Source organism: Salipiger sp. PrR007, from assembly GCF_010499845.1.
In the GTDB taxonomy this organism is placed as follows: Bacteria; Pseudomonadota; Alphaproteobacteria; order Rhodobacterales; family Rhodobacteraceae; genus Salipiger; species Salipiger pacificus_A.
Genome location: NZ_JAAGOZ010000083.1, coordinates 55,851 through 111,998 on the forward strand (window position 1 = coordinate 55,851; position 56,148 = coordinate 111,998).

Annotated in this window: 50 protein-coding genes (2 of these 50 running past the window's edge); 15 read left to right on the forward strand and 35 right to left on the reverse strand. The window is 67.6% G+C overall.

All coding sequences use genetic code 11. The features are described from left to right. The 5 genes from G0Q01_RS23760 to G0Q01_RS23780 form a co-directional block, all read right to left on the reverse strand. Positions 1 to 217, reverse strand: the start of a protein-coding gene (locus G0Q01_RS23760) for a branched-chain amino acid ABC transporter permease (protein ID WP_108969096.1). Its footprint begins 860 nt before the window's first position; 217 of the gene's 1,077 nt are visible here — the first part of the coding sequence; its start codon is at positions 215 to 217; the stop codon falls past the left edge of the window. A gap of 108 nt (positions 218 to 325) precedes the next feature. Beyond that, positions 326 to 559, reverse strand: a complete 234-nt coding sequence (locus tag G0Q01_RS23765) for a hypothetical protein (protein ID WP_164189166.1) — start codon at positions 557 to 559, stop codon at positions 326 to 328. A 101-nt stretch (positions 560 to 660) separates the two neighbouring features. Next, a complete protein-coding gene (locus tag G0Q01_RS23770) occupies positions 661 to 1,614 on the reverse strand; it encodes a branched-chain amino acid ABC transporter permease (RefSeq protein WP_108969094.1) in 954 nt (317 codons plus the stop codon). A 13-nt stretch (positions 1,615 to 1,627) separates the two neighbouring features. Then, positions 1,628 to 2,383, reverse strand: coding sequence for an ABC transporter ATP-binding protein (locus G0Q01_RS23775; protein ID WP_370457144.1), 756 nt, complete (start codon positions 2,381 to 2,383; stop codon positions 1,628 to 1,630). A 116-nt stretch (positions 2,384 to 2,499) separates the two neighbouring features. Beyond that, entirely contained in the window at positions 2,500 to 4,464 is a 1,965-nt protein-coding gene (locus tag G0Q01_RS23780; protein WP_164189358.1) for an AMP-binding protein, read from the reverse strand. Positions 4,465 to 4,795: 331 nt separating this feature from the next. Between G0Q01_RS23780 and G0Q01_RS23785 the strand changes: the two genes are divergently transcribed. Together G0Q01_RS23785 and G0Q01_RS23790 are read left to right on the forward strand one after the other, a co-directional pair. Further along, complete coding sequence (locus G0Q01_RS23785) at positions 4,796 to 6,679, forward strand: PAS-domain containing protein (RefSeq protein ID WP_164189168.1); 1,884 nt, start codon at positions 4,796 to 4,798, stop codon at positions 6,677 to 6,679. Continuing rightward, positions 6,676 to 7,377, forward strand: coding sequence for a response regulator transcription factor (locus tag G0Q01_RS23790; RefSeq protein ID WP_108969089.1), 702 nt, complete (start codon positions 6,676 to 6,678; stop codon positions 7,375 to 7,377). The genes G0Q01_RS23785 and G0Q01_RS23790 overlap by 4 nt, the downstream gene beginning before the upstream one ends. Positions 7,378 to 7,396: 19 nt before the next feature. Here G0Q01_RS23790 and G0Q01_RS23795 read toward each other — a convergent pair whose 3' ends face one another. From G0Q01_RS23795 to G0Q01_RS23870, 16 genes are all read right to left on the reverse strand, one after another. Continuing rightward, positions 7,397 to 7,885: a DUF2383 domain-containing protein gene (locus G0Q01_RS23795; RefSeq protein WP_164189170.1), complete on the reverse strand. Its 489-nt coding sequence runs from the start codon at positions 7,883 to 7,885 to the stop codon at positions 7,397 to 7,399. Positions 7,886 to 7,946: 61 nt separating this feature from the next. Beyond that, entirely contained in the window at positions 7,947 to 9,152 is a 1,206-nt protein-coding gene (locus tag G0Q01_RS23800; protein ID WP_164189172.1) for a hydantoinase/carbamoylase family amidase, read from the reverse strand. Positions 9,153 to 9,212: 60 nt separating this feature from the next. After that, positions 9,213 to 9,650, reverse strand: a complete 438-nt coding sequence (locus tag G0Q01_RS23805; RefSeq protein WP_164189174.1) for a thioesterase family protein — start codon at positions 9,648 to 9,650, stop codon at positions 9,213 to 9,215. Further along, positions 9,647 to 10,408 carry a TIGR02186 family protein gene (locus tag G0Q01_RS23810; protein ID WP_108969082.1) on the reverse strand — a complete coding sequence of 254 codons (762 nt, stop codon included), beginning with the start codon at positions 10,406 to 10,408 and terminating at the stop codon, positions 9,647 to 9,649. The genes G0Q01_RS23805 and G0Q01_RS23810 overlap by 4 nt, the downstream gene beginning before the upstream one ends. Beyond that, a complete protein-coding gene (locus tag G0Q01_RS23815) occupies positions 10,405 to 11,310 on the reverse strand; it encodes a sulfite exporter TauE/SafE family protein (RefSeq protein WP_108969080.1) in 906 nt (301 codons plus the stop codon). The genes G0Q01_RS23810 and G0Q01_RS23815 overlap by 4 nt, the downstream gene beginning before the upstream one ends. Positions 11,311 to 11,569: 259 nt before the next feature. Then, positions 11,570 to 12,535 (reverse strand): ABC transporter permease, encoded by a 966-nt coding sequence (locus tag G0Q01_RS23820; RefSeq protein ID WP_164189176.1) that lies wholly within the window; start codon positions 12,533 to 12,535, stop codon positions 11,570 to 11,572. Next, entirely contained in the window at positions 12,535 to 13,629 is a 1,095-nt protein-coding gene (locus G0Q01_RS23825) for an ABC transporter permease (RefSeq protein ID WP_164189178.1), read from the reverse strand. Before G0Q01_RS23825 ends, G0Q01_RS23820 begins: the two co-directional genes overlap by 1 nt. An 89-nt stretch (positions 13,630 to 13,718) precedes the next feature. Further along, positions 13,719 to 15,320 carry an ABC transporter ATP-binding protein gene (locus tag G0Q01_RS23830; RefSeq protein WP_164189180.1) on the reverse strand — a complete coding sequence of 534 codons (1,602 nt, stop codon included), beginning with the start codon at positions 15,318 to 15,320 and terminating at the stop codon, positions 13,719 to 13,721. A gap of 117 nt (positions 15,321 to 15,437) precedes the next feature. Further along, positions 15,438 to 16,442 (reverse strand): BMP family protein, encoded by a 1,005-nt coding sequence (locus tag G0Q01_RS23835; protein ID WP_108969073.1) that lies wholly within the window; start codon positions 16,440 to 16,442, stop codon positions 15,438 to 15,440. 158 nt (positions 16,443 to 16,600) lie between these two features. Continuing rightward, positions 16,601 to 17,020 carry a ribosomal protein S18-alanine N-acetyltransferase gene (rimI, locus tag G0Q01_RS23840; protein WP_164189182.1) on the reverse strand — a complete coding sequence of 140 codons (420 nt, stop codon included), beginning with the start codon at positions 17,018 to 17,020 and terminating at the stop codon, positions 16,601 to 16,603. Positions 17,021 to 17,024: 4 nt separating this feature from the next. Next, entirely contained in the window at positions 17,025 to 17,588 is a 564-nt protein-coding gene (gene tsaB / locus G0Q01_RS23845) for a tRNA (adenosine(37)-N6)-threonylcarbamoyltransferase complex dimerization subunit type 1 TsaB (protein ID WP_164189184.1), read from the reverse strand. A 16-nt stretch (positions 17,589 to 17,604) separates the two neighbouring features. Next, positions 17,605 to 18,165, reverse strand: a complete 561-nt coding sequence (locus G0Q01_RS23850; protein WP_164189186.1) for a NifU family protein — start codon at positions 18,163 to 18,165, stop codon at positions 17,605 to 17,607. Between the two features lie 110 nt (positions 18,166 to 18,275). After that, the gene (locus tag G0Q01_RS23855; protein WP_092419857.1) at positions 18,276 to 18,731 is read right to left on the reverse strand and encodes a universal stress protein; all 456 of its coding nucleotides are present in this window, start codon (positions 18,729 to 18,731) and stop codon (positions 18,276 to 18,278) included. Between the two features lie 73 nt (positions 18,732 to 18,804). After that, positions 18,805 to 20,016: a hypothetical protein gene (locus G0Q01_RS23860; RefSeq protein WP_164189188.1), complete on the reverse strand. Its 1,212-nt coding sequence runs from the start codon at positions 20,014 to 20,016 to the stop codon at positions 18,805 to 18,807. A gap of 3 nt (positions 20,017 to 20,019) precedes the next feature. Next, complete coding sequence (locus G0Q01_RS23865; protein ID WP_164189190.1) at positions 20,020 to 20,883, reverse strand: branched-chain amino acid aminotransferase; 864 nt, start codon at positions 20,881 to 20,883, stop codon at positions 20,020 to 20,022. A gap of 101 nt (positions 20,884 to 20,984) precedes the next feature. Further along, on the reverse strand, positions 20,985 to 21,758 hold the full coding sequence (locus G0Q01_RS23870; protein WP_164189192.1) for a ZIP family metal transporter: 774 nt from the start codon (positions 21,756 to 21,758) through the stop codon (positions 20,985 to 20,987). Between the two features lie 124 nt (positions 21,759 to 21,882). Between G0Q01_RS23870 and G0Q01_RS23875 the strand changes: the two genes are divergently transcribed. Further along, complete coding sequence (locus G0Q01_RS23875; RefSeq protein ID WP_164189194.1) at positions 21,883 to 23,046, forward strand: alpha-hydroxy acid oxidase; 1,164 nt, start codon at positions 21,883 to 21,885, stop codon at positions 23,044 to 23,046. A gap of 83 nt (positions 23,047 to 23,129) precedes the next feature. Here G0Q01_RS23875 and G0Q01_RS23880 read toward each other — a convergent pair whose 3' ends face one another. Further along, a complete protein-coding gene (locus G0Q01_RS23880; protein ID WP_164189196.1) occupies positions 23,130 to 23,819 on the reverse strand; it encodes a fumarylacetoacetate hydrolase family protein in 690 nt (229 codons plus the stop codon). A gap of 199 nt (positions 23,820 to 24,018) precedes the next feature. Here G0Q01_RS23880 and G0Q01_RS23885 point away from each other — a divergent pair, with 199 nt between their 5' ends. Both G0Q01_RS23885 and G0Q01_RS23890 read left to right on the forward strand, forming a co-directional pair. Further along, positions 24,019 to 25,347 carry a replication-associated recombination protein A gene (locus G0Q01_RS23885; RefSeq protein ID WP_164189198.1) on the forward strand — a complete coding sequence of 443 codons (1,329 nt, stop codon included), beginning with the start codon at positions 24,019 to 24,021 and terminating at the stop codon, positions 25,345 to 25,347. Positions 25,348 to 25,602: 255 nt separating this feature from the next. Further along, the gene (locus tag G0Q01_RS23890; RefSeq protein WP_164189208.1) at positions 25,603 to 27,606 is read left to right on the forward strand and encodes an acyltransferase family protein; all 2,004 of its coding nucleotides are present in this window, start codon (positions 25,603 to 25,605) and stop codon (positions 27,604 to 27,606) included. A 124-nt stretch (positions 27,607 to 27,730) separates the two neighbouring features. Here G0Q01_RS23890 and G0Q01_RS23895 read toward each other — a convergent pair whose 3' ends face one another. The 6 genes from G0Q01_RS23895 to G0Q01_RS23920 form a co-directional block, all read right to left on the reverse strand. Next, on the reverse strand, positions 27,731 to 28,858 hold the full coding sequence (locus tag G0Q01_RS23895; protein ID WP_108969055.1) for a radical SAM protein: 1,128 nt from the start codon (positions 28,856 to 28,858) through the stop codon (positions 27,731 to 27,733). Positions 28,859 to 28,900: 42 nt separating this feature from the next. Continuing rightward, complete coding sequence (locus G0Q01_RS23900; RefSeq protein ID WP_164213921.1) at positions 28,901 to 30,109, reverse strand: glycosyltransferase family 4 protein; 1,209 nt, start codon at positions 30,107 to 30,109, stop codon at positions 28,901 to 28,903. Further along, positions 30,106 to 31,887 (reverse strand): ABC transporter ATP-binding protein, encoded by a 1,782-nt coding sequence (locus tag G0Q01_RS23905; protein WP_164213922.1) that lies wholly within the window; start codon positions 31,885 to 31,887, stop codon positions 30,106 to 30,108. Before G0Q01_RS23905 ends, G0Q01_RS23900 begins: the two co-directional genes overlap by 4 nt. A 398-nt stretch (positions 31,888 to 32,285) precedes the next feature. Beyond that, positions 32,286 to 34,520, reverse strand: a complete 2,235-nt coding sequence (locus tag G0Q01_RS23910; RefSeq protein ID WP_203595154.1) for a xanthine dehydrogenase family protein molybdopterin-binding subunit — start codon at positions 34,518 to 34,520, stop codon at positions 32,286 to 32,288. Continuing rightward, on the reverse strand, positions 34,513 to 35,538 hold the full coding sequence (locus tag G0Q01_RS23915) for a xanthine dehydrogenase family protein subunit M (protein ID WP_164189216.1): 1,026 nt from the start codon (positions 35,536 to 35,538) through the stop codon (positions 34,513 to 34,515). The genes G0Q01_RS23910 and G0Q01_RS23915 overlap by 8 nt, the downstream gene beginning before the upstream one ends. Next, a complete protein-coding gene (locus tag G0Q01_RS23920) occupies positions 35,535 to 36,035 on the reverse strand; it encodes a (2Fe-2S)-binding protein (protein WP_164189218.1) in 501 nt (166 codons plus the stop codon). Before G0Q01_RS23920 ends, G0Q01_RS23915 begins: the two co-directional genes overlap by 4 nt. A 154-nt stretch (positions 36,036 to 36,189) precedes the next feature. Here G0Q01_RS23920 and G0Q01_RS23925 point away from each other — a divergent pair, with 154 nt between their 5' ends. Beyond that, positions 36,190 to 36,684, forward strand: coding sequence for a TetR/AcrR family transcriptional regulator (locus G0Q01_RS23925; protein WP_235940370.1), 495 nt, complete (start codon positions 36,190 to 36,192; stop codon positions 36,682 to 36,684). Positions 36,685 to 36,802: 118 nt separating this feature from the next. Here the strand turns inward: G0Q01_RS23925 and G0Q01_RS23930 are convergent, their stop codons facing one another. Next, positions 36,803 to 39,592 carry a bifunctional aconitate hydratase 2/2-methylisocitrate dehydratase gene (locus G0Q01_RS23930; RefSeq protein ID WP_164189222.1) on the reverse strand — a complete coding sequence of 930 codons (2,790 nt, stop codon included), beginning with the start codon at positions 39,590 to 39,592 and terminating at the stop codon, positions 36,803 to 36,805. A gap of 404 nt (positions 39,593 to 39,996) precedes the next feature. Here G0Q01_RS23930 and G0Q01_RS23935 point away from each other — a divergent pair, with 404 nt between their 5' ends. The 7 genes from G0Q01_RS23935 (at position 39,997) to G0Q01_RS23965 (ending at position 48,371) form a co-directional block, all read left to right on the forward strand. Next, positions 39,997 to 40,944 carry a TAXI family TRAP transporter solute-binding subunit gene (locus G0Q01_RS23935; RefSeq protein WP_164213923.1) on the forward strand — a complete coding sequence of 316 codons (948 nt, stop codon included), beginning with the start codon at positions 39,997 to 39,999 and terminating at the stop codon, positions 40,942 to 40,944. A gap of 57 nt (positions 40,945 to 41,001) precedes the next feature. Beyond that, a complete protein-coding gene (locus G0Q01_RS23940) occupies positions 41,002 to 43,098 on the forward strand; it encodes a TRAP transporter permease (RefSeq protein WP_164189226.1) in 2,097 nt (698 codons plus the stop codon). After that, positions 43,095 to 43,466, forward strand: coding sequence for a DUF1850 domain-containing protein (locus G0Q01_RS23945; protein WP_164189228.1), 372 nt, complete (start codon positions 43,095 to 43,097; stop codon positions 43,464 to 43,466). The genes G0Q01_RS23940 and G0Q01_RS23945 overlap by 4 nt, the downstream gene beginning before the upstream one ends. Next, a complete protein-coding gene (locus G0Q01_RS23950) occupies positions 43,466 to 45,259 on the forward strand; it encodes an ATP-binding protein (RefSeq protein WP_164189231.1) in 1,794 nt (597 codons plus the stop codon). Before G0Q01_RS23945 ends, G0Q01_RS23950 begins: the two co-directional genes overlap by 1 nt. After that, complete coding sequence (locus tag G0Q01_RS23955) at positions 45,256 to 46,560, forward strand: sigma-54 dependent transcriptional regulator (RefSeq protein WP_164189233.1); 1,305 nt, start codon at positions 45,256 to 45,258, stop codon at positions 46,558 to 46,560. Before G0Q01_RS23950 ends, G0Q01_RS23955 begins: the two co-directional genes overlap by 4 nt. 89 nt (positions 46,561 to 46,649) lie before the next feature. Continuing rightward, positions 46,650 to 47,603, forward strand: coding sequence for a DMT family transporter (locus G0Q01_RS23960; RefSeq protein WP_164189236.1), 954 nt, complete (start codon positions 46,650 to 46,652; stop codon positions 47,601 to 47,603). Between the two features lie 99 nt (positions 47,604 to 47,702). Beyond that, positions 47,703 to 48,371, forward strand: a complete 669-nt coding sequence (locus G0Q01_RS23965; RefSeq protein WP_164189360.1) for a class I SAM-dependent methyltransferase — start codon at positions 47,703 to 47,705, stop codon at positions 48,369 to 48,371. A 24-nt stretch (positions 48,372 to 48,395) separates the two neighbouring features. Here the strand turns inward: G0Q01_RS23965 and G0Q01_RS23970 are convergent, their stop codons facing one another. Next, entirely contained in the window at positions 48,396 to 49,577 is a 1,182-nt protein-coding gene (locus tag G0Q01_RS23970; protein ID WP_370457140.1) for a M20 aminoacylase family protein, read from the reverse strand. Positions 49,578 to 49,684: 107 nt separating this feature from the next. Continuing rightward, entirely contained in the window at positions 49,685 to 50,737 is a 1,053-nt protein-coding gene (locus G0Q01_RS23975; RefSeq protein ID WP_164189238.1) for an FAD-binding oxidoreductase, read from the reverse strand. A gap of 51 nt (positions 50,738 to 50,788) precedes the next feature. On the opposite strand from G0Q01_RS23975, the gene mnmD reads away from it, so the two are divergent. Together mnmD and G0Q01_RS23985 are read left to right on the forward strand one after the other, a co-directional pair. Next, complete coding sequence (mnmD, locus tag G0Q01_RS23980) at positions 50,789 to 51,457, forward strand: tRNA (5-methylaminomethyl-2-thiouridine)(34)-methyltransferase MnmD (RefSeq protein WP_164189240.1); 669 nt, start codon at positions 50,789 to 50,791, stop codon at positions 51,455 to 51,457. Beyond that, on the forward strand, positions 51,457 to 52,329 hold the full coding sequence (locus G0Q01_RS23985; protein WP_164189242.1) for a DMT family transporter: 873 nt from the start codon (positions 51,457 to 51,459) through the stop codon (positions 52,327 to 52,329). Before mnmD ends, G0Q01_RS23985 begins: the two co-directional genes overlap by 1 nt. Before the next feature lie 19 nt (positions 52,330 to 52,348). Here G0Q01_RS23985 and G0Q01_RS23990 read toward each other — a convergent pair whose 3' ends face one another. The 4 genes from G0Q01_RS23990 to G0Q01_RS24005 all read right to left on the reverse strand — a co-directional run. Continuing rightward, on the reverse strand, positions 52,349 to 53,716 hold the full coding sequence (locus tag G0Q01_RS23990) for a cytosine deaminase (protein WP_164213924.1): 1,368 nt from the start codon (positions 53,714 to 53,716) through the stop codon (positions 52,349 to 52,351). Positions 53,717 to 53,745: 29 nt separating this feature from the next. After that, positions 53,746 to 54,642, reverse strand: coding sequence for a LysR family transcriptional regulator (locus tag G0Q01_RS23995; RefSeq protein ID WP_164189246.1), 897 nt, complete (start codon positions 54,640 to 54,642; stop codon positions 53,746 to 53,748). A gap of 85 nt (positions 54,643 to 54,727) precedes the next feature. Further along, a complete protein-coding gene (locus G0Q01_RS24000; RefSeq protein WP_164189248.1) occupies positions 54,728 to 55,729 on the reverse strand; it encodes an isopenicillin N synthase family oxygenase in 1,002 nt (333 codons plus the stop codon). 134 nt (positions 55,730 to 55,863) lie between these two features. Next, on the reverse strand, positions 55,864 to 56,148 hold the end of the coding sequence (locus G0Q01_RS24005) for an ABC transporter permease (protein ID WP_203595155.1). It continues 534 nt past the right edge of the window; the window shows 285 of its 819 coding nt (coding positions 535–819); the start codon falls outside the window, past its right edge — the gene reads right to left on this strand; the stop codon is at positions 55,864 to 55,866.

Genomic DNA, 56,148 nt, shown 5'->3' on the forward strand with positions numbered 1-56,148 from the left:
CGTAGCCGGTCAAAATGTTCAGCCCCTGCGCCGCCAGCGCGTAGATCAGGATAGGGATCAGCAATGTCTGGAAGGCGAACTCGCTGGCCGTGAGCGGAAAGACCACCCAGGCAAAGCCGAGGATCACCATCAGCAGCACCGCGTCCTGGCGGACCGGGAACAGCGCCATGTCCGACTTGTAGCTCGTCTTGAATTGCCCCGCCGTGCGATAGAGCATCGGTTTCTCCCTCTCCCGGCGCCGCTGCGCCGCTCCTTCAGGTCCGGCCGCGGGTCCGGGGCTCCTCTTCCCCGATCACGCGGTCCTCGTGTCTCTGCCGGGACGCCCTCAGGCGGGCCCGTGCGTCTCTTCCGGGTAGGCGCGCTTCGGCGGCACGGCGTAGCCGGTCGCCTCCGAGTGACGCACCAGCCAGAACCAGGCTTTGAGCCCCACCCCGGCGCCCGCCGCCGCCAGCAGCAACGCCGGCAGCACGTGCCCCTCGGTGCCGGACAGCGCGAGGTAGCCGAAGGCCCAGAAGCCCGCCCAGGCCACCACGTTCAGGATCGCCACGAGTTTTGCCATTGCGTTCTCCCCTTTGGTTTTGTCGACGCGCACCTGCATCCCACGGGAGCGCATCCGCTTTCAGCTTCTCCCGGCGCTGCGGAGCGCCGCCGGGAGACTGTCTAGACCCTTTCGATGATGCGCTCTCCGAACAGCCCCTGCGGGCGGAACAGCAGCACGATCAGCGCCAGCACAAAGGCGAACCAGGTCTCGGTATTGCCGCCCATCAGCGGCTGGCCCCAGTAGATCTCGAAGAGCTTTTCGAGCATCCCGATCATCAGCCCGCCGATGATTGCCCCGGTGATGCTCTCGAGACCACCCAGCATCAGCACCGGAAGCGCTTTGTAAGCAATGACTTCCAGCGCGAAGCTCACCCCGGCCCGGGCGCCCCAGGCGATGCCGGTGACCAGCGCGATGATGCCCGCGATGAACCAGACCAGCACCCAGATCGTCTGCAGCGAGATGCCCACCGAAAGCGCCGCCTGATGGTCGTCGCCAAGCGCGCGGATGGCGCGGCCCATGCGGGTCTTGCCGAGGAACAGCAGCAGCGCGACCACCAGAAGCCCCGCCACGACGACCGCCGTGATGTCTTTCTGTTCGAGGATCAGCAGCCCGCCCCAGGGTTCCAGCACCACCGAGTCGGTCGGGATGCCCAGCTCCTCGGTGATCATCACCTTGTTCTCTCCGCCGAAGATGATCTCGCCGAAGCCGATCAGAAAGAGCGTGATGCCGATGGTGGCCATGAAGAGGATGATGTCGGGCTGGCCGACCAGCGGCCGCAGCACGACCCGCTCGATGGTGACCGCGAGGACGAACATCACCGCCAGCGTCAGCCCCACGCTGATCCAGGCAGGCACCCCCATCGCGTGCAGCCCGACGAGCGTCAGCGCGGCAAAGACCACCATGATCCCCTGCGCGAAGTTGAAGATCCGGCTCGAGCGGAAGATCAGCACGAAACCAAGTGCGATCAGCGCGTAGAGGATGCCCGAGACGAGCCCCTCCCAGAGCACCTGCAGCAGGAAGTCCGGCGCGGAGAACATATCCACGAAGGGCTGGATGAAGATGTCGTTCAGCATGTCGCCTGCTCCTTCAATGCGCCACGCCGAGATAGGCGTCGATCACGTCCTGGTTTTGCCGCACCTCCTCGGGAGGCCCGTCACCGATCTTCTTGCCGTAGTCCATGACCACCACCCGGTCCGACAGATCCATGACCACGCCCATGTCGTGCTCGATCAGGCAGATGGTGGTGCCGAACTCGTCGTTCACGTCGAGGATGAAACGGCTCATGTCCTCCTTCTCCTCGACGTTCATCCCCGCCATCGGCTCGTCGAGCAGCAGCAGCGACGGCTCTGCGGCCAGCGCCCGCGCCAGTTCCACCCGCTTCTTCAGGCCGTAGGGCAGCCGCCCAACCGGCGTCTTGCGGATGTTCTGGATTTCAAGGAAATCAATGACCTTCTCGACGATCTCGCGGTTGGCGATTTCCTCGTCCCGCGCCTTGCCCCACCAGATCGCCTGACTGGCAATGCCCGCTTTCATGTGGGTCAGCCGTCCGGTCATGACGTTGTCGAGCACCGTCATCCCCTCGAAGAGCGCGATGTTCTGGAACGTCCGCGCCACGCCGAGCCGCGCCACCTCGTAGGGCTTCATCGGCGGGCGTTTCGAACCCTTGTACCACAGCTCGCCCTCCGACGGCGTGTAGAAGCCCGAGATGATGTTGAGCATCGAGGACTTGCCCGCCCCGTTCGGGCCGATGATCGCCCGGATCTCGCCCTCGCGGATGTCGAAGGAGATGTCCTTGATCGCGACGACCCCACCGAACTTGAGCGTGATATTCCGCAGCTCCATCAGCACGCCGCCGATCTGCCGCCCGTCCTCGGTGACATAGCCCCCGTCCTTGCTGGCATCCTTCACGGCATCCTGCCTTTCATTGTTCCCCCAAACACGCTGGTCCGACCCGTCCATCATTCCGCTGCCACCTTGATCGGTGCCACCGGCACCACCTGCGCATCGCGGATCGCCAGCGTCGCCTTGATCCGCCCCTTGCGCCCGTCCTCGTAGGTGACCTCGGTCTCGGTGTAGATGCTCTCCGAGCCGTCATAGAGGGCGGTCAGCAGATCGGCGAATTTCTCGGCGATGATATTGCGGCGCACCTTGCGGGTGCGTGTGAGCTCGCCGTCGTCAGCGTCCAGTTCCTTGTGCAGCACAAGGAAGCGGTGGATCTGGCAGCCCGAGAGCATCTCGTCCTGTGCAATCGAGGCGTTCACCTCCTCGACATGGCGCTGGATCGTGTCGAGCACCTGCGGATGCCCGGCCAGCTCCTGGTAGGAGGCATAGGCGATATTGTTGCGCTCGGCCCAGTTGCCCACCGCGGTGAGGTCGATGTTGATGAAGGCAGTGCAGCGATCGCGGCCATTGCCGAAGACCACAGCCTCGAGGATGTTGGGGTAGAACTTCAGCTTGTTCTCGACGTACTTGGGCGCGAAAAGCGCGCCACCCGCCATTTTGCCCACGTCCTTCGCCCGATCGATGATGCGCAGGTGGCCCGTCGCCTTCTCGATGAAGCCCGCGTCGCCGGTGGCGACCCAGCCCTCGGCGTCCTTGGTGCCCGCGGTACTGTCGGGATTCTGGTAGTATTCGACGAAGACACCGGGCGAGCGGTAGAAGACCTCGCCGCTCTCGGCGATGCGGATCTCGACGCCGGGCGATGGCACGCCGACGGTGTCGGGGCGCACCTCGTTGTCGGGCTGCTGGGTGATGAAGACCGAGGCCTCGGTCTGGCCGTAGAGCTGCTTGAGGTTGATCCCCAGCGCCCGGTAGAAATCGAAGATCTCGGGCCCGATCGCCTCGCCCGCGGTGTAGCCGACGCGGACCCGGCTGAAGCCAAGCGTGTTTTTCAGCGGCCCGTAGACCATGAACTCGCCAAGCGCATACTTCAGACGCTCCATCGGACCCACCGGCTTGCCGTCGAGGATCTTCGGCCCGACCACCTTGGCGTGGCTCAGGAAGTGGTGGAAGAGCTTGCGCTTGATCGAGCCCGCATCCTCCATCCGGATCATGATCTGCGTGAGCTGCGTTTCGAAAACCCTTGGCGGCGCAAAATAATAGCTTGGCGCGATCTCGCGCAGGTCGGTCATCATCGTTTCGGCGGACTCGGGGCAGTTCACGCAGAACCCGTTCCAATAGGCCTGCCCGATCGAGAAGATGAAATCGCCGACCCAGGCCATCGGCAGGTAGGCCAGAACCTCCTCGCCGGGGGTCAGGTGGTCGAATTCGGACGAAGACTTGGCGGTCTCGATGATATTGCGGTTCGACAGCACCACGCCCTTGGGCTTGCCGGTGGTGCCCGAGGTGTACAGCATCACGCAGGTGTCGTCGTAGCCCAAGCCATCGCGGCGGCGCTCGAGCTCGCCGATCAGCTCGTCCCGGGCGGCGCGGCCCTGCGCCTGCACGTGGGCGTAGTCGTGCAGGGCGCGGTGGTCGTATTTCCGCATGCCGCGCGGGTCGACGTAGATCATGTGCTCGAACTGCTTCAGGTCGTCTTGGATCTCGATGACCTTGTCGACCTGTTCCTGGTCGGCGGCGATGACGAACCGCGCGCCGCAGTGCTGCAGCACGTATTCCATCTCTTCGGCGACCGCGTCCTGGTAGAGCGGCACCGGCACGGCCCCGGCCATCTGCGCCGCGACCATCGACCAGTAGAGCGTCGGACGGTTGCGCCCGATGACCGCCACGTGGTCGCCCGGCGCCACGCCGAGGTTCAGCAGACCCAGCGCAAAGGCCTCGATCTCCTCCTGCGTCTCGGCCCAGCTCCAGCTCTGCCAGATACCGAATTCCTTCTCCCGATAGGCGGGCCTGCCTGCGAAGCGCGATGCATTGCGCTGCAACAAGGCCGGAACGGAGCGCAGACCAGCCGCGCCCTCGGACATGTAAGCCAAAGTGTCTCCTCCCTAGGCTCCCGGGATCTTGTCGTCTCCCGGACGTCACAGGCCACCTCCTCCGCGGCCTGTGACGCGCTGTTTCGCGAGTCAGCCCCATTAAGGGGTTCGGCCAGCCTGACGGTCAATGTTTTCGTGATCTTTGCCCGAATCTAACGAATTGTAACGCGCCACAGAGCGCGGAGCTGGACCGCTGCCTTTTGCCTTTCTCCGACGCCCATCGATATTTTCACCCGGAAGAAACGCCGGCGCAGCCTGCGACGTCGCGGCGCGCTTCTCTCGGCGGCGGCAGGGTGCTAGCCCTTGGGTTGGAGGAGATTTCATGGACAAGGACGCGCTCACACAGGCAGGGCTGAACCTGATCCAGCAGGCGCTCTCGATCTATGATCGCGAGCTGAAGCTGGCTGTCTGCAACCGCCCCTTCGCGCAGATGTTCGACCTGCCCGAGCGGCTCACACGGCCCGGCGCCTGCTTCGAGGACACCATCCGCCACCTCGTGAGCGCGGGCGAATATGGCACGGTGGACGATCCCGAGGATTTCATCCGGGCGCGGGTCGAGCAGGCCCGCGCCTTTGCCCCGCACTATATGGAGCGCACGCGCGCGAACGGCCGGACCATCTCGGTCGAAGGGGCACCGCTGCCGCAGGGCGGCTGGGTCACGGTTTATACCGACATCACCGCCGTGAAGGCGCAGGAGGCGCTGCTGCGCACCCGCTCCGAGCTGCTGTCCGAAGAGGTGATCCGCCGCTCCGAGGCGCTGGCGGCCAGCAACCGCCAGCTCGCGGCCACCAATGCGGCACTGGAAGAGGCGCGACGCGAGCTGACCGAGATGGAAGCGCGCACCCGCCTCACCACCGAGATGATGCCCGCCCATATCGCCCGGGTGGATGCCTCGGGGCGCTACACCTATTCCAACCGCCGCTTGTCGCAGGTGATGCCGGGGCGACCCTCGGAGATCACCGGGCTGCATATTTCCGAGGCCCTGGGGCCGGCCTACGCCAAGGTGCGCCCGCATCTCGAGCGCGCGCTCGAGGGTGCGCAGAGCATCTTCGAATTCACCGACGACGGCTCATCGCGACGCATACGCGCTGTCTTCACGCCCGATCCAGCGGAGCGCGGGGTCTATATTCTCTCGCTCGACGTGACCGAAGAGACGCAGGCCCGCGCCGCCCTGCAGCACGCCCGGCGGCGCGAGCTGGCGTCGCAGCTCACCTCGGGGCTGGCGCATGACTTTTCCAACCTTCTGACCATCATCCTCGGCATGCAATCGAAATTGGCGCGCATGGAGCTGCCGCCCGAGGCCGCGGACCTGGCGGCGGGCACGCTGCAGGCGGCGCGGCGCGGCGGCGATCTGCTGGACCGGATCGCCGGGATCACCTCGCACCGCGCCTGGACTCCCGAGCCCGTATCGCCCGCGGACTTCCTGCGCGACCTGCAGGTGCTGACGGGTCCGACCTTGCCAGAGAACGTCACGCTGGAGATCTCGCCCGCACCAGAGGGCGCCTTCCTGCTCGACCTCGGGCTGCTGCAGGATGCCGCGCTGAACCTCGTGCTCAACGCGCGGGACGCCTGCGGCGCGGCGGGCGGGCGGATCCGAATCGAGATGCGCACCGTCAAGGACACCTGGCTGGAACTGGCGGTGAGTGACAGTGGCCCGGGGTTCTCGCCCGAGGCGCTGAAACACGGGCTCGATCCCTTCTTCACCACCAAGGGCGGCTCCGGAACGGGGCTGGGGCTGGCGATGGTCTACGACATGGTCAAGCTGGCAGGCGGGACGATCAAGATCGGCAACACCGGACCAGGCGCCAGGGTCACCCTGCGCCTGCCGCTGCGCCGCGCGCCGCTTGCGCAGGACCGTCCGCGCGGGCTGGCACTGCTGGTCGAGGATGACACCGAGCTGCGCGCCCAGCTCCGCGACATGCTCACCGGCCTCGGTCACGCGGTGGTCGAGGCGAGCTCGGTCGCCGAGGCCTGCGCGCTGGCCGAGGGACTGCCGCTCGAGCTGGTGCTGTCGGACCTGATGCTCGAGGGCGACGCGCCCGGCTCGGCCCTGCCCACCGCCCTCCCCGGGCTCGACGTGCGGTTGATGACCTCGCTGCCGCCAGGCGATCCGCGCCGCGCCGCCGCCGAGGCCGCGGCCCCGGTGATCGCCAAGCCCTTCACCCAAGGCCAGCTCGCCACCTTCCTGAGCGGGGCGGAGACATGAGCGCGCCGCTGATCTCAATCCTCGACGACGAGCCTGCAATCCGCGCGATCCTGTCGGAGGCGCTGACCGAGGCCGGTTTCCGCACCATGGCCTTTGCGCGCGCTACCGAGTTCGAGGCGGCGCTGAAGCGCGCCACGCCCGACGTCTGCCTGGTCGATCTGAGCCTGCCGGATCGCGACGGCCTGAGTCTTGTGCACCGGCTGGCGCTGGAACAGGGGGCGGTGGTGATCATCGTCTCGGGGCGCGCCCAGGTGCAGGATCGGGTGACCGGGCTGGAGCTGGGCGCGGATGACTACATCATCAAACCTTTCGATCCGGCCGAGGTGGTGGCGCGGGTCCGCGCCCGGCTGCGCGGCCCACGCGCCGCGCCCTCGCGCGGCGAGACCGCCCGTTTCGCCGGATGGACCGCGCATTTCGACCGCTACGCGCTGGAAGATGCCGAGGCGCAGGAAACCCCTTTCTCCCATGCAGAGGGAGAAGTGCTCCGGCTATTTCTGGAAAGCCCGAAACGGCTGATCACCCGCGCGCACATGCAAGAGAGCCTCGGCGGCGCGGCGGGCGAGAGTTTCGACCGGGCCATGGATGTGCGCATCTCGCGGCTGCGCACGAAGCTTCGCGAAGATCCGAAGAACCCGCGCCTGATCAAAACTATCTATGGCGCGGGCTATATCTTCCTCGGAGATGTGGAGTGGGTTTGAGCGCGAGCCGAAGCCAGAGTCATTCCTCCTTCGGAGTTTCCGGAAGCGAGCGCTCTTCACCTTGGACCGCCTGCAGCAAATCCTGCAGCTCGGCCTGCATCTGAACCAGCTCGTCGCGGTAGCGCGAAGGCTCCATGGCCTTGATCACCTCTGTAAAGCCGGCGAGCACCTTTGCCTCGGACGCGCGGATCCGGTCCATCATGTCGCCATCGATGTCGCCGAAGACTGCGCGCATCGAAAGGCCTGCACGCTTCAGCGCGGCGCTCATGTTGTCAGAGGGGTCGGCATCGCCGCCGACAGCGGTGATCAGCGAGGTCAGGCGCTGGACCTGCTCGACGTGCAGACCGTGGAAGCGGACGGCAACGAAACGAAACGCGGGGTCGGACTTCTCGACCATTTCCTCGAACCATCCGCGAGCGCCGATGCTGCGGGCCTGCAGGTGGTTCAGCAAATCGAGTTGCTGCGGGCTGGCGGTGATGGCCTTGGGCTCGATAGGGGCATCCTTCATGGCGGGGTCCTCCGGTGTCTGTCACCGAACAAACGCCGCCGCCCCGCCCCGGTTCCCGCCTTCAGCCGAGCGTGCTTGCCGCGCCTGCCAATGCGCGCAGCCCGGTGACGAGGTCGGCCTCCGCCGTGTCCTCGGCGAAATCATGGCTGATCCCGCCGATCGAGGGCACGAAAAGCATCGCCACGGGCATCAGGTTCGACAGGTTCGTGGCATCGTGCAGCGCGCCCGAGGGCATCCTCTGCCAGCCACCCGGCGCCGCCGCTTCGGCACCCTGTTCCAGAGCCTTGCGCAGGCGGGCGTCCATGGTGACCGGCGCGAGCTTCAGCATCGGCGCCACCTCCAGCCCGAGGCCACGCTCGGCGCAGATCTCCTCTACCGTCTCGCGGGCAATGGCCTCCATCCGGTCGAGCCGCTCCGCCGAGCCATCACGCCATTGCAGGGTGAAGCGCACTTCTCCGGGCACGATGGCGTGAGCATTCGGGCGCAGCTCGACATGTCCGATCGTCCAGACCGTCGCCGGGGTCACAACGTTGCGAAAACGCTCGTTGAGCGCGGTGGTAAAGGCTGCGAGCCCTTGGAAGGCATCCTTGCGCAGCCGCATCGGCGTGGTGCCCGCGTGGTTTTGTGCACCCTTCAGAGTCATCGTCAGGTTGCGCAGTCCAACGATCGCCTCGACCACGCCAAGGCGGGCGCCCTCGGTGTCGAGCACCGGTCCCTGCTCGATGTGCATTTCGAGAAAGCCCGTAAAACGGTCGGGATCGAGGAAGGCCCCGGCGCGCGCGCCCAGCCTCTTGCGCGCCTCGGCAAGGGTCGTCCCGTCCGGAGCCTTCAGCGCATCCGCCTCGGCCAGAGAGATGTTGCCGCCCCAGATCGCGCTGCCGGTGGTGACGCCAAAGCGCCCCTCCTCGTCCTGGAACGACACGCAGGACACCGGCGGGCCGCCCGCCTCCTGTGCGGCGCGGGCCACCTCGAGCCCCGCGATCACCCCCAGCGCACCGTCGAGCCATCCACCCTCGACCTGGCTGTCCGAATGCGAGCCGATCAGCAGCGAGGGCCCGTCGACCAGCCCGAAGAGCGAGCCGACCGGGTCGAAATGCGCGCGCAGGCCGGCCTCTTCCATGCGCCCGGCCAGCCAATCGCGCGCCGCAAGATCGGCCTCGGAAAAGGCCGGACGGCAGACGCCCTTGCCGGTGCCGCTGGCGCCGAAGGAGCGCAGCATGTGCAGATCCGCGAGGAAGCGTTCAGGATCGACGGGAAGCGTCGTCATCGGTGTCTCCTTCTTTGTGCCGGGATTGACGCCGGCGCCATTCCGGCCCGAGACCCCGGTTCAGTCGCCGCGCATGATCGCCTCGATCACCGGACGGAAGCGGTCGGGGATCGGTTCGGGTCGGGTGTTTCCGTCCACCGACACATGCACGATGAACCCCTCTGCGCAGGCCAGGTCGTCGTCGTTGCGAAAGAACCCCACCTCGAACCGCGCCGAGCTGCGCCCCAGATGCCCGCAGCGCACCCCGGCGTGGAGCACGTCGGGGAAGCGCGCCTCGGCATGGTAAGTGCAGCCGTTCTGTGCCGCAAGAAAGCGGAGCCCGCCGGGCCGGTAGATCTCCATGCCTGCCCCGAGCTGCCAGAGCGTCACCGCCGTGTCCAGATACGACAGGTAAGCCGCGTTGTTGAGATGCCCGTAGCCGTCCATGTCCTTCCACCGCGTGGCGATGGGAAAGAAGGCACAATAGGCGGCGCGGGTTCCGGGCGGCTGGCGGCTCATCCGGACCGGATCGCCCGGAACAGCGCCGAGGCGCCCCAGCCCGCGAGCGCCGCGATGGCCAGCGACAACAGACCGTAGACCAGCGGCATCTGCCGCGACAGGGTGAAGAGCCAGCGCTCGAGACCCACCTTGCCGACCTGGATCTCGCTCTCGTGCACCGAGACGACCTTGCCCGCGCGGGTCAGGAAGACCCGGGTCAGGTAGCGCCCCTCGGAGATGTTCGCCGGCATCGAGATCGAGGTGTCGAAAAGCGTCGACTCGCGCAGCTCGACGCTCTCCTCCTCGACCCTGTAGAGCCCCTGCCTTTCGCGCACGCGGATCAGCGCCTCGGTGAACGCCTCGCTGTCCATGATGTCCATCGGCGCACCGACCGAGCGGATGGCGCGCGGGATCGAGACCTTGTGGCGCAAATCCTCCACCGCCGAGATGCTCTCGGCCCAGGGTGCCGAGGTGGCGACCGCGTAAAAGCCCGGCGCACTGTCGACGTCGACCGCCTCGGCGTTGACCCAGATGCCGAGCTTGCGCGCCTTGCGCCAGACGGTGACCGGCTCGAGCGGGCCTTCGACGGTGACGATCACCTGCAGCGGAGGGTCGGCCTGGATCGCCACCTCGCGCTTCACCGCGCCGAAAATGAGGATGTCGGAGCCGTCGAAGTCGGTTGTGATCGACACGTTCGACTGGCTCAGCCCCATCACAACCTCCTCGGCACGTGCGGGCAGCGCGGCGAGCAGCAGCAGGAGGGCCACGAGCGCCCTCATCGCGACACCAGCTCGTAGAGCTCGGAGGGGGTGATGAACAGATCGAGCGCCAGCTTGCCGCAGACCAGCAGCACCAGCGAGGCCAGCGCGATGCGCAGCTGCTCGGCCTTCAGCCGGGTGCCGAAGGCGGTGCCGATCTGTGCGCCGATGACCCCGCCGAGGATCAGCACCAGTGCGAGCATGATGTCGACCGTGTAATTGGTGGTGGCATGCAACAGGGTGGTAAAGGCGCTGACGAAGATGATCTGGAACAGCGAGGTGCCCACAACGACCTTAGTCGGCATGCCAAGCAGGTAGATCATCGCCGGCACCATGATGAAGCCGCCGCCCACGCCCATGATCGCCGCGAGCACACCCACCGAGAGCCCCACAAGCACAGGCGGGATCGCCGAAATATAGAGCCCCGAAGTGCGAAAGCGCATCTTGAAGGGCAGCCCGTGCACCCAGCCGTGGTGACGGCGCTTCGGGGCCGCGCCCTTGCGTGACTTGAAGATGGCATTGACGCTCTCGATGAACATCAGCCCGCCGATGATGCCGAGGAAGACCACGTAGCAAAGCCGGACCAGAAGATCGACCTGCCCCAGTTCCTTGAGCAGGTTGAAGATCCAAACCCCCAGCGCCGCACCGACGAGGCCGCCCGCAAGCAGCACCAGCCCCATCCGGAGATCCACCGACTTGCGCTTGAAATGCGCCAGAACGCCCGAGATCGAACTCGCCACGATCTGGTTCGCACCGGTGGCCACGGCGACCGCTGGCGGAATGCCCATGAAGAACAGCAGCGGGGTGATCAGGAAGCCTCCGCCGACCCCGAACATGCCCGACAGGATGCCAACGATCCCGCCCAGACCGAAGAGCAGGAAGACATTGACCGAAACCTCGGCGATGGGGAGGTAGATCTGCATGGCCCGACCTTGCTTGCGCGGGGGTGATTTGGCAACGGGCAGCGATGTGACACCCGCCGCATTATGCCGCGTCGCGGCGGTTTTCCCACAACCCCGGCGCCGCGACGCCGTCTCGGGCAGGGTCTGCATAGGTGTCAACGACAAGAGAGGCACCGGAACGGTGATCCGGACCGGCGGCGTTCCGGCCTTCCAGCTTCATCGCTTGCAGAAACCGCATGGCCGGGCGCCGCCGCATCGCGCGGCGCCCAGCCTGAGCGCCTCAGCGCTCCTTGACGTAGGGCTCGCCACCGGCGCGCGGCGGGATCGCCTTGCCGACGAAACCGGCCAGGATCACCACGGTCAGGATATAGGGCAGCGCGTCCATGACCTGCACCGGGATGATGAAGCCGCCGAGGTCGATGTTCTGGTAACGCAGCGCCACCGCCTGCAGCAGGCCGAAGAGCAGGCAGGCGTAAAGCGCGTACCACGGCCGCCACTTGGCGAAGATCAGCGCGGCCAGCGCGATGTACCCGCGGCCCGCGGTCATCTCGCGCACGAAGCCCGCCTGCAGGCCAGTGGCGAGATAGGCGCCCGCAAGGCCGGTCAGCAGCCCGCAGATGGCGATCGCGGTAAAGCGCAGCCCGACCACCGAGACGCCCGCGGTATCCACCGCCTCGGGGGCCTCCCCGACCGCGCGCAGGCGCAGACCGAACCGGGTGCGGAAGAGGATCCACCAGGTCAGCGGCACCATCAGGAAGGCGACGTAGACGAGGATCGAATGGCCCGAGATCAGCTCGTAGTAGAGCGGACCGATGACCGGCACGCCGCGCAGCGCCTCGGCGAAGGGCAACGTGATGCTCTCGAAGCGCCCGCCGCCCATCAAAGACGGCGTGCGGCCCCCCTGGCTGAACCAGTCCTGCGCGATCAGCACGGTGATGCCGGAGGCGAGGAAGTTGATCGCCACCCCCGAGATCAGCTGGTTGCCACGGAAGGTGATCGAGGCCAGCCCGTGGATGCCCGACATGACCATCGAGGCGGCGATGCCGGCCAGCAGGCCAAGCCAGACCGAGCCGGTGACCGCGGCGATGGCCGCCGAGAAGAAGGCGGCGGCGAGCATCTTGCCCTCGAGCCCGATGTCGACGATGCCCGCGCGTTCCGAGAAAAGACCCGCGAGGCAGGCCAGCAGCAGCGGCGTGGCAAGGCGCACGGTCGAGTCGAGCACCTGCAGAAGCGTCGCGTAATCCATCACGAGGACCTCCGGCGCGTGGCGAGGAAGAGTTTTTCGAGCGGCAGGCGCACCATGTTGTCGAGCGCCCCGGTGAAGAGGATCACCAGCGCCTGGATCACGGTGATCAGCTCGCGCGGGATATTGGTCCAGAGCGCCAGCTCCGCGCCGCCCTGATAGAGGAAGCCGAAGAGCAGCGCCGCGAGGAAGACCCCGACCGGGTGCGAGCGGCCCATCAGCGCCACGGCGATGCCGATGAAGCCCGCGCCCTCGGTGGCGTTGAGCACCAGCCGTTCGGCCTCGCCCATGGTGGTGTTGAGCGCCATCATCCCCGCGAGCCCGCCGGAGATCAGCATGGCGATGACGGTGATGCGGACCGGGGAAATACCGGCATAGCGCGCAGCGCTCTCGGAATGACCAAAGGCGCGAATTTCATAACCCAGCTTGGTACGCCAGATCAGGTACCAGAAGGCGACGCAGGCGAGAACGGCGAGGAAGAAGGTCACGTTGGCCGGCGAGCCCCGGAACAGCGGGTTGCCCTCGGAGGCGAACATGTCCTGGAAGGTTGGCAGGTGGGTCGCGGCGGGGAAGTTGGCCGTCGCAGGCTCCATCGCGCCGACGGGGCGCAGCAGGTTGACCAGCACATAGTTCAGCAGTGCCGCGGCGATGAAGTTGAACATGATCGTGGTGATCACGATGTGGCTGCCGCGCTTGGCCTGCAGCCAGGCCGGGATGAAGGCCCAGGCCGTGCCGAAGGCGGCCGCCGCCAGCGTTGCCACGATCAGCGCTACCGACCAGTGCGGGAACGGGATGAAGAGGCAAGCCAGCGCCACGCCAAGACCGCCGACCATCGCCTGCCCCTCGCCGCCGATGTTGAACATCTTGGCGTGGAAGGCAACGGCGACGCAGAGGCCGGTGAAGATGAAATTGGTGGTGTAATAAAGCGTGTAGCCCCAGCCGGTGCTGCGCATCAGCGCGCCGTCGACCATAAGCTTGAAGGCCTCGATCGGGTTCTCGCCGATGGCGAGGATCACCAGCGCCGACAGGATCGCCGCCAGCAGGATCGAGATCAGGGGCACGAGCACCGCGTCGGCCCAGGCGGGCATCTTATCCATTCGGAACCTCGTTCATGCTCGCCAGAGGCGCGCCCTTCGGGTGCGTCTGTCTCTGGCGATAGTATTTTCGGAAAGATGTAAGGGGGCGGTCAGTCATGCTGCTGGGCCTCGCGGGCTTCCTTTTCGTGCAGCGAGGCGTCGACCGCGTCGATCACCCGGCCCTCGGGCTTTTCGGTGACACCGGCCATCAGCAGGCCAAGCTCGGTCTGATCGGTCTGGTCCGGCAGGCGCTCGCCCATGATCTGCCCGTCGAACATCACCGCGATGCGATCCGAGAGCGAGAAGATCTCGTCAAGCTCCACCGAGACCAGCAGGATCGCCTTGCCCTTGTCGCGCAGGCGGATGATTTCCTGGTGAATGAACTCGATGGCGCCGATGTCGACGCCGCGCGTGGGCTGGCCGATCAGCAGCACGTCGGGATCGCGCTCGATCTCGCGCGCCAGCACGATCTTCTGCTGGTTGCCGCCCGAGAAGTTGCGCGCCGCGAGGTTGGGATTGGGCGGACGGACGTCGTAGCGCTGCATCTTGTCCGCCGCCTCTTCCTTGATGCGCGCGTTGTTCATCAGCATTCCCGCCTGGTAGTGCGGGTCGCGATGGTAGCCGAAGACGGTGTTCTCCCACGCGGTGTAGGGCATGATCAGCCCCTCTTCCTGGCGGTCCTCCGGCACGTGGCCGATGCCAGCCTTGCGGCGGGCACTGCCATCGGCGCCAGTCCCCGAGAGCGGCAGCGAGACGCCCTTCATGGTGACCGTACCGGTGGCATCGGCGTAGCCACCCAGCACCTCGAGCAGCTCCGACTGGCCGTTGCCGGCAACCCCGGCGATGCCCAGGACTTCGCCGGCGCGCAGCTGCAGCGACACGCCCTTGAGCCGCTCCACTCCGGCGTCGTCCACATGGCGCAGGTTCTGCACGTCAAGCAGCACCTCGCCCGGCTGCGCCGCGGTCTTGTCGACACGCAGCAGCACCTTGCGCCCGACCATCAACTCGGCGAGCTGCTCGGGCGAGGTCTCGGCGGTCTTCACCGTCGCGGTCATCTCGCCGCGCCGCATCACCGAAACCGTGTCGGTGATCTCCATGATCTCGCGCAGCTTGTGGGTGATGAGGATCACCGTCTTGCCCTCGGCCCGCAGGTGGTCAAGGATCCGGAACAGGTGGTCGGCCTCGGCCGGGGTCAGCACCCCGGTGGGCTCGTCCAGAATGAGGATGTCGGCCTGCCGGTAGAGCGCCTTCAGGATCTCGACCCGCTGCTGGTGGCCGACCGAGAGGTTCTCGACCAGCTCGTCGGGATCGACCGAAAGCTCGTATTCCTCGGCCAGTTGCTTGAGAACGCCGCGGGCGCGCGCCAGCGAGGGGCGCAGCATCGGTCCATCCTCAGCGCCGAGGATGATGTTCTCCAGCACGGTGAAGTTCTGCACCAGCTTGAAGTGCTGAAACACCATGCCGATGCCCGCCGAGATCGCGGCCTGACTGTCGGTGATGTCTTTCTTGGCGCCGTTGACCCAGATCTCACCGGCGTCGGCCTTGTAGAAGCCGTAGAGGATCGACATGAGCGTCGATTTCCCTGCGCCGTTCTCGCCGATGATGCCGTGGATGGTGCCGGGCATCACGCGGATCGAGATGTCCTTGTTGGCCTGGACGGGACCGAAGGCCTTGGAAATGCCCTTCAGCTCGATGGCGGGGGTGTCGTTCATGCGAAGCCTCGCGGCATTGGAAAGTACGGCCCGGCCTCCTGTAACCGAAGAACCGGGCCACACGAAAGAGAAAACGGGGACACGGCAGCAGCCGCCCCCCCGCTCGTCAAGTCCGGATCAGAAGTTCAGAGCCGGGCAGCTGTCATCCGCCGAGTAGTCGTGAACCTCGATCTCGCCGGCGACGATCTTCTCGCGCGCCTCGTCGACTGCGGCCTTCATCTCTTCGGTCACCAGCTCGGCATTGTTCTCGTCGAGCGCGTAACCCACGCCGTTCTCGGCAAGGCCCAGCACCTGTACGCCGGTCTCGAGATCGGGGCCGGCGGTCATCGCCTCGGCCACGGCCACGTCGACGCGCTTGAGCATCGAGGTCAGCACCTTGCCCGGGTGCAGGTAGTTCTGGTTGCTGTCGACGCCGACCGAGAGGATGCCCTCGTCCGCGGCGGTCTGCAGCACGCCGATACCGGTGCCGCCGGCGGCGGCGAAGATCACGTCGGCGCCCTGGCTGATCTGCGCCTTGGTCAGCTCCGAGCCCTTCACCGGGTCGTTCCAGGCGGCGGGGGTGGTGCCGGTCATGTTCGAGATCACGGTGACGTCTTCGCTGACGGCCTTGGCCCCCTGGGCGTAACCGCAGGCGAACTTGCGGATCAGCGGAATGTCCATGCCGCCGACGAAGCCGACGGTGCCGGACTCGGAGGCCATCGCCGCCAGCATGCCGACAAGGTACGAGCCCTCGTGTTCGGAGAAGAGGATCGACAGCACGTTCGGGTGCTCCGCCGGATCCACATAGCCGTCGATGGTGACGAACTTGGTGTCCGGGTAGTCCGCGGCGACCGAGGCGATCGGCGAGGACATCGAGAAGCCGGTGGTCACCACCGGGTTGAACCCGGCCTCGGCGAAGCGCCGGAGCGCCTGCTCGCGCTGTGCCTCGGACTGCAGTTCGATGTCCTTGTAGGAGCCGCCGGTTTCCTTGGCGTAGATCTCGGCGCCATTGTAGGCCGCCTCGTTGAAGGACTTGTCGAACTTCCCGCCGAGATCGTAGATCAGCGCCGGATCCGCCAGCGCGGCGCCGGCGGTCAGGGCCAGCGTCGCGGCGGTGCCGAGGATGGATTTCATGAACGTCATGTCTTGCTCCCGGGTCTGGAATTGCGGGCGTCTTTAAGCTGTCCCGCGAATTGGACTGCACTGTGGCAGATCATGCCCGATTAATCCCGCGCCCTACCGGAGGGTCAACAGGTTTTTGCAAGTCTGCGCACAGGGTTGGCGCATCGTGTCTTGTAACCTCAGGTCAGCGCCCGGCGCATGAGCAGTGCGTCGTCACGGGTGCCATCCGCATGACGATAATAGCCTTTCCGCCTCCCGGTCAGCGTGTAGCCGCATGCAGAATAGAACCGCTGCGCGGGAGAATTGGCCGCTGCGACCTCAAGGAACACCGTTTTCGCCCCTCTCGTGCTGGCCTCGGCCTCGAAAGCCTCCAGCAGCCGCCGTCCGACACCCTGCCGCTGCAGCGATGGGTCGGTGGCCAGAGCGAGAATCTCTGCCTCGTCCAGCACCACGAGGCCCAGAACAAAGCCACCCGGCTCGCTCACGAGCAGCGACGCGGGCTGCTCCAGCGTGCCCGCGAAGGCAGGCGCGTTCCACGGCTTCATATGGATGTAGGCGCGCGCCGAAAGCGCGGCGAGCTCTTCGGCCGAAAGGCGCATCGGCTTAGTCCAGCAGCCGCGGCGCCGCATCGCGCGACGGCGCGGCGTCGGCGGGGCGGATGTAGAGCGGCGCAGGGCGCTGGCCCGGCTCCTTTACCGCGGCGGCGCGGGCGATGCGGATCGCCAGTTCGCGCGGCTCGGGCGGCAGCACCGCCTCGGTGCCCTCGGCGGGCACCAGTTCGGGCGTCCCCCAATGGCGCTGCACGTAGATCTGCCCGCGCGGCGCGGGCACGCCGGCCAGCGCGTCGGGGGCATCGAGGTGGATCGCCTCAAAGGTGCTGATCCCCATGGCGGGCTTGCCCAGCCCCAGCGCCAGACCGCGCGCGGTCGAGACGGAAATGCGGATGCCGGTGAAATTGCCCGGCCCGATGCCCACGGCGATGCGGTCGAGATCGCCCCAGGTGGCACCGCCCTCGCCCAGCATTTCCTCGAGCAATGGCATCAGGCGTTCAGCCTGCCCCCGACCCATCTCCTCGGCGCGGGCGGCAAGCACCGCATCGCCACGCAGCAAAGCGGCCGCGCAATGCGCGGCCGATGTGTCGAAGGCAAGGATCAAAAGATCACTCATCGAGGGAGCCGGTCGCTCAGACGGCGACCGGGCGCACCTCGGTGACCTCGGGAATGTAGTGGCGCAGCAGGTTCTCGATGCCCATCTTCAGGGTGAGCGTCGAGGAGGGGCAGCCCGCGCAGGCGCCCTGCATATGCAGGTAGACTACGCCGCGGTCGAAGCCGTGGAAGGTGATGTCGCCGCCATCCTGCGCCACGGCCGGGCGCACGCGGCTGTCGAGCAGTTCCTTGATCTGGCCGACGATCTCGGCATCCTCGCCGGTGAACTCCTTGTGGCCCGAGGACCGCGCCTCGCCTGCCATCACCGGCTCGCCGGACTGGAAGTGCTCCATGATCGCGCCAAGGACGGCGGGCTTCACGTGGTCCCAGTCAGCCGCCTCGTCCTTCGTCACCGTGACGAAGTCGTTGCCGAAGAACACGCCGGTGACGCCGTTCACGCCGAAAAGGCGCTTGGCGAGCGGCGAGGTTTCGGCACCCTCGGGGCTGGGGAAATCCGCGGTGCCGGCGTCGAGCACGGTCTGGCCCGGCAGGAACTTCAGCGTCGCGGGGTTCGGGGTGGATTCTGTCTGGATGAACATCTGCGAGATACCTTTCTCCGGGCTGACACCTATATGCGCCCCCACCGCCCGAACGTCAAGTTTTGGAATGGTTCTAAATTGGCGGCTCAGGCGGCGCCGAGCCCCTGCCCTCAGGTGATCGCCTCGAGGCGCTCCTTGGACATGTCTCCGGGCACAATGGTCAGCGGGATCGGCAGGCTGCCCGAACTGCGGGTCATCGAGCTGACCAGCGGCCCCGGCCCCTTCTTGTCGGCGGCCGCGCCCAGCACCAGGACGCCGATGGAGGGGTCGTCATTGACCTGCCCGAGGATCTCGGTCACCGGGTCGCCCTCGCGGATCACCAGCTCGGGATCGACTCCCTGCCGATCGCGCATCCACTTGGCAAAGACCTCGTAGTGCGCCTCGATCCGTTCACGGGCCTCTTCGCGCATGATGTCGCCGACCCCGATCCAATGGTTGAATTCATCCGGCGCGATCACCGACAGGATCGCCACCCCTCCTCCGGTCTTGGCCGCCCGCATGGCGGCGAACCGCATGGCGTTGAGGCATTCGCGGCTGTCATCCAGCACGACGAGAAACTTGCGCATCCCTTGGTCTCCTTCGTGGCGATCATGGCGCAGGGGCAGGATGCAGGCAACGCCCTTTTGGAACCGTCGGAATTCAGCGCTCGAGATGCGCCGCCACGCCGCGCGCCGCCGGGCGCAGCATCCGCGTGCCGAGCCAGCCGCCAAGCGCCGTCAGGGCCTGCGCAAAGGCCAGCCAGAGCAGCGCCGCCGCGGCAAAGGCATGGTCCGAAAGCCGCACCAGCGTGCGGAAGGTCCGCGATTTGCCCAACACCTCCATCACCCCGCGCGTTTCCGAACCCGCGACGTCCGACACCCGCGCCAGCCGCGCCGCATCCTCGGCGCTGTCGACGTGGCGCAGGAGCAGCACACCGTCGGTCATCGAGCTGTTGCGCACCACCCGGCTCACGTCGCCCGCCACCGTCTCGGCCCGCGCCAGCCGCGCGGTGTCGGCGGCCTCCCCGGCGCCCGAGACCAGCCGCCGCAGCATCGCGGGATCGGCCAGCCGCGCCAACTCGTCGAGGAAGGAGGGCGTCAGCGTGCGCAGCCTCCGGCCCATGCGCAGCGCCGTGGCCCCGGCCTTCACCGTGGCCGAGGTGCCCCCCGTCAGCGCCAGCGTGCCGGTTGCGGCGAGGCCGACCGCGGCAAGCGTCACCTCGACCTCATCCACATCGGCGCCGCTGAAATAGTTGCCCCCGGCGCGGCGCAGCGCGTTGAGATCCCCGATCGGGGTCAGCTCCAGCGGGATGCCGCAATAGGCCAGCATCTGCAGCGACGGGCAATTGGCGATGTCGGCAGCGCAGATGCCGCAGGCCTCGACCTTGCCCCAGACGCTGTCCTTTTCGTCGCGCAGCGCGGCGATCAGTTCGGCCTGCTCCACATCGGGCGAGACGCCGACCCGCGCCGCCACCGGCAGCAGCATATCGATGCGGTCGAGATCCTCTGCCTCCAGCGCGGCGCCGATCTCCTGCGCGAGCCGATCCGGCGTCAGCGTCTGCGCCAGCGCCATATCGAGCGCGCGGCGCACCTCGGCCTCGCTGGCCGAAAGGAAAGGCTGCGCAAAGGGGTTGGTGGTCAGCGCCCAGATCCCGAGCGCGAGGCTCAGCAGCAGCGGCAGGGCGCGGATGCCTCGCGCCAGCCGCCGCCGGGTCCCACGCGGCGCGGCGATGTTGTCCGCCGCCCGCCCCTGCCCAGTCTCGACGCGCGGCGCGCGCGTGCCAACCGCCGGGTCAAAATGCCGCTCGGCGCGCAGCACGGGCCGCTGCGGCGCGTCGGGACGTGTCGCGCGAAGCGGCGGCTCGCGGCGCAACGCTCAGCCTTCGGTCAGCGCCCAGTCCCAGTAGAGTTCGCGCACGCGGCGCGTCACGGGACCGATCTGGTAGCTGGTGTCCTCGAAGCCCGAGACCGGCGTCACCTTCTGAAGGTTGCCCGACAAGAAGACCTCGTCGGCGCCCTCGAAATCCTCGAAGGACAGCACGGCCTCATGCACTTCCATGCCATCGGCGCGCATGTTCTTGATGTGGCGCGCGCGGGTGATGCCCGACAGGAAGGTGCCATTGGCGACGGGGGTGAAGACCGTACCGTCCTTGACCATGAAGACATTGGCCGTGGCGCTCTCGGCCACATTGCCGAGCGCGTCGGCCACCAGCGCGTTGCCGAAGCCGCGCGCGCGCACGTCACGCAGCATGCGGGCGTTGTTGGGATAGAGGCAGCCCGCCTTTGCATTGCAAACCGAGCTCTCGAGCACCGGGCGGCGGAACTTGGTGCGTCCGAGGTGGGTCGCCGCGCCTTCGGGCGCCATGGGGATTTCCTCGAGCGAGATGGCAAAGGCGGTTCCCTCCTCACCCGGCACGATGGCTGTGGCGTCGCCCTGCGTTGCCCAGTACATCGGGCGGATGTAGATGGCCGCCTCCTTGGGATAGGCGGAGAGCCCTTCCCAGACGATCTGAACCATCTCCTCGGTGGATATGAAAGGCGTCAGCATCAGCGATGTGGCCGAGCGGTTCACCCGGGCGCAATGGGCGTAAAGGTCGGGCGCGATGCCGTTCACGTAGCGCGCGCCGTCGAAGACCGAGCTGCCGAGCCAGGCCGCGTGGTCGGCGCCGCGCATGATCATCACGTCGCCGTCGTGCCAGGTGCCCTGGAAATAGGTGCGGATGTTCTTGCCCGTTGCCATCGTCGTGTCTCCTGCGAAAGTTGCGCGGACCCTATTCCCGCCGGCGCGCGAGGTCCAGTGGCACGGCGCGCCCTTTCACGCAAGAGCGAGCGCCGGGCCAGTCACCCCAGCGTCACGTCGAGGAACATCATCAGGATAAGCCCAAAGATCAGCCCCGTCGTCGCGCGCTTCTGATGGCCATTGCGATGCGTCTCGGGGACGATCTCGTGGCTGATGATGTAGAGCATCGCGCCGGCGGCAAAGGTCAGCCCCCAGGGCAGCAGCACCGAACTGACCGACACCGCGACCACCCCCAGCAACGCCCCGACCGGTTCGACCATGCCGGTAAGTGCCGTGTAGAAGAGCGCCCGCCTCCGCGAGTACCCGAGACCCACCAGCGCGACGGCGACGGCCAGCCCCTCGGGCATGTCCTGCAACGAGATGCCGGTCATCACCGAAAGCCCGTTGGCCCGGTCCAGCCCGTAGGCGACGCCGATCGACAGTCCCTCGGGAAAGTTGTGGATCGAGATCGCCAGCACGAAGAGCCAGATCCGTGCAAAAGTCGCCTGATCCGCCCCGCCCTCCGGGCCGGTCTTGAAGTGCTCGTGCGGGATCGCGTGGTTGAGCCAGGCGACGAAGCCCGAGCCAAAAGCGATGCCAAAGGCGGCAATGGCGGCGGCGATCCAGACCGAGCCGGTCTGCTCCTGCCCCACCTCGATGCCCGGAATGATCAGCGAGAAATACGAAGCCGAGAGCATCACCCCCGCGGCGAAGCCCAGCATCATGTCCGACGTGGCCTGGGTCATCTTCCGCCCGATCAGCGCCGGGATCGCGCCGACCGTGGTCGCCAGCGCCGCGACCATGCCGCCGCCGACGCCCCAGAGAATGTCTTGCATGGTACCTCCGAACTGCTCGCGCGCACTAGACTGTCTGGGCAGACGAGATTCAAGCGCGGGTTATTGCGCGAACACCCCGGAAGCGGTAAGGAAACCTGACCAGTCCAAGGAGGAACTCCGGCCCATGCCCGTGATCACCGAGATCGAAGACCTCAAGCGCCTCTACAAGCGCCGGGTGCCGAAGATGTTCTACGACTACTGCGAGTCGGGCAGCTGGACCGAGCAGACCTTCCGCGAGAACAGCTCGGATTTCGACAAGCTCTACCTGCGCCAGCGCGTCGCCATCGACATGACCGGGCGCAGCACCGCGACGCAGATGATCGGCCAGGACGTGGCGATGCCGGTGGCGCTCGCGCCGGTGGGCATGACCGGGATGCAGAACGCCGACGGCGAGATCAAGGCGGCAAAGGCGGCCGAGAAGTTCGGCGTGCCTTATTGCCTGTCGACCATGTCGATCTGCTCGATCGAGGATGTGGCCGAGAACACCTCGAAGCCGTTCTGGATGCAGGTCTACACGCTCAAGGACGACGACTACATGAAGCGGCTCTTCGACCGGGCCAAGGACGCCAAGTGCTCGGCGGCGGTGATCACGGTCGATCTGCAGATGCTCGGACAGCGTCACAAGGATCTGAAGAACGGCCTTTCGGCCCCGCCCAAGCTGACCCCGACATCGGTCGCCAACATGATGACCAAAGTGCCGTGGGGCCTCGAGATGCTGCAGACAAAGCGGCGGTTCTTCGGCAATATCGTCGGCCATGCCAAGGGCGTCACGGATCCCTCCTCGCTGACCACATGGACCGCGCAGAGCTTCGACCAGGCGCTCGACTGGGACCGCATCCGCGAGTTCCGCAAGATGTGGGACGGCCCGCTGATCATCAAGGGCATCATCGACCCGCGCGACGCTTTGGAGGCCTGCAACGTCGGCGCCGATGCCATCGTGGTGTCGAACCACGGCGGGCGGCAGCTCGACGGCGCGCTGAGCTCGATCCGCGCGCTGGCGCCGATCATGGACGCGGTGGGTGACAAGATCGAGGTCCATCTCGACAGCGGCGTGCGCTCGGGCCAGGACGTGCTGAAGGCCGTTGCCATGGGCGCGAAGGGCTGCTGGATCGGCCGCGCCTATATCTACGGGCTCGGTGCCATGGGCGAGGCGGGCGTGACCCGCGCGCTCGAGGTGATCCACAAGGAGCTCGACGTGTCGATGGCGCTCTGCGGGCGCACCGACATCAACACGGTGGACCGCGATATCCTCATGATCCCCAAGGGGTTTTCCGGCGACTGGGAATAGTGATTCCGAAGTCCTTGTGCTGAAAAGAAAAAGTCCAAAAACGACAAAGGCGCGGCCATGAGCCGCGCCTCTGCACGTCCAGCTCAGCCGATGCTGATGCTCAGCGGCGCGAGGCCGTCGATCTCGACCAGACAGGTGTCACCGCGCTCCAGCGCACTGACCCCGGCGGGCGTGCCGGTGTAGATCAAATCGCCGGCCTTCAGCTCGACCAGCCCGGACAGGTAGGAAATCACCTCGGGCACCGACCAGATCATGTCCGCAAGATCGCCGTTCTGCCGCTCTCCGCCGTTCACGCTCAGCCGCAAGCCGCCCTTATCGAGATGACCCGTTTCGGCCACCGGATGCACCGGGCCGCAGACCGCCGAGAAATCGAAGCCCTTCGCCATGGTCCAGGGCCGCCCCTTCTTCTTGGCGTCGGCCTGTACGTCGCGGCGCGTCAGGTCGATCCCGGCAGCATAGCCCCAGACACAGTCCAGCGCCGCATCCTCGGGAATATCGACGCCGCCCTTGCCGAGCGCCACCACCAGCTCACCCTCGTGGTGCAGGTCGGCGGTTGCGGGCGGGTACGGGATCGCATCGCCTTCCTCGGCGATGGTGTCGATCGGTTTGTCGAAGAAGAACGGTGGCTCGCGGTCGGGATCGTGGCCCATCTCGCGCGCGTGCTCGGCATAGTTGCGACCGACGCAGAAGATGCGGCGCAGCGGGAAGCGGGCCTCGCTGCCGGCGACGGCAACCGAGGGCTGGGGCTGCGGGGGAAAGACGTACTCACTCATGCGGGGCTCCTACCTGTGGTCTTGCCGCTGCACCCTCGGCAGGCGGTCAAGTTGCGGAAATGTCTAGCAGGCCCTGCGGCCGTGACCAGCCGGTAGAAGAAAGATTGATGTACCGATCAGCGCGCTTGCCGTCAGGGATTTGCCCGCCCCCCTGCGATCTGCTAGCGCATTGGGCAACGCCAAAACCACAGGCCCCCTCATGAGCGATCTCTTCGACGCCGCGCCCCTCAAGGGCCACGTGCCCCTCGCCGCCGCGCTGCGGCCCGAGACGTTGGACGACGTGATCGGCCAACAGGCGATCACCGCCCCGGGCTCCATCCTGCGCCGGCGGATCGCCGCAAAGGCGCTGGGGAGCATCATCCTCTACGGCCCGCCGGGCATCGGCAAGACCACCATTGCCCGCGCCGTGGGCAACATGCTGGGCAAGGAGTTCCGCCCGCTGCACGCCACCCGCGACGGCGTCAAGGAACTGCGCAAGATCGCTGACGAGGCCCGCATCCGCCCGCTGCTGATCTTCGTCGACGAGGTGCACCGCTTCTCGGCCACGCAGGCCGACGACCTCTTGTCGATCTGCGAGGAAGGCACCGCCGATTTCGTCGGCGCCACCACCGGCAACCCCTACCACGCGCTGCCGCCCGCGCTGGTCTCGCGCTCGACCATCCTCAAGCTCGAGCCGATGAGCATTGAGGACATGGAGGTGGTCGTGCGCCGCGGCATCGCGCATCTGGCGGCACAGGGTCTCGAGGTGACCATGACCCCCGAGCAGGTCCGGCTGATCGCCGGCCGCTCGGGCGGCGACGCGCGCCGCGCGCTGACCACGCTGGAAAGCCTTGCCATCGGCCATGGCGTCGGACAGGACGGCAACGCGATCGCCATCACCGAGGCGATGCTCGAAGAAGCCTATGCCTCGGCGGCGATCAACCACGACCGCTCCGGGGACCAGCATTACGACGTTGTCTCGGCCTTCGTGAAATCCATGCGCGGCTCGGATCCGGACGCGACGCTCTACTGGCTCGCCCGGCTGATCCACGCTGGCGAAGACCCGCGCTATATCGCGCGGCGCATCATGATCCACGCCTCCGAGGACGTAGGGCTGGCCGACAACACCGCCCTGCAGACCGCCGTCGCCGCCTCGCAGGCGGTCGAGAAGATCGGCTACCCGGAAAGCCAGATCATCCTCGCCCATGCGGCGCTGCACGTGGCGCGGGCGCCGAAGTCGGGATCGGTCACCCGAGGCATCGGCGCGGCGCTCGGCCATGTCGCCAGCCAGCCGCCCGCCCCGGTGCCGCTGCACCTGCGCGACGCGCACTACAAGGGCGCCGAGAAGCTGGGTCACGTCGGCTATCTCTTCCCGCACGACGACCCGCGCGGTTGGGTTGAACAGGTCTATGCCCCCGGCATCCACCGCGGCGCGTTCTACCAGAGCGACGCGCGCGAGGCAGCCACCTTCGAAAAGCGCGCCGATGCCTTCTGGGAGGGGGTCACCGGCGCCGCGCAACCGCGACGCCCCCAGCGGCAAGACAAGTAGCGCCCGTAAAACTTGCAAGCCTGGAAAGAATGCCGCGACTTTGGTCGCGCATGAGCCATTCTTGGCCGAAAAGGCCGACCTAAACCCGGGATTGCATCTCTGCGCCTAGGTAATCGTTTTGGTTGCGGTCTATTAGCGGTAAATTGACAGATGTGAGCGGCTCGGCGATTTGCCGAATTGATCCTTTTTCCAGCGTTTTACCGGCTATTATTTCGCAACTTCTTCATTTTTCTGACGTCGATCGGATTGCTCCGGATGAAGTACCGCGCCGAAATCGATGGGCTGCGCACGGTCGCGGTCCTCCCCGTCATTCTCTTCCATGCCGGATCGAAGCTGTTTGGTGGCGGCTTTGTGGGGGTCGACATCTTCTTCGTGATCAGCGGCTACCTGATCACCACCATCATCGTCGACGAGTTGAGCCGGGGCACATTCAGCCTGCTGCGCTTCTACGAGCGCCGTGCCAAGCGCATCCTCCCCGCGCTCTGCCTCGTCAGCCTCACCGCGCTCGGACTGGGCTGGCTCGTCCTGCAGGGACGCGATTTCGTCGAGTTTGTCCGCAGCCTTCTCGGGGTCGCGACCTTTTCGTCGAACATCCTGTTCTGGATGGAGGCGGATTACTTCGACACAGCCGCCGAGCTGAAACCGATGCTCCATACCTGGAGCCTCGCGGTCGAGGAACAGTTCTACATCCTCTTCCCGCTGCTGCTGATGCTGCTCTGGCGCTTCGGGCAGAAGGCGGTGCTGCCGACGCTGGTCGGCATCTTCGTGTTCAGCCTCGGGCTGGCACAATGGCAGGTGCGCACCGACCCGATGTCAGCCTTCTTCCTGCTGCCCGCCCGCGCCTGGGAACTGTGCCTCGGCGCGTTCTGCGCCGTCTACCTGCGCGCGGGTCATCCGCCGCTGGCTGGCGGCCTGCGCAACGCCCTCTCGGCGCTCGGGTTGGCGCTGGTCTGCGCGGCCGTCTTCGGCTTCGACGCCGAGACGCCCACACCAAGCCTGATCACCCTGATGCCAACGGTCGGCGCCGCGCTGATCATCCTCTTCGCCACCGGCGGCACGCTGGTGCAGCGCCTGCTCAGCACCCGGGGGATGGTCGGCATCGGGCTCATCTCATACAGCGCCTACCTCTGGCATCAACCGCTGATGGCCTTCGCCCGGCACAACTCGCTGGAGGAGCCGTCCTGGGTCATCATGGCCGGGCTGATCGCGCTGACCCTCGGACTCGCCTGGCTGAGCTGGACATACGTCGAGATCCCGGTGCGCAAGGGCCAGTACGGGCGGCTCAGGCTCTTCGGCATCAGCGCCACCGGCCTCGCCACCTTTGCCGCGCTGGGGTTCTTCATCCACACCTACGACGCGCTCGATTACCGCAGCGGCCAGTTCAATGTTCTGGGCACGCAGATCAGCCTGCTGGACTACGAGAACGACAATATGGCGCTGCTCGAAGCCAGCGCGATGCCGTTCAGCGGCTATGCCCACGACCTCGCCTGTCTCGGGAGTTGCGACAACGGCCACCAGGAGCGCGACTGGTTCGGCGCCGACACCGGGAAGCTGAAGCTCCTGCTCGTCGGCAACTCGCACTCCAAGGATGTCTTCAACATGCTCCTCTTCAGCAAGGAGGCCATGCAATGGATTCAACCCGGCCGCTATACCGCGCAAATCGGAGAGCTCGGGCCGCATAGCAAGTTCTTCGGCGCGCGGAGTTATGCGCAGGCGGATGCGGTCATGATCGTCAGCCGGTTCAAGGACTCGCGCAACGATCTTCAGGTGCTGGACGGGCTGGTGAAACACGCGCTCGACGACGGCAAGCGGGTGATCGTGGTGAAGAACATCTTCGAGTTCCCGAGATATCTCGGCGGCAAGTGGACGGTCTTCGACAAGAACGTGCACACCGCGCTCGCCGAGGGTATCAGCGACCCCGCGACCATCGTCGCACGCTCGAACCGGGAGCATTACCAGCTCTACAAGAGCGGCGCGACCGAGCCGCGGGTGATCGAAGCCAATGCCGAGATCGACCGGCTCAAGGCCAGGTATCCCGGCCTGATCGTGCTCGACCGGATGGACTATGTCTGCTCGGAAACCGAGGAGATCTGTTATTCGGCCAGCGCCACGCTGAAGAAGTATTTCCCCGACTACGGCCACCACACCCAGGCCGGGGCGGAGTTCTTCAGCAGCCGCATGGACGAGGTGGGATGGCTCGCGCCGGTGCTGGAAATGGCGCAGCACAAGCACACGGCGCAGATCACCGCGACCAAGTGAGGCGGCCCTGAGCGCCGCGCGCCGTTTCCGCGCTCGGTGTCCTCTCCCAGTGTCCGCGCCGGCCCGCGTCTCGTCGGCCCGCGGACGCGCCCGGGCCCGCCGCAAGTCCGGAGGTCCCCCTGTTCTAGCTCGGCGTGTAGAGCGCCCGCGATGGCCGGTGCAGGTTGACCCGCTTGTCGTAGCCGCAGTTGCAGTTCGGACAGTTGAGATTGAAGGCATCGCGGGAAAATCGCTTGTGTTTCTCGGTAAAGAGCATCTCGGTGAGCCGCTGCTTGTGCAAATCGCCCATCTTGAAGGTCACGAAGCAAAGCTGCACCGTGCCGTCGGGACCAATCCAGAGCATGTCGTAACTGGTGCAGGGCAGACGCATCTTCTCCTTGCGGATCAGCCAGTCGGGGATCGAGCGGATGCCGCGCTCGGTGTTGCGGATGAGGTCCGGCTCCTTCTTCTTGGCTTCGAGCAGGATGCCGCAAAGCTCGTCGAGCAGCGGGCGGTCCTCCTCCTCGAACCAGAAGGGCTGGTTGTCGCCCGCCTCATCCTTTTTCACGAAGTACGGCAGCGAGTAGTGGATCAGGTTGATGTAGACCTGCATGTCGAGATCGCGGGCGAACTGCAGCGTGTCGCGCACCGTCTCCGGCTTGCCGGTGCCGCGCATGAGCAGCCAGTCGAGACTCATCGGCAGCTTGTCGGCGCCATAGCGGCGGCGTGTCTCGGTCAGCGATGTCTTGACCAGCTCGAAAGAGCCACGGCGCTGCACGTAGTCGTCGTAGTCCTGTCCCAGACCGTAGAGCCCGACCGAGACCTTGCGCAGGCCCGCGTCGACCAGCTTGTCGATCTTCTTGTCGAGCAGCAGCCCATTGGTGGTGACATACATGTTGAGGCCGCGATCGCGGATACGGGCGACGAACTTGTCGAGGTCGCGGTGCAGCAGCGGCTCGCCGCCATAGAGCCGGATATTGCCGATGCCAAGCTCCTTGCAATCGTCGATGAGCTGCGCGCCGATCTCCCAGGGCAGCTGCGTTCCGTGCATGAAGTCCCTTCCGTAACAGCATGCGCCACAACGAAGATTGCAGTTAGACGTCAAGCTCAGGAAGACCTCGTGCGGGGCCGGGCGCACCAGCTTGTCGCTGACCTGCGCCATGGAGAAATGGGCCCGGCGCAGGCTCTCCTTGACCACCTTGGCGGGCGCGTAGAGCGGCGAGCCCTGCAGCGCCGACTTGACGCGCCTGTCGATCTTGTTGCCGTTCGGCATGGTGTCCTCTCCTCCGTGTTGGGTCTTTTTCGCGAGTCGTGTTCAATCCTCACCGGCGGGGGCAGCCGCGCGGTGCGGCGCCGGGCGGGTCTCGCCGGGGAAGTCGCCTTCGAGGGTCTTGCTGTAGAGACGGCGCAGCGCAGCGCTCCAATCCTCGACCCGGTAGCTGCGCAGCACCCGGGCCCGCCCCGCCCGCCCGAGCTTGGCGCGCAGCACCGGGTCGCCGGCAAGCTCGGTCATGGCGCGGGCCAGAGCCTCGGGATCGCCCTGCAGCACCCGCCGCCCGACGCTGCCGTCAACCACCGCAAAGGCGCTGCCCGCCGGGGTCGCGATGACCGGCAAGGCGTGGCTCATGGCCTCCAGAAGCGCAATCGACAGGCCCTCGGCGCGCGAGGCGCTGACGTAGACATCGTGGCGGCTCAGCAGCTCGGGCACATCGGCGCGGGCGCCGAGAAAGCGTACGTGATCACGCAGCGCAAGCGCCTGCGCGCAGTGCTCCAGCGCGGCGCGGCAAGCGCCCTCGCCGGCGATCGCCAGCTCGAAGGGCACGCCGCGCTGAGCAAGTCGGGCGGCGGCCCGGAGCACGGTGTCGACGTCCTTTTCCGGCGACAGCCGGCCGACGACGAGAAAGCGCGCGGGATCGCCGGGCGCGCGGCCCGAGCCGCGACGGCGCTCGATCTCGGATAGATCCGGCAGCGGCGGCGCGGGATTGGGCAGCGTCGCAAGAGGGAGCCCGCCGAGCCGCGCGCGGTTGCCGCTGGCCACGCTCTCGGAACAGGCGATGACCCCGATGGCGGCGCGGCGCAGCGCCTGCGCCTCGGCCAGCCCACGCAGCCGCGCCCGGCGACCGGGCCCCGGCGGCGGCAGGTGCAGCCCGCCCAGCACCGGCACCCCGGCCAACCGGCCGGCGGGGGGCGCCACGGTATTGGCTAGCCGCAGGTGGGCATGGGCCAGCTGCACGCCGCAGCGGCGGAACTCGGTGGCAAGGCGGTGCACCAGCCCCGGCAGCCCCCCGGCGCCGCGCCGCAGATGGGTGACCGGCACGCCGACGCGCTCCAGCCGCGCGGCATAAGGGGTGTCGACGGGCTCCGACAGCACAAAGACCCGCAGCTCCAGCCCCTCGATCCGCTGGCGCTCGGCGAGGTAGACCAGCAGCTCCTGCGTGCCGCCCCATTCGAGGTTGCCGATGACCAGCGCCACCCGCAGCGGTGTCCGCGATTGACTGGCCCCGAGACCCAGCGCGGCGCTCATGTGCCGGCCCGGTGGAAGGCGTGGAATTTCGAGTCGCGCCCGGTCAGCTCGTCGTAACGGCCCTGTTCAAGCACCCTTCCCGCCCCGATCAGGTAGATGAGGTCGCAATGGCGCACCGAGCTGAGCCGATGCGCCACGATGACCACCGTGGTGCGCCCGCGCAGCGCCTGCACGGCGGCGGTCAGCTCGGCCTCGCTGATGGTGTCCAGCGCGGAGGTCGACTCGTCGAGCACAAGCAAGGCCGGGTCGCGGTAGATCGCCCGGGCGATGCCGATGCGCTGACGCTGGCCGACCGACAGGCTCTGGCCCCGCTCTCCGAGCGGGGTGTCGTAGCCCCGCGGCAGCTCGGCAATCAGACCGTCCAGCCCGGCGAAGCACCCGGCCCGGCGCAGCGCCTCGGCAGCGTCAGTCCCGGGAGCGAAGCCAAAGCGGATGTTGTCGCCGATGCTGCCCTCGATCATGCAACTGTCCTGCGGCACATAGGCCACCGAGCGGCGCCAGCGGGCAAGGTTTTCGGGGGTGATCCTCGTGCCATCCACGTAGAGCCCGCCGCTGTCGGGACGGATCAGCCCGGTCAGCATGTCGAGGATGGTGCTCTTGCCCGCTCCGGTGGCCCCGACGAGGCCGACGATGCGCTTCGCCGGCACCCTGAGATCGAGGTCGCGGATAAGCTGGCGCTGCCCGTCGGGATAATCGTAGCCGACGCCGCGCAGCTCAAGCGCCTCTTCGAGCGGCAGTCCCTCGACCGCAAGTGCATCCGACAGGTCCACCCCCTCGACCGCCGCGAGATCGGCATGCAGCTCGTCCACCGCCGGCAGATCGCCCCTCAGCGCTGCCGCCGAGGCGTAGATGCGCTGGAGCGCCGGGAAAAGCCGTGCCGCGGCAAAGGCATAAAGCGCGACGACCGGAAGGGCGCTGCTGCCCTCACCCTGCTCGGCGAGGGTCCAGATCACGATGAGGATCATCGTGCCGAAGGTCAGCACCTCGAGCACCGACTTGGGGATATCGCGCAAGAGATCGGCGGTGGTGGTGGCCTCGGCGCGGCGGCGGAAGGCCTCTTCGAAGCGTTCGAGATAGCTCCGCTCCATGCCGTAGAGCTTTACCTCTCGCGAGCCCGAGAGCGCCTCGCTGAGCAGCCGCGCGGTCTCGCGCGTGGCGCCCATGCGGGCGTCGCCGACCCGGCGCATCGGCCCGCGCACGGCGGCGAAGATCGCGCCGTAGCCGAGCCCCAGCAACAGCCCCATGGTCAGCGCGGCGCGCGGCTCGACCACCACCAGCATCACGGCCAGCGACAGCGCGGTGCTGAGCGCGGTAAGCAGTCGGACCGCGTTCATCATCACGCCGTTGACCACCCGCTCGACCTCGGACTGGATGTTGCTGACCAGTTCCGCCGAATGCCGCCGAAGCCGGGTGTCGAGCGGCGCGCGCATGTAGCGTGAGACCAGACGCGAGGCGAGGCTGACGCTCTGCCCACGCACGAAACCGCGCAGGTAGGTGAAGCCCCAGATGCGAAAGACGATGGCCGCGGTCAGCATCCCCAGCGAGGCGAGCGCCAGCAGCACCAGGAAACCGGTCTCTCCGCCAATGCCGAGCGCGTCGCGCAGCCCGGCGAGCATGGGATTTCCGAGCGCCTTCTGCGGGCTCGCCGCGACCATCAGGAAGGGCGCGATCGAAAGCACCGCGGCCATGTCGGCAAGGCCCATGCCGATGCTCACGGCAAGCACCCGCCAGAGCCGCTGGCGGGCCTGCGTGTCGAGCAGAAACAGGATGCGAGCCATCGTACCGCCCAAGACAATCCTCCATGGGCTTCGCGTCTGAAATGCAATGTCGCGCCGCACGGGGTCGGTGACCGGCGCGCGAGGCATAAAAATATCTTCTGAAAATCAGGTCTCAGGATCGCCGATCGCCCGAGAAGAGCAAGAGTTTCCTGAGCCGCCCCCATAGCGGCGCAAGAAGAGCGGCAAGAACCCGCCGATCCGCCGCACCGAGGCCGAATTCTGCTTCGGCGATAAGTCCCCAAGTTCCATTCTCGCCCGGGGGTGGCGGCGCGGCCGTGCTTTGCAAGGCGAGACGTCTTTTGGCCGCCGCCTCGTTTTTCGCTCTCGCTGCGACCCCACTGCCGGTCCTTGGCCCGGGTAGCCCCGGCGCGCGGCAAGGGCGCGCCGGGGGTGCCTTTTCAGATCAGGCTTTCGGGATGGATCGGGAAGCGCCTCGGCTGCACCCCGGTGGCGTGCCAAACCGCGTTGCCGATGGCCCCCACCGTGCCGGTGACGCCGATCTCGCCCACGCCCTTGATCCCGAGCGCGTTCACGTAGGGATCGTCCTCGTGCACGGTCATGGCCCCGATCATCGGCACGTCGGCATTGACCGGCACGTGGTAGCCTCCAAGGTCGGCATTGGTCAGCCGGCCCGTGCGCGGGTCGTGCACGGCCTCTTCCTGCAGTGCCATGCCGATGCCCCAGATCATCCCGCCCACAAGCTGGCTGCGCGCCAGCCGCGGGTTGATGATCCGCCCGGCGGCGAAGGCACCGATGAGGCGGCTGACCCGCACCTGACCGAGGTCGGGATCCACCAGCACTTCGGCAAAAACCGCCCCATGCGAGAACATTGCCCGCTCGGGCTCGCCCTCGCGCGCACCTTTGCCTTCGCCCCGGACCAACTCGAGCCCGGCTCGGGCGAGGATGTCCTCATAGGACTCCGAGCGCTCGTCATCGTTACGCCAGAGCCGCCCGGCGCGCGCCGTGACCCCGGCGTTGCCAGCCCCGAAAAGCGGCGAGGCAGGATCGGTCGTGGCCAGCTCTGCCAACTGCCGCACCGCATCCGCCCCGGCGTTGAAGAGCGCGGTCCCGGCGGTTGCGGTATGACCCGACCCCCCGGCGACCCCCGCATCGGGCAGGTCCGAATGGCCCGAGCGGAACTCGACCTTGTCGAGGTCGATCCCCAGACCATCGGCGGCGATCTGCGCCAGCGCGGTCCAGGCGCCCTGCCCCATGTCGGCGGCCGACGTCTCGATCACCGCGGTGCCGTCGGCGCGGAGTGTGGCATGGGCAGTGGCCTGGAACATCGGGCAGGGAAACTGCGCCGTGCCCATGCCCCATCCCTTCAGGAGCCGCCCCTCGCACAGGCTGCGTGGTGCGCTGGGACGCCCGGACCAGCCAAAGCGTTTCGCCGCCTCGGCATAGCATTCGCGCAGGGCCTTCGAGGAGAACTCCAGCCCGGTCGAGGGGTCACTCTCGGCGTAGTTCTTCAGGCGGAATTCCAGCGGGTCCATGCCAGCCGCCTGCGCCGCGGCGTCCATGGCGATCTCGAGCGCCGCCGAGCCCGGTGCCTCGCCCGGCGCGCGCATCGGCCCCGGGGTACCCACGTCCGCGCGCCGGCCGTGGTGCGCGGTGCGCAGGTTGGGCGCGGCGTAAAGGCTGTGCGAGGCGTTGGATGCAGCTTCGAGGAACTGGTCGAAGGTCGAGGTCAGCGTGACCGTGTCGTGCTCCAGCGCCGCGATAGCGCCGGTCTCGTCGAGGTCGATCCACAGCGACTGACGGGTGGGCGCGCGATGCCCCACCGGCCCGTACATCTGGTCGCGCCGCAGCACCAGCTTCACCGGTCGGTCCAGGTCGCGCGCCGCGAGCACCGCCAGAAGCTGCCCCCCATAGAGGATCGCCTTCGAACCGAAGCCGCCGCCGATGAAGGGGCTGCGCAGCAAGATCTGCGACGGATCGATCCCGAGGAAGGCCGCGAAGGTCTGCTTCGACAGGCCGATCGCCTGGTTGGGGGTGTCGATCTCGAGCCGCGCGCCCTCCCAGCGGGCGGTGATGGCATGGGGCTCGAGGGCGTTGTGGTATTGCGGCGCTGTCTCGACGGTGGTCTGCACATGGAGCGCCGCGCCCTCGCGGGCCGCATCGACGTCGCCCGAGCTATGCGCCGCGGGGCGACCAAAGGCGGTGGTGTCGGTGTCGAAGGGCTCTGCGTCATCCAGCGTGACCCTGTGCGGCTCGGCCCCGTAGCGCGGGGCAAGCAGCCGTGCGCCCTCGGTCGCGGCCTCGAGCGTCTCGGCCAGCACCAGCGCGATCGGCTGGCCGGCGTAGCGCACGCGATCGTCTGTCAGCGTCTCCATGCGCCAGACGAACGGGTGGATCTTCTCGTCCGGGCTGATCGCCAGCTTGGGCGCATTGCCCGGCGTGTAGACCTTCACCACCCCCGAATGCGCTTCGGCGGCGGCGACGTCGAGATGGGCGACGCACCCCTTGGCGATGCCGGCGGTGGCGAGCACCGCATGCAGCAGCCCGTGCGGGCGGTTGTCGGCGGCATAGGTGGCGGCGCCGGTGACCTTGAGCCTGCCCTCGCGCCGGGTCAGCGCCTGCCCGGCGCTGGAGCCGAGGCGGACGTGGCCCTGCATGTTCATCAGGTCATCCATTGTCATCTCCTTCAAAGACGGAGGCGGGAAGCGCGGGCAAGCGGCGGGGTGTTCCCGCCGCGGCCCGCTCCAGCGCGCGCAAGGCAATGCGCTGCGCGAGGGGAATTTTCGCGGCGTTGTCCCCCGAGGGCCGGGCGCCTTGGGTGGCGAGCTCCGCAGCCCGGGCGAAACTCTCGGCCGTCGCGGGTTGCCCCTTCAACGCCTCTTCCGCCTCGCGGCAGCGCCACGGACGGGCGGCGACGCCGCCAAGGGCCAGCCGCGCCTCGGTGATCACCCCCTGCTCGATCGCCAATGCTGCGGCGGCGGAAACGATGGCAAAGGCAAAGGAGGTCCGCTCGCGCAGCTTCACGTAGCGGGCATGGCGGGCCAGCGCACCGGGATCGGGAAGGCGGATGTGCGTGATGATCTCGCCCTGTGCCAGCGGCGCGGGACCAGCCCCTTTCGCATCCGGCAGGGGGTGGAAGTGCTCCATCGCCACCTCGCGCAGACCCTGCGGCCCGGAGATCTCGACCACCGCGTCATAGGCGGCAAGCGCCACGCACATGTCCGAGGGATGCACGGCGATACAGCCTTCGGTCCAGCCGAGCACCGCGTGGCCTCGGCTCACCCCACCAAGCGCCCCGCAGCCGCTGCCGGGTGCGCGCCGGTTGCAGGGCGAGAGCGGGTCCTGGAAGTAGCTGCATCGGGTGGACTGCATGACGTTGCCGCCGGTCGAGGCCGCGTTGCGCAGCTGCGCCGAGGCCCCCGAGAGCAGCGCCTCGGCCAGCGCCGGGTAGCGCGCCAGCACCTGCGGATCGCGGGCGATCTCCGAATTGCGCACCATGGCGCCGATGCGCAGGCCACCAGCACTTTCCTCGATCCGGTCCAGCGGCAAGCGAGAGATATCCACCAGCCGCTCCGGAGCGGCGGCGCCGATCTTCATCAGGTCGAGAAGATTGGTGCCCCCGGCGAGAAGCGCCCCCTCTGCCCCGACGGCGGCGCCGATCGTTTCAGCCCGGGTGTACTCGAAGCGGTTCATGCGGTTTTCCTTTCCTCGGTCCCCGCGCTCATCTCGCGGGTGGCCTCGAGCACGGCCTCGGTGATCCCGGCGTAGGCGGCGCAGCGGCAGAGGTTGCCGCTCATCCCCTCGCGCACCCGCTCGGGGTCGAGCCCGGCCTCACCCTCGGCGATGAGCCCGACGGCGGACATGATCTGGCCCGGTGTACAATACCCGCACTGAAAGCCGTCATGGGCGATGAAGGCGGCCTGCACCGGGTGCAGCGTCTCGCCGTCTGCCAACCCCTCGATGGTAGTGACCTCGGCGCCGTCATGCGAGAGCGCCAGCGCCAGGCAGGCATTCATCCTGCGCCCGTCGATCAGCACCGTGCAGGCGCCGCACTGGCCGCGGTCGCAGCCCTTCTTGGTTCCAGTCAGGCCGATCCGCTCGCGCAGCAGATCGAGCAGCGTGGCGCGCGGATCGTCGAGGGCGATCTGCTGCGGCACTCCATTGATTGTCAGATTGAGTGTCGGTGTCATCTTTCCCTCTCTTGCCATAAGCTGGTGGGAAGGCCGGGGCATCCGGCCATGGATGATTAAATACGGAGGCACCCTCCGTTTTCAAGTGGGTTAACCTATGGGAAGCGAAATAGGCCAAGAAAAGCCTAGACCGAGGAAGCCGCGTGCTGATCAATTGCGCAATCGCGAACGGCTGCTGGATGCCGCGCGCGAGGTTTTTGGCAAGGAAGGCGGCAGCCTCGAGGCGGTCGCCCGCGAGGCCGGGGTCGGAATCGGCACGCTTTATCGGCACTTCCCATCGCGCGAGGCGCTGTTCCAGGCGGTCTATGCGCGCGAGGTCGAGACGCTCGAGCGGCGCGCCGCCGAGGATGAGCTCGAGGACTGGATGCGCGGCGCGCTGCAACTGATGGCCACGAAAAGGGGAATGATCGCCGCGCTCGCGCCGGTCTTCGAGCCCGACTCGACCTTCTTCGGCGAGCAGTCCGAGCGCCTGCGCGGTGCCATTGCCGCGTTGCACGCCCGCGCGCTCGCCGACGGTCGGCTGCGCGGCGACGTGACCAGCGAGGATCTGCTGCGGGTGCTGATCGGGCTGAACTACGGTCCCGGCGCAGATCCGGCGCGCTCAGAGGTGCTGCTGAACGTCTTCCTCGACGGGTTGCGGGCGACATAGCCCCGCCCAACCTGTCCCCGCGGGGACAGCAATCTTTGCCATTGAAACGAAAGCGGCGGCGGGGACATCGGTCCCCGCCGCCGCGATCTTGCGCTGCCCCTCAGCGGGGCAGCCACTTTCAGAAGTGCGCGGAGCGCGAGGTCGCGGGCACCTGAACCGGCGGCGCGAACTTGGTCAGGTCGATGCCTTCCACCGCGGACTTGTACTCATCGGCGCTCGGCGTGCGGCCGAGAATGGCCGACAGCACAACCACCGGGGTCGAGGCGAGCAGCGACTCGCCCTTCTTGTCGGCGGCGTCCTCAACGACACGGCCCTGGAACAGGCGGGTCGAGGTGGCCAGGACGGTGTCGCCCTTGGCGGCCTTTTCCTGGTTGCCCATGCACAGGTTACAGCCCGGACGCTCGAGATAGAGGATGTTCTCGTACTCGGTGCGGTTCTGGGTCTTCGGGAAGAGGTCGTCGAACTCGAAGCCCGAGTACTTCTGCAGGATTTCCCAGTCGCCCTCTGCCTTCAGTTCGTCGATGATGTTGTAGGTCGGCGCGGCCACGACGAGTGGTGCCTTGAACTCAACCTTGCCCTGAGATTTCTCAATGTTTTTGAGCATCTGCGCGACGATCTTCATGTCGCCCTTGTGCACCATGCACGAGCCCACGAAACCAAGGTCCACCTTCTTTTCCGCACCGTAGTAAGAGATCGGGCGGATGGTGTCATGGGTGTAGCGGCGCGACGGGTCGGCGTTGTTGACATCCGGATCGGCGATCATCGGCTCGACGATCTGGTCGAGGTCGACGACGACTTCGGCGACATACTTGGCGTTGTCATCCGGGGTCAGCGCGGGCTTCTCGCCCGAACGGATCTCGGCGATGCGCTTGTCGGCCTTGGCGATGAGACCCGCCAGCGTGTCCGCGGCGTTGTCCATACCCTTGTCGATCATCACCTGGATGCGGTGCTTGGCCAGCTCAAGCGAGCCGATCAGCGTCTCGTCGTTGGAGATGCAGATCGAGGCCTTGGCCTTCATCTCGGCGGTCCAGTCGGTGAAGGTGAAGGCCTGGTCGGCGAGCAGCGTGCCGATGTGCACCTCGATGACGCGGCCCTGGAAGACGTTGTCGCCGTGCTGTTGCAGCATCTGCGCCTGGGTCGCGTGCACCACGTCGCGGAAGTCCATGTGATCGGCCATCTTGCCCTTGAAGGTGACCTTCACGGACTCGGGGATCGGCATGGTCGCCTCGCCGGTCGCCAGCGCCAGCGCCACGGTGCCCGAGTCTGCGCCGAAGGCGACGCCCTTGGACATGCGGGTGTGGCTGTCGCCCCCGATGATGATGTCCCAGTCATCCACGGTGATGTCGTTTAGCACCTTGTGGATCACGTCGGTCATCGCGTGGTATTCGCCCTTGGGATCGCGCGCGGTGATCAGGCCAAAGTTGTTCATGAACTTCATCAGGCGCGGGATGTTCGCCTGGGCCTTCTTGTCCCAGACCGAGGCGGTGTGGCAGCCGGACTGGTAGGCGCCGTCGACCGACGGCGAGATCACCGTTGCGGCCATCGCCTCGAGTTCCTGGCTGGTCATCAGGCCGGTGGTGTCCTGCGAACCCACGATGTTGACCTTGACGCGCACGTCCGAACCGGCGTGCAGGGTCTTGCCCGGCGTGGTGCCGCGGGCGTTGCGGTTGAAGATCTTCTCGACCGCGGTCAGGCCCTGGCCCTCGTGGCTGACTTCCTTGTTCGGTGCGAAGACCAGCGGCGCCTTCACGCCCAGGGTTTCGGCAGCGAACGTCTGCAGCATCTTGCCGAAGACCACGGCGTAGGAGCCGCCGGCCTTCATGAACTCGACCTTCTGCGGTGTGAAGGCCGAGGAGACGTCGGCCAGCTCTTCGCCGTCCTCGCTGGTCAGCTTCTTGGCCTTTGTGTCGATCTTCAGCACGGTGCCGGTCTCGACCGAATACTTCTGATCGAGGATCGGGTTGCCCTCGTTGTTGAGGATCGGCTTGCCGTTCTCGTCGAGCTTCTTGACCCAGTTCTTCAGGTCAAGGCCGATGCCGCCGGTCACGCCCACGGTGGTCAGGAAGATCGGCGAGATGCCGTTGGTGCCCGCGACGACCGGGGCGATGTTGACGAAGGGCACATAGGGGCTGGCTTGCTTGCCGGTCCAGAGCGCCACGTTGTTGACGCCCGACATCCGCGACGAGCCCACGCCCATGGTGCCCTTCTCGGCGATCAGCATCACGCGCTTGCCCGGGTGCTGCAGCTTGAGCGCCTCGATTTCCTTCTGCGCGGTCTCCGAGATCATGCACTTGCCGTGCAGTTCGCGGTCCGAGCGCGAGTGCGCCTGGTTGCCCGGCGACAGCAGGTCGGTCGAGATGTCGCCTTCGGCGGCGACGTAAGTCACCACTTCGACCACGTCGTCGAGTTCCGGCAGCTTGGTGAAGAACTCGGCCTGGACGTAGCTCTCGAGGATCTCCTTGGCCACGGCGTTGCCGGCCTTATAGGCATCGGCCAGACGGGCGGTGTCGGCCTCGTAGAGGAACACCTGGGTCTTCAGCACCTCTGCGGCCTGGGCGGCAATCACCGCGTCATCGCCAAGCGCGAGGTCGAGAAGGACCGCGACCGAGGGGCCGCCCTTCATGTGCGACAGCAGCTCGAAGGCGAAGGCGGGCGGGATTTCCGCGACCACGGCCTCGCCGAGGATGATCTTCTTGAGGAATTCTGCCTTCACGCCGGCGGCGCTGGTGGTGCCGGGCAGCGTGTTATAGATGAAGAACTCGAGCGAGTCCTTGCGGTAAGCGTTGTCCGCGTCCTCGATCTGCGCGATCAGCTCTGCGACCAGAGCGCCATCGTCGATCGGCTTCGGATGCAGACCTTCGGCTTTCCGCGTTTCGATTTCTGCCAAGTAATCGGTGTACAAGCTCATGGCGATCCCTACGGTTCAATGTTGGATTAAGCTGGAGCACCGGGCGGCGAGAGACGTCCGGCGAACGGCGGTCGGCTTATTGTATGCGGCAGTATACCAGTGACGTTTTGCTGGCAAGGGCCAATACCACATGGCTTGGCGGAGGCTGGCCGCCCGGCCTGCGCGCGCTGTTTCGGCAATCTCGAAGGGCCGCGGCATGGCAAGACGATCGCCCAGCCAAGATCTGCCCGGCCGCGGGGTGCGAGGCGGGAAACTGCCCCACCCGGGGCAGATTCCCGCGAAGAAAATTCGCGACCTGGCCTCTTCCCCGCTTGCCCGAGGCGCGCGGCTTGCTCATGGTTCCGGCACCGCGCGGCAGAAACGAAAGCTTTCCTGCCGCGAACGTATGTTTCGGGAGGACCAACATGATCAGAACTTTCGGGCTCGGCGCATTGATCGCCGGCAGCCTTGCCGTCATCGCGCCCGCCGCGATGGCAACGGAATTCGTCAACGTGCTGACCGGCGGCACCTCGGGTGTCTATTACCCGCTCGGCGTCGCGATGGCGGACATCTATGCCAAGAACATCCCCGACGCGCGCGCCCAGGTGCAGTCCACCAAGGCCTCGGTCGAGAACCTGAACCTGCTGCAGCAGGGCCGCGGCGAAATCGGCTTCGCACTCGGCGACTCCGTCAAGGACGCCTTCGAGGGCAACGCCGACGTCGGCTTCTCGAAGCCGCTCGACAAGCTGCGCGCCATTGCCGCGATTTATCCCAACTACATCCAGATCGCCGCTTCGGCAGATGCCGGCGTGACCACCGCGACCGAACTGGCGGGCAAGTCCGTCTCGGTCGGCGCAGCCAAATCCGGCACCGAGGTGAACGCCCGCAAGATCCTCGGCGCGCTCGGCATGACCTACGACGATCTGGGCAAGGTCGAGTACCTGCCCTTCGCGGAATCGGTCGAACTGATGAAGAACCGCCAACTCGACGCGACCCTGCAGAGCTCGGGCCTCGGCTCGGCTGCGCTGAAGGATCTGTCGTCGACGCAGGACGTGACCTATGTATCGATCCCCGCAGAGGTGGCAGGCACCCTTGGCGCGCCCTACGCCGCGGGCGTGATCCCGGCGGGTACCTACCCGGGCCAGGACGCGGACATCCCGACGCTGGCGATCACCAACATCCTCGTCACCAGCACCGACGTCTCGGACGAGCTGGCGTACCAGATGACCAAACTGCTGTTCGAGAACCTCGACCAGCTCAAGGCCGCGCATGCGGCAGCCGGCGCCATCGACATCAAGGACGCGATCAAGAACTCGCCGATCCCGATGCACCCGGGCGCCGAGAAGTACTACAAGGAACAGGGTCTGATGTAATCAGACTTGTGCGGCGGCCCGGCCAAGCCCGGGCTGCCTGCACGACGGGAGGACCACATGACCGGACAAACTGCGGCCGAGCACGGCCGGGCCGAGGAACTGGCCGAACTGCACGACCCGCTGGCCTCGAGCTTTCCGCCGAGCCTGACCGGGCGTTTCCTTTTCTGGCTGGCGGTGGCCTTCTCGCTCTACCAGATTTCCATTGCCGCCCATGTCATCGACCTGCCGAGCCAGGTGATGCGCGCGGTGCACGTCGGCTTCCTGATGGCGCTCGGCTTCCCGCTGCTGGCGCTCGGGCGCGGCTTCGGGGCACCGCTGCGGACCCTTTGCACGCTGTTTGCCGTCGCCGGCGTGGCCGTCGCGGCCTACCAGTGGATCGAATACACGCCGCTGCTGATGCGCGCCGGCGCTCCGACGCTGACCGATCTGGTCTTCGGCTGCATCGCCATCGTCACAGTCTTTGTCGCCGCCTGGATGCTCATGGGCCCGGCGCTGCCGATCATCTGCGGGCTCTTCCTGTGCTATGCGCTCTTCGGGCAGCACCTGCCCTCGCCGTTCAACCACCGCGGCTACGCGTTTGAACAGGTGGTCGAGCAGATCGCCTATGGCACCGAGGGGATCTACGGCATCCCCACCTATGTGTCGGCGACCTACATCTTCCTCTTCATCCTGTTCGGCTCGTTCCTCGAAAAGGCCGGGATGATCAAGCTCTTCACCGATGTCTCGCTGGGCCTCGTCGGGCACCGCATGGGCGGCGCCGCCAAGGTCTCGGTGCTGTCGTCGGGGCTGATGGGCACAATCTCGGGCTCGGGCGTGGCCAACGTCGTCACCACCGGCCAATTCACCATCCCGCTGATGAAGCGCTTTGGCTACCGCTCGGCCTTTGCCGGCGGCGTCGAGGCGACCGCCTCGATGGGCGGGCAGATCATGCCCCCCGTCATGGGCGCCGTCGCCTTCATCATGGCCGAGACCCTCGGCGTGCAATACGTCGAGGTGGTCAAGGCCGCGCTGGTGCCCGCCATCCTTTACTTCGCCGGGGCGTTCTGGATGGTCCACCTCGAGGCCGGCAAGCGCGACCTGCGCGGGCTCTCGGCCGACGAGATGCCCTCGGCCCGCAAGGCGCTGAAAGAGGGCTGGTACCTGATCCTGCCGCTGGCGGTGCTGGTCTGGCTGCTGTTCTCGGGCTACACGCCGCTGTTCGCCGGGACCATCGGGCTTGCGCTGACGGGTATGCTGATCCTCGGCGCGGCCATCGCCATGGGGTTCTCGTCGACGGCGGTGCGGGTCATCTTCTGGATCGTGCTGGGCCTCTGCGCCTCGGCCTTCTTCAAGTTCGGCATCCACGCGCTGCTGCTGGTTCTGGCGGTGCTCATCGCCGCCTGCGCCGCCTTCAAGGGCGGACGCGAGACGTTGGCGGTCTGCCGTGACAGCCTTGCCGATGGCGCCAAGACCGCGCTGCCGGTCGGCATCGCCTGCGCCCTCGTCGGGGTGATCATCGGCGTCATGACCCTGACCGGCGCGGCCAACACCTTTGGCCAGTTCATCGTCTCGGTGGGGCAGAACAGCCTGTTCCTGAGCCTCGTGCTGACGATGATCACCTGCATCATCCTCGGCATGGGTATCCCGACGATTCCCAACTACATCATCACCTCGTCCATCGCCGGCCCGGCGCTGCTCGATCTCGGGGTGCCGCTGATCGTCAGCCACATGTTCGTCTTCTACTTCGGCATTCTCGCGGACCTGACGCCCCCCGTGGCGCTGGCCTGTTTCGCCGCCGCGCCGATCGCCAAGGAAAGCGGGCTGAAGATCAGCTTCGAGGCGATCAAGGTTGCCGCAGCGGGCTTCGTCGTGCCCTTCATGGCGGTCTATACCCCGGCGCTGATGTTGCAAGACGGCGGCGCTTTGGCGGGCGCCATCGGCTACTGGCCTGCGGTCGCCTACATCGTGCTCAAGGCGCTCATCGCCCTCGCACTCTGGGGCGCCAGCGTCATCGGCTGGCTCGGCCGCCCGTTGGCAATCTGGGAGCGGCTGATCGCCGTCGCCGCCGCCTTCACCCTCGTCGCGGCGCTGCCGATCACCGACGAGATCGGCTTTGCCCTCGCCGTGGTCTTCGGACTGCTGGTCTGGCGGCGCAAGGCCCCGGTGTCGGCATGACCGGCTGCCTGATGGCGGGGGCGATGGTGATCGCCCTCGCCGAGGGCGGCAGCTTCACGCTGGAGTGGACCCATTCGGTCGAACGCGAGGACTGGCGCGAGACCTGGGAAGTCACCGAGGATCACCGCCTCCACCTGACGCAGGCGGCGGTCAAGGGCTCTGGCGCGGGCATGGAGCCCGGCGAGGGCGGCCATTTCGAAGACGGCTGGTGGGTCTGGGCGCCGGACCTGCCGCCTGTGCCCGCGCTGAGCCTCGCTGCCTCGGGCAAGACGCCCTCGGCCTGGACGCTCTGCGGCGCGGACTGCACCGAACTCGGCGCCAGCTCCGGCAAGCCGGTGCAGCTCGCCCCCTGCCCCGACGCGGACTGATGACCCGTCGCGGCGCCCTTCTGCCCCGCCTCCGCTCGGCCTGGCGGCTGCGGCTGATGCTGGTGACAATCGGTGCGCTGCTCTGCGGCGCGCTGGCCTGGCAGCTGGTCATCGCCGAATTGCGTCAGGGGCTCGAGCAAGAGCTGCTGGTCAGCCACCGCGCCCTGCAGACCGAGATCGACCGGTTCCGCTACCTGCCGCGCGTCACCGGCGAAGACGCCCGGATCCACGCCGCGCTGAATGAACCTTCCGATGCCGCCACCATCGACGCCGCCAACCGCTACTTGCAGAAGATTGCCGCGCAGACCGGCTCGGGGCGTCTCTACCTGCTGAACGCGGCGGGGGTGACCATCGCCGCCTCGAACTGGAGCGAGCCCGACAGCTACGTCGGCCACGACTATAGCTTCCGCCCCTATTTCACCGATGCACGCGCCACCGGCAACGGCGCGGTCTATGCCATCGGCGTGACCACCGGCGAGCCCGGCTACTTCATCTCGGCCCGCGTCGACGATCCCGGTCTCGGGGTGCATGGCGTCATGGTGGTGAAGATCGACCTGCGTCCGCTCGAGCAGGCCTGGGCCGAGACCGGCCAGCACATCGCCGTCACCGACAAGGACGACGTCGTCTTCCTCTCGTCGGTGCCGGCCTGGCGCTATCGCCCCCTGACCCGCCTGCCAGGCGCCACGCTCGACCGGCTCGACACCTCGCGCCTCTACGAGCGCACCGACCTTGGAAGCTCGGCACCGCTTCTGCCCAATGGCAGCGCGCTGCGGATCGAGGGTGAGGGCCGCGCCATGACCCTTCGAGGCACGCCGTTCGAGACCGGCTGGCGGCTGCTGGCGGCCAGCCCGACCTGGCCCGCCCGCGCCGCCGCTGCCGGCACCGCCGCGCTGGTTCTGCTGGCCGCGCTCCTGGGGCTCGGGCTCGCCGACATGCGGCGCCACCGCCAGCGGTTCATCGCGCTGCGGCTGCGCCAGACCGAGGTGATGGAGCGCAAGGTCCGCCAGCGCACCGCCGAGCTGGCGCGCGAGGTCGAGGCCCGCCGCCAGGTCGAGGCCGACCTGCGCGCGACGCAGGCGACGCTTGTGCAATCGGAGAAGATGGCCGCGCTTGGCCGCATGTCCGCGGCCATCGTGCACGAGGTCAGCCAGCCGCTCGCCGCGATGGAGGCGACGCTGACCGCCGCCGAGTTCGGCCTCTCGCGGGCGCCGGAGCAGACCGCCGCCCGGCTGCAGTCGGCACGCGGGCTGATCCGGCGGATGCAGCGGATGACCAAGCACCTCAAGAATTTCTCGCGCCGTGAGGCGGCCCCGCTCTCGCCCGTCTGCGCCGTCGACGTGGCGCGCTCGGCGCTGGCGCTGGCCCAGCCCCGCGCCGACGCCGCCGGGGTCCAGCTCCAGTTCGACGCCCCTGCCGATGCCCCCATGGTCGAGGCCGGCCACGCCCGGCTCGAGCAGGTCTTGATGAACCTCTTGCACAATGCCATCGAGGCCGTCGAGCCGGGCCAAGGCGAGGTGACGCTGTCGATCGAGCGTGGCGCGCAGGACGTGACCCTTCTGGTGACCGACAATGGCCCCGGCATCGCCCCCGACGTGCTGCCGCGGGTCACCGAGCCCTTTTTCTCGACCAAGATCGGCGGCGAGGGTCTGGGGCTCGGGCTTGCGATCTGCTTCGAGGTGGTCCAGCAATTCGGCGGACGGCTCGACATCCGCTCGGCCCCCGGCCGGGGCGCCGAGGCCGCGGTGATCCTGCCGTTGCTGGAAAGTGACGACGAACGAGAGGCCGCCGAATGAGCCCGCTGATCCATGTGGTCGAGGATGACCGCGACCACCGTCTCGCGCTCTGCGATCTGATCGAGGCCGCAGGCTACCGCGCCGAAGCCTTTGCCGGCGGCGCCGAGGCGCTTGCCGCCGGCAGCCGCCCCGACCTGATCCTGACCGACCTGCGGATGCCCGGCATGGACGGGCAGCAGCTGCTCGAGGCCGCCCGCGCGCGCGATCCCGACTGCCCGGTGGTGCTGATCACCGGCCATGGCGATCTGGCGCAGGCAGTTCAGGCGATGCGCGCCGGGGCCGAGGACTTCCTCGAGAAGCCTTATGACGGAATGCATCTTCTGTCGGTGATCGAGCGCGGCCTGCGCGGCCGCGCCGCGCGCGCCGAGATCGGCCGGCTGCAGGAGCGCATCACCCGCCGCGACGAGGGCGGGCTGCTCGGTCAGTCGGCGGCCATGTCCAGACTCCGCGCGCGCATCGCGGCGATCGGCCCGACCGATCTCGATGTGGTCATCACCGGCGAGACCGGCACCGGCAAGGAACTGGTCGCCCGCGCCCTGCATGAGGCCAGCGCCCGCGCCGCCGGACCCCTGGTCGCGGTGAATTGCGCCGCCCTGCCCGAGAGCCTCTTCGAGATCGAGATCTTCGGGCATGTGGCCGGTGCCTTCCCCGGGGCCCAGGACAAGCCCGGTAAGCTCGAGACCGCCTCGGGCGGCACGCTGATGCTCGACGAGATCGAGGCGATGCCCGCGGCGATACAACCCAAACTGCTGCGCGCCCTGCAGGAACGCGCCGTCGAACGGCTGGGCGAGAACCGCCTGCGGCCGCTTGACCTGCGGATCATCGCCACCTCCAAGACCGACCTGCGGCCACTGACGCTCGACGGCAGCTTCCGCGCCGACCTCTTCTACCGGCTCGCCGGGGCCGAGATCACCGTCGATCCGCTGCGTGTGCTTGGCGACGACATCGCGCTGCTGTTCAGCCATTACGCCAACCTGGCGGCGGCGCGCTACGGACAGGAGATGCCGGCGGTCGATTACACGCTGAGGCAACGGCTGTTGCGCCGGCCCTGGCCCGGCAACGTGCGCGAATTGAAGGCAATGGCGGAACGCTACGCCCTCGGGCTCGACCTGCCCGAGGAGGCCGCGGCGCCGATCGCCGAGCCCGAGAGCCTTGCCGCTCGTGTCGCCGCCTTCGAGGCCCGCGAGATCAGCCTCGCGCTCGAACGTTGCCGAGGCAATACCGAGCGCGCCGCCAAGGCGCTGGGGATGGCGCGGCGGACCCTCAACGACAAGATCAGCCGCTACGGCATCCGGGTCTGAGACCGGCACGGCACGCTCCGCTCGACCACCGTCGCGTGGCATGCACATGCCCTCTTGCCAAATCGCGGTGGCCTGCGCATGGCATGCGGATGCAAACGACAAACGCCCCCCACGCCGCGCCGACGGCCGCCCTGCACGTCGACCGCCCCCTGCTCGGGGCGCTGCTCATGCTCGGCTTCTGCGCCACGGCGCCGCTGATCGACGTCGGCTCGAAGCTCGCCACCCGCAGCCTGCCCGTTGCCGAGATCACCGTAGCGCGGTTCGTCGTACAGGGCGCGCTCATGCTGGCGCTGGCGCTGGTCCTGCGCATCCGCCTGCGGCTGACCCGGCGCGAACTGCTGCTCACGATTGCCCGCGCAGCGCTGTCGCTGGTCGCCACCATCGCCTTTGTCGGTGCGATGGTGCGCATGCCCATCGCCGATGCGCTGGCGATCGGCCAGATTGAGCCCTTCGTGCTGATGTTCCTCGGCTGGGCGCTGCTGGGAGAGAGCGTCGGGCCGCGCCGGATCCTCGCCTCCATCGTCGGCTTCGGCGGCGCGCTTCTGGTGGTCCAGCCCGGGCTGGCGAACCATGGCCTGTCGGCCATCCTGCCGCTCATCACCGCGGTGTCCTTCGCCGGCTACATGCTGGTCACGCGGCAGCTGCGGAGCCTGGCGCCGGTGGCGCAGCAGGCCACCACGGCGATTGCCGCGGTGATCCTTGGCGCGCCCTTCATGTGGCTGCTGCCCGAGAGCCTCGGCGGCGGCGCGGTCTGGCCGCAGGGCGCGGCCTGGGGCTTTCTTGGCGGCATGGGCCTTGCGGCGACCCTGGCGCATATCTTCCTGACCTACGCGCTGCGGCTCGCCCCCTCGGCGCTGATCGCGCCCTTGGGCTATCTCGAGCTGGCCTCGGCGACGCTGCTGGGATGGCTGGTGTTCGGCGACTTCCCCGCTGCTATGGTCTGGGCGGGCATCGCGCTGATCGTCGGCTCGGGGCTCTACCTGATCCACCGCGAGCGGCTGGCTCACCGGCGCCCGCAGACCCCGGCGGTGCCGCCGGCCTGACGGGCCGGGGCTGCGTGGCGGCTTGACTTGCGCCGAATTTTGGACGCAAGGGAGGCGCAGGGCGCCCTGCGCGCCGCCCCTGCTGGAACCCATCAGACCGTGTCCACCAACCCCTATGAACTGGCCGGGTTTTACGACTCCGCCATCGCCGCAGGCCGGCACCGCGCCATCGTCGGCGGCCGCTGGGATGAGACCGGGCGGATCGAGATGTCGATCCTCCAAAATGCCGGCCTGCTGCCGCATCACCACCTGCTCGATATCGGCGCCGGGGCGCTGCGGCTCGGCTGCAAGGCCGTGCCCTATCTCGAGCCCGGCCACTACTGGGCCACGGATGCCTCTCGCGAGATCCTGCTGGCGGGGCACAGGGCCGAGCTCGAGGTTCCGGCGCGGCTCGATCCGGCGCAGCTGATCGAGGATGCGCGCTTCGACTTTCCGGGGGTGCCGAGCAGCATCACCCATGCCATCGCCTTCGCGGTCTTCCCGCATCTGCCCATGGCCTATGTGCGGCGCGCGCTGACCAACTTGCGCCGGTTCGAGCGGCTTGAGAGCTTTCTCTTCACTGTCTTTCTCGCGCCGGACCCGGTGAGCGCGATGCAGCCCTACCGCCAGCCCGACGGGGTGGTGACCCATGACATCCGCGCGCCCTACCACGTCCTCGCCGAGGACGTGGAGCACCTGGCGCAGGGCAGCGGATGGAGGGTCACGCGCAGCGCGGTCATGCTGCCGCGCGGACAGGTGCTCTTCACCGCGCGCCCCCTCGGGGGCTGATGCGGCGAAGGCGCGGCGCGTCTTTCAGGCGGCCAGTTCGCGGGCGACCAGTTCAACCCAGTAGCGCATCCCCGGAAGGATCGCGTCATCGTTGAAGTCGTAGGCAGCGTTGTGCAACTCGGCGCTGTCGCCGTTGCCGTAGAGGACCATGGCCCCGGGGCGCGCCTCGAGCATGTAGGAGAAGTCCTCCGAGCCCATCGCCTGCGCGCAGTCGCCGTCGACATTCTCGGCGCCTGCGACCGCCGCCGCGGCGGCCAGCGCCACCGCCGTTTTCGCCGCGTCATTCGCTGTCACCGGGTAGCCCGGCCGCCAGTCGAGCGTGGCCTCGCAGCCGAACTGCTCGGCGCCGGACGTCAGCATGCGGCGCAGACGCGCCTCGATCTCGGCGCGGGTTGTCGAGTTCATCGTGCGGATCGTACCGCCAAAGACCGCCGTGTCGGGGATCACGTTGAGCGCGCCGGCCGAGCCCGCGTCGAGATAGGTGATCGACACCACCACCTGGTCGAAAGGATCGGAAAAGCGCGACACCAGCGTTTGTGCCGAGGCAATGAGATGCGCCGCCGCCACCACCGGGTCGATCGACTTGGTCGGCGCCGAGGCATGGCCGCCGCGCCCGGTGACGGTGACGACGAAGCGGTCGGCCCCTGCCATCATCGGGCCGGGCCGCGTGGCGAACTGGCCGACCGGCAGACCCGGATCGTTGTGCATGGCGTAGACCGCGCCGATCCCGAACCGATCAATCAGACCCTCCTCGATCATCGCGCGCGCCCCCGCGCCGCCCTCTTCGGCGGGCTGGAAGATCAGCGCGACGGTGCCGGCGAAGTCGCGTGTCTGGCAGAGGTACTGCGCAGCGGCGAGCAGCGTCGCCGTATGCCCGTCGTGGCCGCAAGCGTGCATCATGCCGGGCACCTTCGAGGCGTAGGGAAGGTTGGTCTTCTCGTCCATCGGCAGCGCATCCATGTCGGCGCGCAGACCGATCACCGGGCCGTCGCCCTTGGCGCCCTTGATCAGCGCCACGATGCCGGTCTTGGCGATGCCGGTCTCGATCTCGTCGACGCCGAAGCCCATCAGCTTCTCTTCCACGAAAGCGGCGGTCTTGTGCAGCTCGTAGAGCAGTTCCGGCTGCTGGTGGAGGTGTTGTCGCCAGTCTTTCGCGTCTCTTGCGATGCGGGCCATGTCTTCGGGCATGTCTGGTGCGTGACTCACGCGGGTCTCTCCTGTTGTGCCGATCCGGCGGCGCCCTGCGCGCTTGGCCTAGGGGAATGCCGGAGTCCGCGCCAAGCTTGCAGACGCGCGCGGCGAGTCCAAGCTGTTCAGAGCGAATCTTCGACCCGGAACCCCTCGGGGATGGCATCATGCCCGTCGAGCAGCAGATCGGCCATGACCTGCGCCACCTTGGGACCCATGCCGAAGCCGATCTTGAAGCCGCCGTTGGCGATAAAATGCCCCTCGCGCCCCGGCCAGGCACCGAGCATCGGCGCGCGGCTGCGCGCACGCGGGCGTACCCCGGCCCAGCGTTCTATCACCTCGGCGCCCTGCAGCGCGGGCACCGCCAGCGCCGCCCGGGCAATGAGCGCCTCGCATTGATCGTCCGTGGCGCTGGGATCGTCGAAGTCCCGCTCCGAGGTCGAGCCGACCGCCACGGTGCCATCCGCGTGCGGCACGACATGCAGCCCCTCGGCGTAGATCTGCGGCACCTCTCCCGCATCATAGCGCAGGCTCACCGACTGGCCCTTCACGCCGGTACCGACGTTCTTTCCGAGCGCCTCCGACAGCTCTTTCAAACCGCGCCAGCCGGTGGCCCAGAGCACCTGCCCCGCGTCCTCGGCCTCGGGCTGCACCTCGACCCCGCGCGCCGCGAGCGCCGCGACCAGCGCGGCGCAGGCCCGGCGCGGGTTCATCCGCGCGGTCAGCGTGTCGCGCACCAGCAGGCCCGAGGCGCTGACCGGCGCCCAACTTCCGGCCTCTGCCGCGGGGATCACCTCCCAGACGGCGTTGTCCTCCCAGAGCGCGCGCGCGGTGCCCTCGCGCCCGTGCGCCAGCGCCACCGCCTTGTCGTCTGCCAGCGGCTGCAGCCGCCCAAGCCGCCCGTACCCCGAGGAGACACCGCCCGCCGCCTCGACTCCGGACCAGAACTCTCCGGCCATCAGCAGGCTGTCGAACTGGAAAGCCTTCTTCGGGTTCCAGGTCTCGGGCACATGCGGGGCCAGAGCGCCGACCTGCCCTCCGCTCGATCCCGAGCCAGCGCCAAAGGGGTCCACGACCTGCACCGCCGCGCCGCGCAGCGCGCAGGCCCAGGCAATCGACAGGCCAAAAATGCCCGCCCCGCGCACCGTCACATCCACGCTCTTCTGGCTGCTTGCCATTCCGCCGACTCCGCTTCATGTAGGATCACAGTTCTAGGACAGGACCGCAGGATGAGCCAGCCCGACACCCCGGAGTGGCGCGACGGAGACGTGCCTGTCTCGCCGCGCTTCGACGATCCCTATTATTCGCTGGAAAACGGCCTGTCGGAGACCCGGCACACCTTCCACGCGGGCAACGATCTGCCGGCGCGGCTGCGGGACGGGTTCCACGTGGCCGAACTCGGCTTCGGCACAGGGCTGAACCTGCTGGCCACGCTGGCGCTCTGGCGCGCCGAGGGCATCGACGGGCAGCTTCATTTCACCACCTTCGAGGCCTTTCCGCTTGCCGCCGAGGACATGCTGCGGGCGCAGGCGGCCTTTCCCGAGCTGTCAGGGATCGCCGCCGAGCTGGCACCTTTCTGGCAACGCGATGCGCGCGAGATCACCCTGCCCGACCTGCAATTCACCATGATCGTGGGGGACGCAAGAGAAACCCTGCCCGCGTGGCAGGAGCTGGCCGACGCCTGGTTCCTCGACGGTTTCTCCCCGGCCAAGAACCCGGAGCTCTGGGGGCCCGAGCTGATGGCAGAGGTTGCTCGCCACACCGCCCCCGGCGGCAGCGCCGCCACCTATACCGCCGCGGGTCACGTGCGGCGGGCGCTGGCCGAGGCGGGCTTCGAGGTCGAGCGTCGCCCGGGCCACGGGCGCAAACGCCACATGACCGTCGCAAGGAAACCCTGATGGCCCAGCAGAACACGCGCCTCGGCATCTGGCTGATGGTGCTCACCACCTTCATCTTCGCCATGCAGGACGGGCTGTCGCGGCACCTGTCGGAGGCCACCAATGTCTACATGGTCACGATGGTGCGCTACTGGTTCTTCGCCGTCTTCGTTCTGACGCTGGCGGCGCGCAGCAAGGGCGGGCTCAAAGCCGCGGCGAAGAGCGGCCAGCCCTTCGTGCAGGCCTTCCGCGGCGTGCTGCTGGTGGTCGAGATCTGCGTCATGGTCTCGGCCTTCGTCCACCTCGGCCTGGTCGAGAGCCATGCGGTCTTCGCCTGTTACCCGCTGCTCATCGCCGCCCTTTCCGGACCGGTGCTGGGTGAGCGGGTCGGCTGGCGGCGCTGGACCGCGATCGGCATCGGCTTTGTCGGCATCCTCATCATCCTGCAACCCTCGGGCGGGGTGTTCTCGCCGCTGGCGGCAATCCCGCTGGTGGCGGCGCTGATGTTCGCCCTCTACGGGCTGCTCACCCGCCGCGTCGCCCGCAGCGACAGCGCCGCGACCTCCTTCTTCTGGACCGGTGTCGTTGGGGTGGCAACGGCGACGCTGATCGGCATGTGGTTCTGGGAGCCGATGAGCCTGCCCGACTGGGGAATGATGGCGCTGCTCTGCCTGACCGGGGCGACTGGCCATTACACATTGATCAAATGCTACGAGGTGGCCGAGGCCTCGGCGGTTCAGCCCTTCGCCTATCTTCAGCTGGTCTTCGCGGCGGCGCTGGGGATCGTGGTCTTCGGAGAGACGCTGCGGCCGAACGTGGCGCTCGGCACGGCGATCATCGTCTGCGCCGGGATCTTCACGCTGATCCGGGCGCGCAGGGCCGAGCAGCGCTGAGCCACCCGGCCCGCGCAAGTCAGGCCGGCTCTGGCTCCGCCTCGGAACGGGCCAGGTGCAGCGCTTCGTAGGATGGCGGGCGGATATCCAACACCCGCCCCTCACGCACCAGCAGCCGGTCGGACTGAGGCCGGGCGATGATCTGGTCGAGGCTCCAGGCATCAAGCACCATGAAATCGGCCCGGCGCCCGGCGCCGAGGCTGCCCGCCTCGAACCCGCAGATCGCCGCCGGAGCCCTCCCCGCCAGACCCGCACTGTCCCCGAACGGATGGTCGAGATGGCAGATCCGCACCGCCTCGCGCCAGGTGTCGAGCATGTCGTGATCGCCGTAGGCGTAGAAGGGATCGCGGCAATTGTCTCCGGCCACCGCCACCGGCACCCCGGCGGCACGCAGCTCGTGGATCGGCATCACCCCGCGCCAGCGCGGCGTGCGGCCCGGCACGCGGTCCTGAAGGTACATGTTGACCGTCGGCAGGGTGATCAGCGAGAGCCCCGCCGCCTTCACCAGCGCGATGGTGGCGTGCATCTCGGGCTCGGGCAGACGCGCGAGCGAGCAGCAATGGCCGCAGGTCACCCGCCCCTCGTAGCCATGGCGGATCGCGGCGCGGGCCACGTGCGGGAGGGCATCCGCTTCGGCGGCCTCGTCGACGTGCAGGTCAAGGTCGAGGTCGCGCTCCTTGGCCAGGGTGAAGACCCGGTCGAGAAGAGCCTCGATGTCATCAAGCGCACCATGGGTGCCGCCGGACGGGCGGGTCACCCCGCCGAGCAGCCCGCCGTGCTCGGCCACGATGTCGGCAAGGCGCACCGCGTAGTCCGCGCCCCAGGCATCGAAGGGCACCAGCGCCGAGGCTTGCAGCGCGACCCGCCCCTTCCAGGCCTCGCGGATTTCGGCAAAGGCGCCCCAGACGGTTTCGCCCTGCCCCTCGTGGCTGTCGAGATGGGTGCGGATCGCGGCGACGCCATGCGCCTCTGCGCAGGAGAGCCCGAAGTCCATGCGGTGGATCAGGTCGTCGTGCCGCCAATGGGCGATGCGGTCACGGGTCGTGGCCTCGCGCGCGCCGGGATGGGTGCCGCCGGAGCTGGGCGCGCGGCCCATCACGTGACCCTTGTCGAGATGGGTGTGGGCGTCGACCAGCATCGGCCAGACGTGCCGTCCTTCAAGGCTCAGGCGCGGCGCATCCGCAGCGATCCCGCCCGGCGCCGCGACAGCAGCGATGCGCCCGGCGCGGATCAGCAGATCGACACGCGCGGTGCCGTCGGCGTCCACCGGGGCCCCGACGGGCGCACCCTCGGTCAACAGCGCGGCGGGGCAGCGCAACTGGGTGAGCAGCAGGTCTCCGCCTGCCGCGAACGCCTCTTCGAGGCGGCGGTGCATCTTGGTGGTCATCTCAGGTCTTTCCGTAGCTTGTCGGGGGCTCAGCTTTCGCCCTGCCCGAAGTGGTCCTTGATGGCCTGCATGAAGCCGTCCGCCGCCGAGCTGACCGCCCCGCGGCTGCGGTGCACGAGGCTGAGCCGCTGCCGTCCGGCGGCGGCCATCAGCGGCAGGAAGGCAAGATCGCCGTCGCGCAACTCCTGGTCGACGTCGACGCGGTTGAGAAAGGTCACATGCGGCGGGCGGCGCACGAGGCGCTTCATCATCTCGGTCGAGTTGGTTTCCACCACCGGCCGAAGATCGGCATTGGCCGGGGCGAGGTTCTCGATCAGCGGCCGCAGCGACAGCTGCTGCGAGGCCAGCACCAGCGGGTAGATCAGGCAGTCGGCGACGCGCACGTTCGGCTTGGCCGTGAGCGGGTGACCCGGCGCCACCACCGCGCCAAGCCGGTGCTGGAAGACGGCCGAGAGCTGCATGCGGTTGTCCTCGGGCAGGTTGTAGCCAAGGCCGATCTCGGCCTCGCCCGAAGCCACCATCTCCATCAGCTCGGAACGGTTGCAGACGGTGACCTTCAGCTCGACCCGCGGATGACGCTCGCAATACTCGGCCACCACGTCGCCAAGCCGACCGGCGGCGAGCGTCGCCATGGTGGCGACGGTAACCTCGCCGTGCGACAGGCCCTTCAACGCATGGATGCGCGCCTGCAGGCGGTCGTGGCCCTTCAGCGTCTCGCGGATATGGGCAATGAGCAGCTCGCCCGGGGCGGTCAGCTTCAACCCGCGAGGCAGGCGCTCGAAGATCGGTACGCCGAAGTCGGCCTCGACCTCGAGGACCTGCCGGTTGACCGCGGAGGCGGCGACATTCAACTCGCGCGCCGCCTTGCGGATGGAGCCCTGACGGGCGACCTCGTCGATGTAGCGCAGAGCGCGTCCGTGCAGCATGGACCTTCCAAAGCTGGGTCTGGCAGGGTTCTGCGCCCTGCCCTTTGTCGTGATGGTGTCACCCGAACGGCCCATGCTCAACGCCTTACTTCTTGGCGGCCTGGCTGGCGGCGAAGTTGGCATTGATGCGCATGGTCAGGTAGTCGCCCGCGGTGATCGGCTCGTACTTGCCCAAGGGACCCTGCATGACCGCGTCGCGGTTGGCCTGGCAGAAGAACGGCAGCGACAGGCGGCGGCCCTTGTACTCGCCCTCATAGGGCATGCGCACCCGGTGCAGCGTCGACTGCAGCTGATCGTCCGACCAGCGCATCAGCATGTCGCCGATATTGCAGGTGATGTAGCCGCGGCGCGGCGGCACGTCGGTCCAGGCATTGGAGCCCGCGTCCTTGCCCGGGCAGACCTGCAGCCCGCCCTCGCCTTCCTTCTGGTGCAGGATGGTGAGGCAGTCGAAGTCCGAATGCGCCCCGGCGCGCCAGGCCTTGAAGTCCTCTGGCTTGGCGTCTTCCATCGACATGTAGTGGATGAGCCGCAGCGTCGACTGGTACTGGTCCGACTCAGGGTCATGCGCATGGGTGAAGAAATCTTCGGCAAAGCCCATCTTAAGCGCAAAGCACGACAGGATCCGCATGCCCAGCTCCCAGTTCTGGCGCTCGAACTTCAGCGCGCGTTCCTTGAATCGGGGAAGCTCTTCCTCGGTCGGCCACTTGCCCTGCATCAGCGGGCGGGTGACCTGATAGCTTTCCTTGTTGTCGGGCGTGCCGGTGGAGGGGCGCACCTGCGCCTTGAATTCCCAACCGGCGTTGGTGCCCTTCGGCATCGGGTATTGCGCCTTCACCTCGGTCGGCAGCTCGAAGAACTCCCAGGCGGTGTCGAAGGCGGCGTCGATGTCTTGCTCGGGGATGCCGTGGTTGTAGACCTGGAAGAAGCCGATGCCCGTGGCGGCGTCCCAGAGGGCGTCGGCGATCTCGTGCTTGCGGGTGTCGAAGTCGGACAGATCGATGGCAGGGACGTCACGCTCGATGGTGCTGCCCATGCCGCCGATGGTGGTTTCCTTGTTCAGCTCGGCAAGATCGTAGTTGGTGCTCATTGCGGTCTCCAAAGTAGGGTGCCGGAAGGTCCGGCAGGGTGGGGAGCAATGTCCGGGCCGTGGCCTGACTGCTTCTACTCCGGGGGAAGGCACCGGGCGGCGGGCCGCCCAATGCGAAAGAGGTGCGCGAGGTCTCAACGCTTGCGCGGCAGGCTCCAGGGGAAGAGCAGCTTCTGCGCCCAGCTCACCGCCTGGAACAAGGCCAGTGACATGGCGGCGAGGACGAAGAGCCCGGCCCAGGCCTGCGGCAGCTTGAACATCGAGGTCGAGAACTGGATGAAGTAGCCGACGCCTGCGTCCGAGGCGCAGAACTCGGCCACAACCGCGCCGATCACCGCCAGCGTCACCGAGATCTTCAGCGCCGAGAAGATGTAGGGCACGGCGAAAGGCAGCCGGATCTGGGTGATTTCTCGAAAGAC

What these genes read in the sequence shown, in the direction of transcription:
- G0Q01_RS23765 (WP_164189166.1), bottom strand. Translation starts at nt 559, where the DNA reads ATGGCAAAACTCGTGGCGATCCTGAACGTGGTGGCCTGGGCGGGCTTC.
- G0Q01_RS23770 (WP_108969094.1), bottom strand. Translation starts at nt 1,614, where the DNA reads ATGCTGAACGACATCTTCATCCAGCCCTTCGTGGATATGTTCTCCGCG.
- G0Q01_RS23775 (WP_370457144.1), bottom strand. Translation starts at nt 2,383, where the DNA reads ATGGAGCTGCGGAATATCACGCTCAAGTTCGGTGGGGTCGTCGCGATC.
- G0Q01_RS23780 (WP_164189358.1), bottom strand. Translation starts at nt 4,464, where the DNA reads ATGTCCGAGGGCGCGGCTGGTCTGCGCTCCGTTCCGGCCTTGTTGCAG.
- G0Q01_RS23785 (WP_164189168.1), top strand. Translation starts at nt 4,796, where the DNA reads ATGGACAAGGACGCGCTCACACAGGCAGGGCTGAACCTGATCCAGCAG.
- G0Q01_RS23790 (WP_108969089.1), top strand. Translation starts at nt 6,676, where the DNA reads ATGAGCGCGCCGCTGATCTCAATCCTCGACGACGAGCCTGCAATCCGC.
- G0Q01_RS23795 (WP_164189170.1), bottom strand. Translation starts at nt 7,885, where the DNA reads ATGAAGGATGCCCCTATCGAGCCCAAGGCCATCACCGCCAGCCCGCAG.
- G0Q01_RS23800 (WP_164189172.1), bottom strand. Translation starts at nt 9,152, where the DNA reads ATGACGACGCTTCCCGTCGATCCTGAACGCTTCCTCGCGGATCTGCAC.
- G0Q01_RS23805 (WP_164189174.1), bottom strand. Translation starts at nt 9,650, where the DNA reads ATGAGCCGCCAGCCGCCCGGAACCCGCGCCGCCTATTGTGCCTTCTTT.
- G0Q01_RS23810 (WP_108969082.1), bottom strand. Translation starts at nt 10,408, where the DNA reads ATGAGGGCGCTCGTGGCCCTCCTGCTGCTGCTCGCCGCGCTGCCCGCA.
- G0Q01_RS23815 (WP_108969080.1), bottom strand. Translation starts at nt 11,310, where the DNA reads ATGCAGATCTACCTCCCCATCGCCGAGGTTTCGGTCAATGTCTTCCTG.
- G0Q01_RS23820 (WP_164189176.1), bottom strand. Translation starts at nt 12,535, where the DNA reads ATGGATTACGCGACGCTTCTGCAGGTGCTCGACTCGACCGTGCGCCTT.
- G0Q01_RS23825 (WP_164189178.1), bottom strand. Translation starts at nt 13,629, where the DNA reads ATGGATAAGATGCCCGCCTGGGCCGACGCGGTGCTCGTGCCCCTGATC.
- G0Q01_RS23830 (WP_164189180.1), bottom strand. Translation starts at nt 15,320, where the DNA reads ATGAACGACACCCCCGCCATCGAGCTGAAGGGCATTTCCAAGGCCTTC.
- G0Q01_RS23835 (WP_108969073.1), bottom strand. Translation starts at nt 16,442, where the DNA reads ATGACGTTCATGAAATCCATCCTCGGCACCGCCGCGACGCTGGCCCTG.
- rimI (WP_164189182.1), bottom strand. Translation starts at nt 17,020, where the DNA reads ATGCGCCTTTCGGCCGAAGAGCTCGCCGCGCTTTCGGCGCGCGCCTAC.
- tsaB (WP_164189184.1), bottom strand. Translation starts at nt 17,588, where the DNA reads ATGAGTGATCTTTTGATCCTTGCCTTCGACACATCGGCCGCGCATTGC.
- G0Q01_RS23850 (WP_164189186.1), bottom strand. Translation starts at nt 18,165, where the DNA reads ATGTTCATCCAGACAGAATCCACCCCGAACCCCGCGACGCTGAAGTTC.
- G0Q01_RS23855 (WP_092419857.1), bottom strand. Translation starts at nt 18,731, where the DNA reads ATGCGCAAGTTTCTCGTCGTGCTGGATGACAGCCGCGAATGCCTCAAC.
- G0Q01_RS23865 (WP_164189190.1), bottom strand. Translation starts at nt 20,883, where the DNA reads ATGGCAACGGGCAAGAACATCCGCACCTATTTCCAGGGCACCTGGCAC.
- G0Q01_RS23870 (WP_164189192.1), bottom strand. Translation starts at nt 21,758, where the DNA reads ATGCAAGACATTCTCTGGGGCGTCGGCGGCGGCATGGTCGCGGCGCTG.
- G0Q01_RS23875 (WP_164189194.1), top strand. Translation starts at nt 21,883, where the DNA reads ATGCCCGTGATCACCGAGATCGAAGACCTCAAGCGCCTCTACAAGCGC.
- G0Q01_RS23880 (WP_164189196.1), bottom strand. Translation starts at nt 23,819, where the DNA reads ATGAGTGAGTACGTCTTTCCCCCGCAGCCCCAGCCCTCGGTTGCCGTC.
- G0Q01_RS23885 (WP_164189198.1), top strand. Translation starts at nt 24,019, where the DNA reads ATGAGCGATCTCTTCGACGCCGCGCCCCTCAAGGGCCACGTGCCCCTC.
- G0Q01_RS23890 (WP_164189208.1), top strand. Translation starts at nt 25,603, where the DNA reads ATGAAGTACCGCGCCGAAATCGATGGGCTGCGCACGGTCGCGGTCCTC.
- G0Q01_RS23895 (WP_108969055.1), bottom strand. Translation starts at nt 28,858, where the DNA reads ATGCCGAACGGCAACAAGATCGACAGGCGCGTCAAGTCGGCGCTGCAG.
- G0Q01_RS23900 (WP_164213921.1), bottom strand. Translation starts at nt 30,109, where the DNA reads ATGAGCGCCGCGCTGGGTCTCGGGGCCAGTCAATCGCGGACACCGCTG.
- G0Q01_RS23905 (WP_164213922.1), bottom strand. Translation starts at nt 31,887, where the DNA reads ATGGCTCGCATCCTGTTTCTGCTCGACACGCAGGCCCGCCAGCGGCTC.
- G0Q01_RS23910 (WP_203595154.1), bottom strand. Translation starts at nt 34,520, where the DNA reads ATGGATGACCTGATGAACATGCAGGGCCACGTCCGCCTCGGCTCCAGC.
- G0Q01_RS23915 (WP_164189216.1), bottom strand. Translation starts at nt 35,538, where the DNA reads ATGAACCGCTTCGAGTACACCCGGGCTGAAACGATCGGCGCCGCCGTC.
- G0Q01_RS23920 (WP_164189218.1), bottom strand. Translation starts at nt 36,035, where the DNA reads ATGACACCGACACTCAATCTGACAATCAATGGAGTGCCGCAGCAGATC.
- G0Q01_RS23930 (WP_164189222.1), bottom strand. Translation starts at nt 39,592, where the DNA reads ATGAGCTTGTACACCGATTACTTGGCAGAAATCGAAACGCGGAAAGCC.
- G0Q01_RS23935 (WP_164213923.1), top strand. Translation starts at nt 39,997, where the DNA reads ATGATCAGAACTTTCGGGCTCGGCGCATTGATCGCCGGCAGCCTTGCC.
- G0Q01_RS23940 (WP_164189226.1), top strand. Translation starts at nt 41,002, where the DNA reads ATGACCGGACAAACTGCGGCCGAGCACGGCCGGGCCGAGGAACTGGCC.
- G0Q01_RS23945 (WP_164189228.1), top strand. Translation starts at nt 43,095, where the DNA reads ATGACCGGCTGCCTGATGGCGGGGGCGATGGTGATCGCCCTCGCCGAG.
- G0Q01_RS23950 (WP_164189231.1), top strand. Translation starts at nt 43,466, where the DNA reads ATGACCCGTCGCGGCGCCCTTCTGCCCCGCCTCCGCTCGGCCTGGCGG.
- G0Q01_RS23955 (WP_164189233.1), top strand. Translation starts at nt 45,256, where the DNA reads ATGAGCCCGCTGATCCATGTGGTCGAGGATGACCGCGACCACCGTCTC.
- G0Q01_RS23960 (WP_164189236.1), top strand. Translation starts at nt 46,650, where the DNA reads ATGCAAACGACAAACGCCCCCCACGCCGCGCCGACGGCCGCCCTGCAC.
- G0Q01_RS23975 (WP_164189238.1), bottom strand. Translation starts at nt 50,737, where the DNA reads ATGGCAAGCAGCCAGAAGAGCGTGGATGTGACGGTGCGCGGGGCGGGC.
- mnmD (WP_164189240.1), top strand. Translation starts at nt 50,789, where the DNA reads ATGAGCCAGCCCGACACCCCGGAGTGGCGCGACGGAGACGTGCCTGTC.
- G0Q01_RS23985 (WP_164189242.1), top strand. Translation starts at nt 51,457, where the DNA reads ATGGCCCAGCAGAACACGCGCCTCGGCATCTGGCTGATGGTGCTCACC.
- G0Q01_RS23990 (WP_164213924.1), bottom strand. Translation starts at nt 53,716, where the DNA reads ATGACCACCAAGATGCACCGCCGCCTCGAAGAGGCGTTCGCGGCAGGC.
- G0Q01_RS23995 (WP_164189246.1), bottom strand. Translation starts at nt 54,642, where the DNA reads ATGCTGCACGGACGCGCTCTGCGCTACATCGACGAGGTCGCCCGTCAG.
- G0Q01_RS24000 (WP_164189248.1), bottom strand. Translation starts at nt 55,729, where the DNA reads ATGAGCACCAACTACGATCTTGCCGAGCTGAACAAGGAAACCACCATC.